The following is a 54,612-nucleotide window of genomic DNA, read 5'->3' as shown; positions in this document are numbered from 1 at the left end:
TTCAAATCTCTCTCAAAAGCGCTCGCGAGACGAGCCGAAGCAAGTCTCGCAAGGCAAAATTATTTTATAAATCCGTACAGGTTAGCTAGCACCCAACCCACTGCGCACGAACTAAACACGCCGATAAGACCAGGGATGATAAAGCTGTGATTGATGACGTATTTACCGATCTTAGTCGTACCTGAGCGGTCAAACTGGATTGCCGCAAGGTCGCTCGGATATGTAGGAAGGATAAAGTATCCGTAGCAAGCCGTAGCAAACGCGACGATGATACCTGGATCCACGCCGATCTGAACCGCAAGCGGTACGAATGTCGCAGCAGCTGCTGCTTGAGAGTTTAGGAACTTAGAAATCAGCATACCTACTACGATATACATCCACGGATAGGCCCTCATCACCTCTCCTAGCGAGCCTTTTAGCATCTCGATGTGAGAGTGGAACATCGTATCGGCCATCCAGCTGATACCGTAGATCGCGACAAGCGCAACCATACCGCTGTGGAAAATCTCGTTTTGAGCGATCTTAGCAGCCTTGATGCCTGAGTAGATCATCATGATTGATGCGGCTAGTAGCATGAAAATTTGGATCGTATCGACCATGCCTAGAGGCGCGGTTTTTTTCATAGTATCTTTTACTACGATGCTAGCGTTTGCGACGGTTTCGGTCTTGTCGCCTTTAGTAATAACTACGTTGCCGTCTTGAAGCACGATGGTTTGAGTTACTTTTTTGTCTTTATCTAGGACTTCTACGTTAGTAAATTTAGTAGCATCTTTTACTTTACTGTCTTTTACGTTTGAGACGACTTTGCTACTATCTACGGTAGAGACTACTTGTCCGTCTTTTACGGTAATGTTTTTAACTACTTTTTTATCCACTACGATTTCGATAGATTTACCTGGGACATCGCTAGTCCAGCTAGGGCGAAGCTGTTTATAGTAGCCTAGAACCGCCACGATAGCGATGGTAGCTAGGAATATCCACATTATATTCCATTGCTTTTTAGGCAGATGAACGCCGACTAGCGATTTAGAATCGTCTGAGCCGTAGATGTATTTTCTTTGCTCCGGATCTTTAATTTTTTCTTGAAATTCAGGGTCTTTATCGAGGTCTTTTCCTCTAAATACGGAAAAAGTACCAATACAAAGCACGCCTATGAAGGTAGCCGGAATCGTAACTTTAAGCAAATCTACATAGCTAGTAAAGCCATCGATATGAACGGTGCCCGTGCCTAGCAAAACCGCGACCATAGATACGCCCGCAACCGAAACCGGGCTAGCGATGATAGCTAGCTGAGACGAGATCGTAGTCGCAGCCAGCGGTCTTTCCGGACGGATACCGCTTTTCATTGATACATCATAGATGATCGGTAAAAGTGTATAAACTGTGTGACCAGTACCACATAGCACCGTTAGTGTCCAGCCGCAAATCGGCGCAAGATAACAGACTAGTTTTGGATGCTTTCTAAGCGCTTTTTCAGCGATCTGAAGCATAACATCAAGACCGCCCGCTGCTTGAAGCGTAGCAGATGCTACGACGACGGCTAGGATCGTTAGGATGACGTCTACTGCCGGTTTGCCAGGCTTCATACCGAATGCAAATACCAAGATAACAAGACCGATGCCGCCTAGTACACCTAGCGCCATACCGCCTTTTTTAGCGCCGTAGAACAGACATCCGAGCACTACGATTAGTTGGAGAGTGAACTGAGTGCTTTCACTCAAACTGGTTAGAAATTCCATTTTTTCTCCTTTTTGGAAATTACGCCGCGATTATATAAATATTAAAATTAAATACTAATAAAAAAATTAAAAATACATTTGTAAGTATTAATCATATATTTAACCAAATTTGATGCGCCGCTAGTCAAATTTAATCGATCTAAATGCATTTAAAAGAAAATTTGATATATAATCCTAAGACTAAAAATTAATAAATCTGCTTAAGGAGCAAACATGCAAATCCCTATCGCTTATGGCAAAGATGACCATATAAATTTAAAAATAGACGAAAAAAATCTGCTTGGCATTTTTGACCCAAACAAAGTCGCTAAATTTGACGAAGCGGCGCTTATCGCAAAGGCTTTGGCAAATCCAATAAACCAAAAAAGCTTTGACGAGTTTATCGCAGGCGATGAAAAGATCGTTATCATCGTAAATGACGGCACAAGGCCTACGCCAACTGCTAAAATTTTAAAGCAAATTTATCCAAAACTTCGCGATAAAAATAAAATTTTCATCATCGCCACTGGCTGCCACAGAGAGGGGACGCTAGATGAATACAATATGATATTTTCTAAAGAAATTTACTCAGAGATCAGAGCCAAAAACGAGGTTCATGATCACGACTCAAAGCACGATGAGATGGTATTTTTAGGCGAGTCCAAAAACGGCACGCAGATGTATCTAAACAAAATCGTAGCTGAAGCTAAAAAAGTGATCGTTATAGGTTCAGTCGAGCCGCACTATTTTGCTGGCTACACCGGCGGTAGAAAGGCCTTTTTACCAGGCACTGCCTCATACGAGAGCATCACGCAAAACCACAAACTAGCCCTTAGTCCTGACGCTCAGGCTCTGCGCCTTGAGGGCAACCCCGTGCATGAAGATATGATCGATGCGATGAAGGTGCTTTCAAATATCGACGTATTTTCTATACAAACCGTGCTTGATAGCGAACATGGCGTCTATTACGCAAGTGCTGGCGATCTAAATGATAGTTTTTACGACTGCGTGAAAAAGGCCGATGAGGTCTTTTGTGTAAATATCCCACAAAAAGCCGACATCGTGATCTCGGTAGCGCCCTATCCTATGGATGTCGATCTTTATCAGGCGCAAAAAGCTTTAGATAACGGCAAATTAGCGCTTGCAAAGGATGGAATTTTAATAATGGTCGCAAAATGCCGCACAGGCATCGGTCCAAAACCTTTTTTTGACCTTATGGCATCGGCCGACACGCCAAAAAAGGTGCTTGAAAAGATAAATTCTGGCTTTAAGCTTGGCTACCACAAGGCTGCTAAAATGGCTGAAATTTCGCTCTGGGCGCAGACTTGGGCTGTGACTGATCTAAGCGATGATGAGATGCGAGCCGTGCATCTAAAGCCATACCACGACATCCAAAAGGCCGTGGACGACGCGCTCGCGCAAAAGGGTGCGGACGCTAAAATCATCATCCTGCCGTTTGGCTCGATGACGGTGCCTAAGGCGTAAGTTTGGCTAAAATTTTATATTACGACGCGAGCTGCGGCATCAGCGGCGATATGAATTTAGGCGCGCTGGTGGGGCTCGGAGTGGATTTTGGCTATCTTTGCACCGAGCTTGAGAAATTAAATTTAGCCGGCGAATTTAAGCTAGAGCGCAAAAACGTGTTAAAAAACGGCATCGCCGCGACCAAAATCGACGTCGTTTGCGCGGCAAATCCGAGCCAAATTCCGCTTGGCCTCTTAGGCGCTAAATTTAGCCCGCGTCAAAATTTAAACGGCAAAATTCACAGCGCCGAATTTAGAGCGGATAAGCCCGCCCAAAACCATCCGCGTCCGCGAAATTTCACGCAAATTTTAGAGCTTATCGAGAGCTCTAGCCTAAGCACTTTCGTAAAAAAAACGGCAAGCGAAATTTTTAGCGTTATCGCGCGAGCCGAGGCCAAAATCCACGGCACTAGCGTAGGGCAAGTACATTTTCACGAAGTTGGCGCCGCAGACAGCATCGCGGACGTAGTGGGCGCGGCTATCTGCTTGGAGGCTTTGGGCGCGCCGCAAATTTTTACTTCGCCTATCGAGCTTGGCGGCGGCGTAGCGATCTGCGATCACGGCGCTCTTAGCGTGCCGGCACCCGCCGTTTGCGAAATTTTAAAAGGCGTGCCCGTAAGCCTTGGGCGCGCAAATTTCGAGATGACAACGCCCACGGGAGCGGCGATTTTAAAGGCCTGCGCGGACGAGTTTACGGACGGCGCGAGCTTTAAAATCGAAAAGATCGGCTACGGCGCTGGCGAGCGTGACGCCGCTGGCTTTGCAAACGTGCTTCGCGCGATGATCTGCGAGGCGGATCTAAGCGGCGAAAGCGACAAGTCAAATTTAGGCGCGCGAGCTGGCTACGGCGAGGTTTGCAAGCAAATTTTAATCTCCACCAACATCGACGATATGGATGCCGAGAGCTTTGCCTTTGCCTGCGAAATTTTGCGCGAAAACGGCGCGCTGGACGTATTTAGCCGCTCTATTTTTATGAAAAAGGGGCGCGCGGGCTTTGAGCTAAATGCGCTGTGCCGCGAGCAGGACGCACAAAATTTAAAGGATCTGATATTTACGCACACGACGGCGATCGGCGTCCGCGAGATAGAGGTTGCTAAAACCGAACTAAAGCGCGAGTTTGTGCGTGTGCAGACGAAATTCGGCGAGATAGGGCTCAAAATTTCAGGCAGCGGCCAAACGCAAAAAGCAAAGCCCGAATTTGAGGACTGCAAGGCCGCGGCGCTCGCGCACGGCACGACGATCGAGCGGGTGCGAAAAGAGGCGCTAGAAATCTATGACGAAACTAGAAAAACTAAAGGCTGATCTGCGCGGGCTGGGCGAACTCGCAGTCGCATTTAGCGGCGGCGCGGACAGCTCGCTGCTGCTGCGTGCGGCATACGACGCGCTGGGTGAGCGCGCGATCGGCATAACGATCAGATCGCCCTACATGTCCTCGCGCGAGATCGCAGAAGCCGTAGAATTTGCCCGCATCTACAGCATCAGGCACGAAATTTTAGAGCTCGGCGTCGCGGAGGGGATCAAAGACAATCCAGAAAACCGCTGCTATCTGTGCAAAAAGGCGGTGTTTTCGCGCCTGATAGAGCGCGCCCGTGAGCTTGGCTTTAGCCGCGTCGCAGACGGCACGAACCGAGACGATCTGGGCGAATACCGCCCCGGGCTCAAAGCAAAAGAGGAGCTAGGCGTGCTCTCGCCGCTGATAAATTTAACCAAATCCGAGATCCGCGAGCTCTCGCGCGAGTTAAATTTACCCACTGCCGAAAAACCGGGCTACGCGTGCTTGCTAACGCGCTTGCCGCACGGGCGCGAGATCGATGAGAGCGAGCTAAATTTGATCGAAGCCGCGGAAAATCTACTCATCGCAAGCGGCTACGCAAACGTCCGCGCGCGGTGCGACCGCAAAAATATAAAGCTGCAAATGCCCTTTTCCAGCATGCGAGACTTCCTAAACGATGCAAAATTTAAAAGCGTCGTTAGACGGCTCGTCTCGCTTGGTGCAGCGGAGGTGACGCTCGATCTAAAGGGGCTTAGAGAGGATGTTTTGCATGAGAGAGGGTGAAATTTTAGAGCTTTTCGAGGGGATAAAAAGCGGCCGCGTGAGCGAGCAAGAAGCGCTAAAATACCTGAAAAACTACCCCTACGAGGACGTGGGCTGCGCCAAGATCGACACCCAGCGCGCCCTGCGAAACGGCGCGGGCGAGGTGATCTACGGCGAGGGCAAGACTGATGATGAAATTTTACGCATCGCCGGTGCGATCGGCGCGAGAGGGCAAAATATCCTGATCACGCGCACAAACGAGCAGGTTTTTAAGCTGGTGCGCAAGACGTTGCCGCAGGCGGAGTTTAATGCTCGCGGCCGCGTCATCAGCGTCAAATTTAAAGAGCCCACGCTCACGCAAAGCTACATCGCGATAGTCTCCGCAGGCACCGCAGACGGCGCGGTCGTGGAGGAGGCGTACGAAACGGCGAGATTTCTAGGCAACGACGTGCGCAAATTTAGCGACGCGGGCGTGGCGGGACTGCATAGGTTGATCGCAAATTTAGATCAGATACGCGGCGCAAAGGTCGTGATCGCGGTAGCCGGCATGGAGGGTGCGTTAGCTAGCGTGCTGGCTGGTCTTGTTAGCGTGCCCGTGATCGCGGTGCCCACCAGCGTGGGATACGGAGCGAGCTTTGGCGGGCTGGCGGCACTGCTAGCGATGCTAAACAGCTGCGCAAACGGCGTTAGCGTCGTAAATATCGACAACGGATTCGGCGCCGCGTACAACGCGAGCCTGATAAATCATCTCTAAATTTACGCCCGCGCGCGAGGCAAATTTAACGGCTAAATTTGAAGGCTAAATTTAAAAGGAAAGCGTTGCGAGGGGAGAATTTAAACGAGCAAAAAAGTGCCGCAAAGCTCGCGCAAAAGCCGCAAACAAGGCTAGCGTTTTTAGCCGCGGCTGGCGTGCTTTTGGCGGTCGAAATTTATATCGCGATCTGCATAAAGGGCGGCTTCGTGCGCCACTACGCAGGCGATGTTTTGGCGGTTATCTTGCTTTACGTTTTGACGAGGGCTACATTTAGCGCGCCGCCTTCAAATTTACCGCTTAAAATTTTCGCGTTTGCGGCGGCTTTAGAGCTCGCGCAGTATCTGGGTGCCGTGCAAATTTTAGGCATAGAAAATAAAATTTTAAAAGTAATGATCGGCGGGACGTTTGATTTCGCCGACCTGCTCTGCTACGCCGCAGGCTGCATCCTGGCGGGTATCAGTGAAAAATTTGAAAGTAAAAACCGGCAAAGGAGAAGCGATGGATAAAGAAAAAGCCGTGCAAAAGATGACCGAGGTCATGGCGAAATTCGTCGGCTACACGGGCAAAGTGCTGCCCGACGACGTGACGGCGAAGCTAAGCGAGCTCGCCGAGCGCGAGACGCAGCCGCTGGCGAGAGAAATCTACAAAACGATGTTTGAAAACCAGCGCCTAGCTAAGCAGCTAGATCGTCCGTCCTGTCAGGATACGGGCGTGATCCAGTTTTTCGTGCGCTGCGGAGCGAACTTCCCGCTCATCGGCGAGATTGAGGAGCTGCTGCGAGAGGCCGTACTGCGAGCGACGCGCGAGGCTCCGCTGCGTCACAACAGCGTCGAGACCTTTGACGAGTACAACACCGGCAAAAACGTCGGCAAGGGCACGCCTAGCGTATTTTGGGAGATCGTACCGCAAAGCAGCGAGTGTGAGATAGACACATATATGGCAGGCGGCGGCTGTAGCCTACCTGGCAAGGCGACCGTGCTGATGCCTGGCTGGGCTATGAGGGCGTCGTTAAATTTGCTATGGATATAATGACAAGCTACGGCATAAACGCCTGTCCGCCGCTGCTAGTGGGCGTAGGCGTGGGCACCTCGATCGACGTGGCATCCTTGCTATCCAAAAAAGCGCTGATGAGGCCTCTTGGCTCGCATAATCCAAACGAGCGCGCCGCGCTAACCGAAAAGCTGCTCGAAGAGGGCATCAATAAAATCGGCCTAGGCCCGCAAGGCATGAGCGGCGCAAGCTCGGTCATGGGCGTGCATATACAAAACTGCGCCCGCCACCCAAGCGTCATCGCCGTCGCCGTAAACGTGGGCTGCTGGTCGCACCGCAAAGGGCACATCGTCTGGGACGCGGGGCTAAATTTTGCCGTAAAATCGCACAAGGAGTTCGCGCTATGAGTAAGAAAATTTTAACCACGCCGATCGCGCCCGAGGATCTAGCGGATATCAAAATCGGCGACGTGATCTATCTAACCGGGCACATCGTCACCTGTCGCGACGTGCCGCACAGACGCGTCGTGCAGGAGGGTCGCGAGCTGCCGCTAGACATCAGGGGCGGCGCGATCCTGCACGCGGGGCCGATCATCAGAAAAATGGACGGCGGCGGCAAAGAAAGCTTTGAGATGGTTTCGGTCGGGCCGACGACTAGCATGAGGATGGAGAAATTCGAGCGCGAATTTATCGCCAAAACGGGCGTGCGCCTCATTGTCGGCAAAGGCGGCATGGGCGAGGGCACGATGAGCGGCTGCAAGGAGTTTGGCGCGATACACTGCGTATTTCCCGCAGGCTGCGCGGTGGTCGCCGCGACGCAGGTCGAGGAGATCGAGAGTGCCGACTGGACGGAGCTTGGGATGCCAGAGACCTTGTGGAAGTGCCGCGTGAAGGAATTTGGCCCATTAATAGTCTCGATAGATGCGCACGGAAACAACCTTTTTGAGCAAAACAAGGTTAAATTTAACGAGAAAAAGGACGCGGCGCTGGCTGAAATTTTACCGCAGGTCGGGTTTATAAAGTAGTTAAATTTGAGCGACTTGCGCAAAACACGCATAAAAATTTGAATTAAATTTATAAGCTATAGCGAGTCTTTCTCCTACTTACCATAAATTTATAGGTACGCGGTTTTGCGTTTTATAAATTTACTGTAAAAAGCGAGCTTTGATGAGCTATTTTACATGCATTGCTTGCTAATCCGTCTTGGCTTAGAGGCGCAAGACGGATTATGCGTAGTATCGTTTAAGTCAGCACTAAAGCTAGCTTTTGGATATGGTTTGTTGGCGTATGTCTAGAAAAGTTTATGCCAAAACGGATTTTTTCGGTAAAATTTACTCAGCCGCAGTATAAAAGTATAAAAATTAAAAGGATAAAAATGAAAAATTTATTTTCTGCAACGTTCGCTATTTTGCTTGTTTTTACGGCAGCTAGCCGAGCTGAGGAATTTGATGCCAAACAAAAAGAGCTTTTTGCTAAGCAGTTCAACAAATATGCAAATCTCTGCCAACAAAAAGACGCCCTAGCCTGCGAACAAATTTTTTCGATGCATAAAGAAGGCGAAATAGAAAACGACGAAAAAATTATGCAAGAATCAATGGAAAATCTAGATAAATTATGCGCCGAAAAAAATTTAAACGCCTGCTTGATACTAGGCAACATCTACTCAATAAACAAAAAGTACAAAGACTTTGAAAAAGCGGCTAAAATTTTAAGCCCGATGTGCGAAAGCGGCAACCAAGACGCTTGCGCGCTTTACGGAGGCGCATTTAGAGAAAAAGGAGAGTCGAAGCGAGCCGTGGAGCTTTTTAATCAAGCATGCGATAAAGGCTCCGCTCGCGGATGCGATCTTCTTGGTCGTTACTACTTCAGGGAAGATATGAAGCAGGCGTATTTCTATATGAAACAAGCTTGCGAAATGAACGAGAAAATGTGCTATGGGTATGGACTCGTACTACGAGAAGCGGGCGAATACATTGACGCGTTTTATGCTTTCGAGAAATCCTGCTATAACCAAAAATATAATATTATCCCTTGCCTGATGGCGGATTCAACCTATCAACATAGCATAGTAGCAAATCTTATTGAAGCGCCAAGAAAATTATATATTAAGCTTTGCAAACAAGCGCCTTATATGAAAAACGACTTTTGCAAAAAGGCTAAAAATACTCCGCCTTCGCGTACTTTTTTACCGGTAACAGAGCCGTAATAGCCCTTTAAATAGCTGCGAGCAAAAAGACGCGCAAGCTTGCGAAATGGTATTTTTCCTAAACAAAAACGACAAAATGAAAAACAGAGAAAAAGATGCGCAAAATGCTGTAGAAAATCTAGGAAAACTATGTATAAACGGCGATTTTGACGCTTGTTTGATACAAGGCAGAATCCATACGAAAAGCAAAGACTACAAAAAGCCGCTGAAATTTTAAGCCCGATGTGCGAAGACGGAAACCAATATGCCTGCGCGCTTTACGGAAAAGTTTTAAAAGGAAATAACAAGCCGCGGCAGGCAATAAAACTTTACAAGTAGGCATGCAACAAAGGCTCTGCGCTCAGTTGCGAACTCTTGGGCGATTACTACGAAACACGATCGAAACAGGCGTATTTTTATGCGAACAAAGCCTGCGAAATAGACAAACAAAGGTGTCTTTTGTTAGGAGGTATCTTATATTTTGAAGACAAATTCGTACAATCGTTTAAAACTGCAGAAAAATCCTGCTATAGCCAAAAATACTACATTTCTTCTTGCCTTATGGCGGCTATGGCTTACGAAAACAAACTAAAGAATTTTATGAAAAAGCCAAAGAAACTATACTCTACTCTTTGTGAGCGAGCGCCGTATAAAAAAGAAGACTTTTGTGCCGAGGCTCGGTAGTCGCCACACATCATGCTACTTGCAGTAGCCTTTGCCGAGAAACAAATTTAATCCCGTCTTTTTAAATTTACTCTGCAATTTTATCTCAAATTTAACCGCCCGCAAGCGGTTAAATTTAAAAACTTATCGTCGTTAGACCCTCAAGTTTAACCGCCAAATTTGACTTCGGCTAAACGCTCAAATTTGCCTATTTTACTTCAGCTCGCCCCAATCCTTCGCCACGTTTAGGCTCGTTTTAAGCGGCACGTTTAGTTTATAAATTTCTTGCATTATCTTTTGCGCCGCTACGCCGAATTCCTGCGCATAACCGTCCTGCACCTCGAAGATTAGTTCGTCGTGTATCTGCAAAAGCATCCTAGCGCGCGGACTTAAAAGCGGGCGGATTTTTACCATCGCCATCTTGATGATATCCGCAGCCGAGCCTTGAAATATCGTATTTACCGCCTCGCGCTCATACATCGCCGTTTGCATCGGCGTCGCGGTAGTAAAGTCAAACAACCGCTTTCTTCCCAGCAGCGTGCGCACGAAGCCCTCGCTTTTCGCGGCGGTTTTTATCCCTTCTAAAAAGCCCTTTATCGTAGGGAAAGCTTTAAAATAGCGCTCGATATACTCCTTTGCCTCGGCGCGCGTGATGCTTACTTGATTTGCCAGCTTGCTCGAGCCCATGCCGTAGATGAGGCCGAAATTTATGCTCTTTGCCACCGCGCGGTTTTGCCCCTCAGCACTACCGAATATACTAATCGCCGTGCGCGCGTGAATGTCCTCGTCGTTCGCAAACGCCCGCAAAAGCGCCTCGTCGCAGCTAAAATGCGCGAGCAGTCGCAACTCGATCTGCGAGTAGTCGAGCCCCACGAAACTAAAGCCGCTTTTAGCCTCAAAGCAGCCTCGCACGTCTTTTGCCAGCGTACCGCGAGCGGGGATATTTTGCAGGTTCGGATTTTTAGATGAGAGCCTGCCGGTGCTAGTTCCCGTCTGGATAAAGTTCGTGTATATCCTGCTATCGGCGTCTTTTTTAGCCAAATTTAGCAGCGGCTCGCAGTATGTGCTTTGCAGCTTATATAGCTCGCGGTACTCGAGTAGCTTTTCGATGACGGGATGCTCCTCTATGAGCTCGGCCAGTACGGCCTCGTCGGTGCTATAGCCCGTTTTTGTCTTTTTCTTTACGGGTAGTTTTAGGTGTTCAAACAGTACCGAGCCCAGCTGCTTAACGGAGTTGATATTAAAATTTTCGCCCGTTAGCTCGTAAATTTCGCTCGTTAAAGCCTTGATTTTAGCGTCGTTTCGCAGGATCAAATTTTGCATTTTCTCCTGGTTTATCGCGATGCCCTCGCGCTCCATATCAAATAGCGTGAGGATAAAAGGAAACTCGTGCCTACCTGCAAGCGCGAGCAGCTCGGGATCGAGCAAATTTAAAAAGCTTTTGTAAAACTTCAGCGTTATCCAGGCATCCTCGGCGGCGTATTTGGCCGCGTTTTCCAGTGCCACGGACGCGAAGGTCTCGCCGCGCTTTACCACGTCTTCAAATTTGATCGTGTCGTAGTCGTAGAGCCGCTTAGCTAGCGCGTCCATACCCACGCTTGAGCCCGGATCCATGAGCCACGCTAGTATCATCGTATCTTTAAAATTTACAGGCGGCTCAAGCCCTAGATTTCGCTTTACGACCTTAAAATCGTACTTCAAATTTTGCCCGATCACGCAGCCTTTGTAAATTTGCCCTATCGCCCAGGCGGCAAATTTCTCGCTCACCTGCTTTGGTGCGCCCAGATACTCGTGCGCCACCGGCACGTAGTAGGCCTCCTCGTCGTTAAAGCAAAAGCTAAAGCCGACCAGACGGGCGTTTTGCGTATCGACGTCCGTGGTCTCGGTGTCAAAGGCCACGAGCGTGTCTGCGTCCATATTTGCCAGCAGTCGCTCGATCTCGCTCTCGTCCGTTAAGAGCCGAGCGTTAAAGCCGAGCTTAAATTCCGCGTTTTCGCCCGCGTTTTCGCTGTTTTGTAGCGCTTTTAAGAGGCGGTTTAGATCGTATTCGCGCAGAGTGTCGGCGACCTTTACGAGCGGATTTTGCTCGGGAAATTCCGCCCTTTTTAGATCGAGCACGTCAGGCACGTCGTCAAAGAGCGAGGTTAGGCGCTTGCTCAAAAACGCGCTCTCTCGCCCCTCTGCTAGCATGCCGCGGATACGTTCGTTTCGAACTAGCGGCAGGGTTTCGTAGATGCCTTCGAGGCTGCCAAATTCGTTTAGTAGCTTTTTAGCACCCACCGCGCCGATGCCTTTGACGCCTGGGATATTATCCGAGCTATCGCCCGCGATCGCGAGAAAATCTCGTATGCAGCTTGGCGGAACGCCGTATTTTTCTATGCAGCTCGCGCTATCGTGGTCGATCTTACTTTGCGGGCTATAGATGCTTACTTTGCCGTCCTCGATGAGCTGATAGAGATCCTTATCGTGCGTCACGATACGTACAAATATATCCCGCTGCTTGCACTCCTTTACGACGCTAGCGATGATGTCGTCGGCCTCGTAGCCTTCGCGGCTCACGGCGGCTAGGCCCATTTTTTCTATCATCTCGATACACACGGGTAGCTGCTCTTTTAGCGCGGCGGGCGGCTCGGAGCGGTTGGCTTTATACTCGCCCAGGATCTCGTGGCGCAGCGTTTTGCCCTTGCTATCTAGCGCGAAGATGATATAGTCGCTGGCAAACTCCTGGCGCAAATTCATGATAAAGCTAGCAAAGCCGCTCACCATGCCGCTTGGCTTGCCCTCGCGGTTTTTTAGTCCGCTCATCGCGTAGTAAAGTCTGAAAAAAAATCCGAAAGTGTCGATGATCGTTAGTGTTTTTTGGCTCATTTTCCGTCCTTTAAGAGAATGGAATATCTAGTTTTTTTAATATTTTCTTGAAATCATCTACACAGTTCTCGTTATTTTTTAGCTCCAAAAATTCAACCCCTAGCGACTTTAGTTGATTTTTATTTTGTTCGCTAAGCGTATCGGCAACAAAAATTTTAGACTCTCTTGCGATAACGGCATCCGCTGATTCGGGATTTCCTTTGCCCATAAGTTTTACTTCAACCCTAAATTCCTTATCCTTTTTTGAGTTATATAGCTTAAAATCCACTTCTCTGTCAAAATCCATTTTATTATTCTTTTTAAAAACTTCAGAATTTATAAAATCTTTCGGCACCTTGCACAGCTCACAAAGCTTGATCATTAATGGTTTTTCTACTCTTTTGCCAATGCTACTCCATGCACTACCTCGCAATGCTATCTTTTTGGTCGCTAAAGCATTTATAACCAATAAGCTTTCATTAAGGTTTAGCTCTATTGAAATACTATTGTATGAAATTTTTATAATAATACCTATGCTATCATTGTTGTCTTCTAACATATCTAGCAAAGACTTCAAATAGTCGATATTTTCACTAGCAACATTAAGCATAATTTCTCTGGTTGCACTTCCATAGATATTACTTATAGTTTTTTTGTTTATTCCAGCAAATATAATGGCTTCATCAGCACTAAAATTATTTTCTTGGATAAAATATTTTTTATACCAATCAATATTAATGCCTATATTATGCATTTTCGCGTCTAAAATTCTTTTAAAAAAAACTAAGGCAAAGTCCAAAAAGCTACTATTGATAAAATTTACAACTTCTTGTCGATAATCCTCTCCTCTTATTAGTTTTTCAACCGTATTGTTAACTACTAAATCATCAAATGTCATAAAAACCGCCTTTCTTTATATTTTCTACGTAATTACGATTTTGCTCACATAGCAATGGAATTCTGTTCATCCTTTTTGCAACTCTACCGAAAGTTCCGCTTCCGGCAAAAGGATCGCACACTGTATCGCCTTCAAATGAATAATACTTTAACACCTTTTCACATAATTCTTCAGGAAAAACCGCAGGATGTTTTTTGTCTGATTTGGGCGATATATACCAACAGTTTGTGCTATCTATATTATTATCGTTTTTATACCCTTTGTCATACATAGCAATATTTTTATCTAATAGAAAAGGGGCTTTTTTTCGATATACCATTATGCTTTCTGTAATGCAATTTGGTTTATAACTCAAGGGTCTTCTTGTTTGAATATAACCTGCTATTCTATTTGGAACGCTGTATTCCGGCTTTATCCAAATAATCTCATCTATAAAATAAAAACCTGCTCTAATCAATATAGAATGAAAGTCGAAATGTATAGGATATCTAATCGATTCAAATTCTCTGCCGACTCTTTTTGTTATTACGGGCGAAACATTAATCAAAATAAATCTGCCGTCCTCTAAGATTCTATGACACTGCTCTAAGGTGTCATACATAAATTCTAGATATTCTTTATAGTTTTTATAGTCTGAATACTCTCTTGCATTATAATATGGAGGCGATGTAAATATTAGATTGATTTGATTATCTTTGATTTTTTTTAGAGTTTGTCTATTGTCTCCGACTAATATCGTAGGCCTTGTGATTTGTCTATTAAAGTTTAATTTTAAATTACCCCTTTGTTTTTTTTCGTAAAATTCCACCATTTTATACATAACTTCGTTTTTATAAAAGTCTAAAATTTTATCTTTTAGGTTTTTAAAATCCATATCCGATTTAGACCTATAAAGAACCGTCCGAAACATTTGATAAACGACTTCCATATAGTGATTATTAAATACCTCTTGAGATATAAAATCATATATTTTCTTGCTATTAGTTTGTCTTCCTATGGAAGATACTATTTCACGCTTTAAATCAATTCCCAAATCTTGATGGAATAGATAAATTAGATGTTCTAAATTTGCATCCGATTTTTCTAAACCAAGATTTTTAATATATAAAATAGTCGGACAATTAAAAATGTCCGTTTCCTGACCAGAACTCATATCTTTAACCATACCTGTCTTTAAATCAATAAATTTTTAAAAACATTATATCTTTGATCACCAAATTTTTATGTTAAATTTATAAGGTCGCTAGTAATTTTATGTGACAAAATATCATGCCGACTATTTTACTTTAAAGCCTAAGCCTCTATCGTCACGGGTCTATCAAACGCCGTTATACTCGGTAGTTCTCCTTTAAATTTCTCGACCTGCACCATGCTCGTGTGCGCGGTGTTGCTTTGCGAGAGCTGTGAGCTCGGTACGTCCTTGGTTAGCACGTTTATGTTGCCGTGCTTGCAAAGACTTTTCTCGCCCCAGACGGCAGGATCGTACCACGCGCCTTCGCTTACGATCACGACGTTATCTTGCGCCGTGTCGCTCACCAGCGCGCCGCAGAGGATCTCGCCTCGGTCGTTGTATATCCTCACCACGTCGCCCGTTTTTATGCCGCGCGCTTTTGCCGTGGCGGGGCTGATGAGCGCGGGTTCGCGGTTTGCTATCTCGGCGTAGTTGCGGATGAGCGAGCTGTTTAGTTGCGAGTGGAGTCTAAATTTAGAGTGCGCGCCGCTGATGGCGATAGGGTACTTGCTCACGTCGCCGCCCAGCCACTCAAATGGCTCCATCCACGTCACGTGCGGCGGGCAGTCCGCGTAACCTAGCTTTTCGACAGCTTCGGAGTAGAGCTCGATCTTGCCCGACGGGGTTTTTAGCGCGTTTTTCTCTGGATCGGCGCGGAAGTCCGCGTAGTTTGTAAAGTAGCGCTTTTTCTCGTCGATCTTATCAAATTTAACATATCCTTTTTGCCAAAACTCCTCAAATTTAGGCATCGCTATGCCCATGCCCTCGGCTTGCTTTGCGGCGTTTTCGTAGATTTGCTGCACCCACTCAAGCTCCGTTTTGCCCTCGCTAAAGGCCTGCTCGTACTCCTCGCCCCACTGCGCGCAGATGAGCCGCGCGATCTCAAAGTCGCTTTTGCTTTCCCCAGCAGGCTTAACTAGCGGTTTAATCGCAAAAAGGTATTCGCTAGTCGAGTTTGCAAACTCGATATCCGTGCGCTCGCACTCAAGAGCTGCCGGTAGCACGATGTCGCTGAGTCTCGCCGTACTCGTCCAAAAGGGCTCGGTGGTGATGATCGCTTCGATCTTTTTCATCGCTTCGACCGCGCGGTTGGTATCGGGATGGCGGGTGAAGGTCGAGCCGTTGGCGTTAAACATCACTCTAATGTGCGGCATAACGTACTTTTTGCCGTTGCGCTCGATCTCTTTGCCCGGCTCCATGATCGCGTCTATGAGCCTGCTGTTTGGTATCTCGTGGTATTTGGCTTTGGCTAGCTTGCCTTGCGGGGCGATGTATTTTTCATTTACCGCCGGGTTAAAGGCCTGAAGCTTAGGTGCAACAAAGCTGATATCGGCGTTTTTATGCATCTGATCGTTCATCACGTAGCCGCGCCCCGTCTTGCCGATGTCGCCTAGCATCGCAGCTAGAGTTATCAGCGCCCAGTACGCCATCTCGCCGTGGTGCTGACGCTGTATCGCGTAGCCCGTGACGATGAGCGTGTCTTTTTTAGCTAGCGTACCCGCTAGGTTTTTTAATTCCTTTTCGCTCACGCCGCAAATTTTGCTCGCCCACGCAAGATCCTTTTTCACGCCGTCTTTCGCGCCTGTGAAATACTCCTTAAATTTATCAAACCCGACCGTGTAGCGCTCTATAAATTCCTTGTCGTAAAGTCCGTTTTCGTAGAGATAATCGCAAAGTCCGATCAGCATCGCCGTATCGGTGCAAGGGCGCACGGCAAGATAATCTGCGCCGAAATACTCCGCCGTTTCGTTGCGGTAAACGTCTATGCTGTAAATTTTCATCTCGCCTTTTTTAAATTTATCTTTCATAATCTCGTAGTAGGCGTAGGAGTTGTGCATCGGAACGCCGATAGCGATCTTGTTTGAGACGACGGGATTCGTGCCCCAAAACACGATCGTTTTGGCCTCCTTTACCACGCCTTCCCAGCGCGTAGGAGCGTGCGTCGGATCGATAGAGCCCGTCACGTGAGGCAAAAACGCCGTCGCCGCGCCGTATGAGTAGCCGCCAAGCTCGCTCACGTAGCCTCCTAGCGCGTTTAGCATGCGCTTTGCGGTGCGCTGCGAGTGGCCGACCTTACCGAGGCTGCCCCACTGATAAAGCTGTCCGTAAATGGCCTCAGAGCCGTATTTATCGAAGTTTTCTTTTAAAATTTTAGCGCTTAGCTTTATCGCCTCGTCCCAGCTAACGCGTACGAATGGCTCTTTACCGCGAAGCTCGGGTTTTGGATCTGCGGGACTAGCCAGGAAGCTTTTGCGCACGTAGGGGTATTTCACGCGCGTTTCGTTTTGGATGTGATCGCTTAGAGCGTTGTTTAGCACCGTTGGCATCGCGTCGCCCTCAAACGGCTCAGTACCAACGACCCTGCCGCCGATGGTTTGGACGTAAAACGCGCCGAATTTATTCGCGCAAAGCCCCATCTGCTCGTCAAATATCGCCTGCGCCGCCGCGTCAAATTGTTTTGCCTGCGCCGATGCCGCCGCCAGCGCGCCTAGTTTTAGAAAGTCTCGTCTTTTCATGATTCTGCCTTAAATTTAAATTTGATTGGTTGACTCGGTTTAAATTTAGCGGAATTTACGTGGTTGAGTTTTGCATGGTTTGCCTTTTATCGTATTACGCGACCTCGCGTCTTGGTAGCGATTTTACTAAATTTGGGCTTAATTATCGTTTTAAAGGCGATTTTAAAAATAGCGTAAATTTAGGCCAAATTTGATAATATCTCATCAAAATTTAAAGGAAGCAAATGTCAAATTTGAAAGCCGAATTTGAGCTAAAGCCTAGCGCCGATTATAAAGCGATGACGCGCGAGGTGGGCAAGATAGTCTATAAGGGCGATAAATTTATGCGAAACATACGTATATGCGACTTTACGGCGTCGGCTCTTGGCATGTTTTTTATCACGCTTTTGTGCGTCAAATTTTACTTCAGGGAGCTTAGCGACTTGCTTAGGGATTACGGTTTTAGCGGCGTGGAAAATCTAGCCTACCTATCGTGGATGGCCGCGTTTTTTACTCTGCTTTACGCTACTGGGCTGCGGCCTTGGCTGCTTACTCGCGCGCTGATAAATAAAGCAAACTACGGCGAATTCGGACCAAAAAGCGTGATCTTAGAGGATGAGTTTTTCGTGCAAAAGAGCAAATTTGGCGAGGGCAGATACAGGTACGCCGTCATCAGCGACGCTCGATATGTGGGCGAGTTTGTCGTCATTATCATCGCAAACTCCATGTTCTATGCCGTGCCGCGCGAGGCCTTCGCAGACGGCGGGGCGGAGTTTTTAAGCGAGATAAAAAAGCGCGCGAGACTAGACGCGCAAAATCAAATTTAGGATTTAAAATGAGCGAATTTGACGAGCTGAGTTTACACGAGCCGTTTTTAAAAGGGCTGCGAAATCTAGTAAGCGGCAACCAAGCTAAGCCTGAGGATTTGGTAGAAATTTCGCACGAAATTTTTGATTTTGAAGCGACGGCGACCGTGACGTGGGAGTTTTACGGCAAGCGCGAAGAGAGCAAAATCGCTGGCGGCGCAAAGGAGCAGATACATTTCGGCGACGATACGCGCGGCTACGAAAATCACGCCAGAGAGTGCTTGTTGCAGGCCAGAGATAGCGCGGATCTGCGTGAAATTTTACTCACCGAACTACGCCAAGACGCAAAAGAGGCCGTCGCAAAATCAGGCGGCGCGGTTAGGTATTACGATTTTAAGCCATTTAGCATGAGCGAGCGCTGCGGCGAGTGCGGAGGCGACGGGCAGACACGCTGCGGCGAGTGCGGCGGACGCGGTAAAAAAACCTGCTCTAGCTGCGGCGGACGCGGACGACAAAGCTGCTCCACGTGCGGAGGCAGCGGCGGCGTAAATCGCCCTCACACGCAATATAACTCAGACGGTAGCACCTACGTGACGTATCGCTACGAGAGCTGTTCATCATGCGGCGGCAGCGGCTCAAATACCTGCTACGGCTGCTCGGGATCTGGCACGGTTAGGTGCGGCGGATGCGGGGGATCAGGCTATGTGCAGTGCGCCCAGTGTAGCGGACACGGATACTTTACCACGGTAGCAAACATCGGCGCCTACGCGAAACCCAGCGTAAATTTACGCATAAAATCGCGTGCTTATGCAGACGAGCTTTTGGACTTTTTATGCGCTCGCACCTGCAAATTTATCTCGCAAACGATACCGTTTTATCAAGACGAAGAGAGCGGCGACGAGAGCTCGCACCTGTTTTCTTACGTGGGTTCTAGCGCGATAACGAGGCTAAATTTTATCCTGCTAGGCAAGGAGTACGAGGCGGTGGGCTTTGGCAACCCGCCCTACGCATTTATCAGGCCGCCGTTTTTCGACGATCTTTTCGCAGACGAGATATCTATGCTAGAAAAGATTGACGCCGACGGCAAGATAACTAGGCGCGAGGCGTTTAAATTTTTCACGCGCTACTGCTCGCAGCCCGCCCTAGACTCCGCGCTAAAGCGTATCGCTAAAACGGACGGCGCACAAACCGAGGCCGCAAACGCCGTGATAGAGGCCTGCGAAGGCTACGTATCAAGAGGCGCGGCGAGCAAATTGGGCGAAACGATGAAAAAGTGCCTAAATAAAATCTCCCCCGTTTACTCGCCTGCGGTTTGGTTTGGGCTGGGCTCGCTATTTTGGCTGCTTGCGCTAGTTTTTACGGCGGGATTTTTAGGCGAAAATTTAGCCGAGCGCTACATTATGGCGCCTATTTATACGATTGTATTTTTAGCCCTTTGCGCGGGCGTTGCTTGGTGCGTCTTGGCGCCTCTTAGCGCGCTGGTTACGCTGATTCGCCGTAGTGCCGTGCCTAAAGAGTACCGCCAAAGCATGCGAAACAAAGAGGCTTTTTCGCTGTTTTTTAAAATTTTAGCGGGCTTTGGAGTAGTCGGCGCGATCTACGGCGCGATATCTGGCTTTGGTTACGCGCCGACTCTTATGCAGCTTGACGAGCGTTTTGAGGCGTCGCGTAGCCTGGAGGCCAAATTTCGCGAGATGACGGCTAAATTTGAGGGCTCTAGCGACCAAGAGCGCGAAGCAAACTCCACCGCCGCCGCTAAAACCGCGCCGCAGATGACGCAAAAAGAGAAAATTTTATACGTGCAAAAGGCTATCGGCGTCAAGGCCGACGGCATCATGGGCGCACGCACGCTAAAAAAGGCGCAGGAGTTTTTGGACGCAAATTTGACGAACGCGGATGAAATTTACGAAGCCGTAAAAGTAAAAGAAGCAAGCCGCGCAAAATGATTGATTATATCTCATTTTAGGAGGATGAAATGCCGAAAATCAACTGGGACGGAAGGTCTGCGGGCAACGGCACTTGGGTATACGAGAGCAACGAGCTAAAGCCCAAATACGGCGCAAACTCAAGCAACACCTGGGTGATACAGGGCAACGTCGTCAAGCCTGATTTTGGTTCAAACTCTAGCAACACCTACGACATAAACAAAGCTCCCATCGCCGTTATAATAGGGCAAGTCTGCCTAAAGCTGTGGTAGCGGGGCAGGATACGAGCCGTTTGTTTTAAAACTTACGATTTTGGCGCGAGGCGCGGTAAATTTGACTAGGCTTAAATTTAGCGCTCAATTTTAGCGGCCGCCACAAACTAAATTTTAAAACAGATCTGCGTTTTTGTCACTATTCCAGACATACTCCATCGTCCGAGCGATACGCTGCGCCTCGTCCCGACCGTGCATATCCGCGATAAAACCCAAAGCTGCGTCGATACCAGCACTCACGCCCGAGCTAGTGTAAAATTTCCCGCTAACGCACCACCTAGCCCCGCGTATCCAGCGCACGCCAGGAGCCTCCGAGGTCGCCCACTGCCACGATAGCTTGTTACTCGTGGCCTCCATGCCGTCCAAAAGTCCTGTTTTAGCTAGCAAAACCGAGCCCGTACACGCCGTGATCACGTGATCGTGTCTGCCCGCTAGATCGCCCAAAATAGCGATAAACTCGCTCTCATGCGCAAGCTCCCTAACCGCAAAACCGCCCGGCACGAGCAAAATATCAAATTTAGCTATCTCATCTAGCTTTCGCGTCCAAATTTTAGCGTTAGTACTGCCGCCGACGAGTTCGCCAGTAGCCGAAAAATACTCTATCTCGTAGCACTTTCGCCCGTCATCCAGCGCCCTAGATAGCGCCTCCGCTGGCCCCAGCGCGTCCATAGTAGTAAATCCCTCAAAAAGCAAAACGTTCACCGCCTTCATCGTCGCCCCTTTGCTGATTTTAATTTCAAATTTAGCCCAAATTTGATTACGAGCGGCTAAAATTTAATGAGACTTTTCGCATTTACGAGGTAAAATTACAAAATCATTTTAAATCAAATTCTTAAGGAAAGACGATGCTAAGCGACAGAGAAATAGAAGCGAGCGCAAAGCCGCAAAATATCGTAAAAATCGGCGCAAAACTGGGGCTAGGCGAAGAGGCGCTAGACACCTTCGGCAAGCTAAAAGCCAAGATCGAGCCGCGACTAGGTAACGCGACGGGCGCAAACCTCATCCTAGTTACCGCGACCAATCCGACGCCCTACGGCGAGGGTAAAACGACCGTGACCGTGGGGCTATCTGACGGCTTAGCGCGTATCGGCAAACACGTGTGCGCCGCGCTTAGAGAGCCGAGCCTGGGGCCGGTTTTTGGCATAAAGGGCGGAGCGACGGGCGGCGGATACTCGCAGGTGACGCCGAGCGAGGATATCAACCTGCACTTTAACGGCGACTTTCACGCTATCACCTCGGCAAATAATCTCATCGCGGCGATGCTAGATAATCACATCCACCACGGCAACGCGCTAAATATCAACCCTGCACGCGTCGTTTTCAAACGCTGCATGGATATGAACGACCGCTCGCTAAGAGAGATCGAAATCGGCCTTGAAAAGAGCAATAAATTTACTCGCAAGGACGGCTTCGTAATCACGGCTGCTAGCGAAATAATGGCGATCCTGTGCCTAGCGACCGACCTAAAAAATCTAAAAGAGCGCGTCGAAAACATCGTCGTCGCCTACGATAAAGAGGGCGGCCTCGTGCGCGCAAAATCCCTAAACTGCGCCGATGCCGTCTGCGTCCTGCTAAAAGAGGCGATAAAACCAAACCTCGTGCAGACGCTTGAGGGCACGCCGGTGCTCATCCACGGCGGACCGTTTGCAAATATCGCGCACGGCTGCAATAGCGTGATCGCGACCAAAACCGCGCTAAATTTAGCGGGCTACGTCGTGACCGAGGCGGGGTTTGGCGCAGAGCTTGGAGCGCAAAAGTTCCTCGATATCAAGTGCCGCACCGCAGGACTTGCGCCAAAATGCGTCGTGCTAGTAAGCACTATCCGCTCGCTAAAATATAACGGCGGTTGCGACAAAGACAGCATCTCGCAGCCAAATTTAGACGCGCTAAAACTAGGCAGCGAAAACCTAAAAGCCCACATAGAAAATCTAAAAAATTTCAATCAAAACGTCATCGTCGCACTAAATAAATTCGCAACCGATACGGACGAGGAGATCGCCCACGTACGCGCTCTTTGCGAGGAGTCGGGGGCCGAGTTTAGCGTGTGCGAGGGCTTTTTAAAAGGAAGCGTGGGCACAGAGGATCTAGCTAAAAAAGTCGCGCAAATCTGCGAAAAACCGGCTCGTGAGATAAACTTCACATATGAGCCCGCCGACCCCGTAAAAACCAAGATCGAAAAGATTGCGACTAAAATTTACGGCGCGAAAGAAGTAGTCTTTAGCCCGCGCGCGCAGGCTGATCTAGCCGAGATTTCGCGCCTAGGCTTTGACGCCTTTCCAGTTTGCGTCGCAAAAACGCAGTATAGCTTTAGCTCGGACGCCAAACTACTCGGCCGACCGAAGGGCTTTAGCTTCGAGGTTAGCGCGCTTGAGATCCGCGGCGGAGCGGGCTTTATCGTGGCGGTCAGCGGATCAACTATGCTGATGCCGGGACTACCAAAAGTGCCTGCTGCCGAGCAAATGAAAGCGGAGTAAATTTAACTCGCCGATTTGTCAAATTTGATTGCGAATTTTGCGGCTCGGCGGAGTTTGATTTCTGAAAAACAAAGGCGAATTTGACGGGGATTTTACGTCAGGTTCGCCTTTTTAAATTTGACCATTTCGTCCTTTAAATTTGCCGTCAAATTTAAAACGATAAATTTAACAAACGCCCGCGCTAGCTCGTAAATTTTATATTTTGTCGCAGCGCTATTCATGCGAGATTTTTATCTTACCGTCCATACGTCGCCGAAACGCAAAATCAAATTTAATCGCTCAAAGCAACGTATCGGTCTAGTACCAAATTTGCGATATTTTACGGCGTTTTAAATATCTAAATTTGACGCTCAAAATTTGCCGCAAATCTTGGCAAAATCAGCGTAATGTATTTTGGCGTTTTAATCAAATTTGCGTAAGCAAGCCAAAATTTACGCACGAAACGGCACTAAATTTTCACCTTTTCCCACAACTCTATCCCGCCCTCGACCTCTTTAAAGATACTCGCGATTTCTATATTTTTTACGCTTAAATTTCGCTCATAAGCCTTGACGTCGCGCGATTTTAGCTTCTCTTGCAAAAATGCAAATTCGTACTCTATCTGCCCGCGAGAGACGGCTATTTTGGCTAAATTTCGCTCGTTAAATTCACCCACTTTTGCCGCGTCAAATTTATAGCCGCGAGCACAGGCCTGCGCATAAACCTCCGCCAGATACGCATTTATCGCTTCACACGCATTTTCATGCGCATAAAAGCGGTCAAGCTGCGGGTGATTTTTATAGCCTCTAGTTAGCCCAGCTAGCACGTTTTTAGCTAGCAGCGCCTCGCGCCAAAGTGCGACTAGCCCCTTTGCATCGAGATATTTAAAGCTTATCGTCCAAAGCCTCATTGTTGCCTTTCGTTAAATTTACCGCAGTTTTTGTTAGCCAAATTTAGCGCGGTTAAGCCCGCAAATCGTCAAATTTATACCGCAAATTTGCCTACCGCAAATCTCATAACGTCGCTTATTTTTTCTTCGCCTTTTTTGCCGCGTTTTTCATATTTTTCAGCTCCTCAGCCAAAAATTTACCCGTATAACTGCCCGTTTTTGCGTGATTTTTAGCGACCTCTTTTACGCTACCCTCGGCGATGATTTTACCGCCCTTTGCGCCGCCCTCAGGCCCCATATCGACGATGTAGTCGCAGTTTTTGATGACGTCTAGGTTATGCTCGATTACAAAGACCGAGTTGCCAAGATCGACCAGGTGGTGCAGCACGCGCACGAGCCTATCGACGTCGGCAAAATGCAGCCCCGTGGTCGGCTCGTCGAGGATATAGAGCGTATTTCCCGTGTCCGAGCGGCTGAGCTCCTTTGCGAGCTTTACGCGCTGCGCCTCGCCGCCGCTTAGCGTCACGGCGTTTTGCCCCAGCGTGATGTAGCCTAGTCCCACGTCTTGCAGCGTCGTTAGTTTGCTAGCGATTTTGGGCACGGATTTAAAAAACTCCACCGCCTCGTCGATGCTCATATTTAGCACGTCGGCGATGCTTTTGCCTTTGTAGAGGATTTCTAGCGTCTGCGCGTTGTAGCGGGTGCCGCCGCACGAGTCGCAGACGACGTTTACGTCTGGCAAAAAGTGCATCTCGATCGTGATCTCGCCCTCGCCTTGGCACTTTTCGCAGCGTCCGCCCTTGACGTTAAAGCTAAACCTGCCGATCTTGTAACCTCGCAGTTTGGCTTCTTTAGTCTGCGCAAAAAGCCCTCTGATCTCGTCCATCACGCCCGTGTAGGTGGCTGGATTACTGCGCGGAGTGCGTCCGATCGGGCTTTGATCGAGGTAGATCACTTTGTCTAGATTTTCTAGTCCGCTCAAATTTACTCCCGCGACCTTTTTTACTTTTTTAGCTCGGTTTAGCTGTTCCTGGGCTTCAGGCAGCAGGGTTTGCAACACGAGCGAGCTTTTGCCCGAGCCCGAAACTCCCGTGATACCGACTAAATTTCGTAGCGGAAAGCGCGCGCTTAAATTTGATATGTTGTTGATATTTACGTTTGAGATTTCAAGCCACGTGTCGATTTTTCGGTCTTTTCGGTAGTCGATTTCCTTTTCGCCGTTTATGTAAAGCGCGGTTTGCGTACTTGAGCCAAGCAGGCTTTTCACGTCGCCGGCAAAGACTATCTGCCCGCCAAATTTCCCCGCTCCAGGCCCGATATCCACGATGTAGTCGGCCTCCTCGATCGTCTTTTTATCGTGCTCGACGACGATAACCGAGTTGCCTTTGGCTTGCAAATTTCGCAGGGTTTTTATGAGCTTTAGCGTATCTCGCTCGTGCAGACCGATGCTAGGCTCATCTAGCACGTACATCACGCCGCTAAGGCCCGATCCGATCTGGCTTGCTATGCGAATCCTTTGCGCTTCGCCGCCGCTGATCGTGCGCGCGTCGCGTCCGAGCGATAGGTAGCCAAGCCCCACGTCGTAGAGGAAAAACAGCCTCTCGTTTATCTCCTTAAATATCGGCTTTGCGATCGTTTTATCGTATTCGCTAAGGTAGCTGAAATTTGACTCGTCCGAGAAAAACGCGGTGCAATTTTCGATACTCATATCTAAAATTTCGCCGATACCGCGCCCTGCGACCTTGACGGCTAGGCTTTGAGGCTTTAGCCTGTGTCCGCCGCAGTCGTCGCAGACCTTTTCGCTCATGTATTCGTCAAAGTCCTTGTAGTCCTTTAGCAGTCCGTGCGTGATCTTTAGCGCGCCCTCAAATTTGCGCAGTAGCTTGTTTTTCTTCCAGAAAAACTCGACCTCTTTTACGTTGCCGTAGAGTACGAGGCGCTTCTCGTCCTCGCTAAGCTCGCAGTACGGGCGCTTGACGTCGATACCGTTTTGCTCGCAAAAAGCTAGCAAAAATTTATAATAATAACTCATGTTGTAGCCGTAAAGAAGCTTTATCGCACCGCCTTCGATGCTTTTTTCTTCGTCGATCACTTTGGTGAGATCCAGGCTATATCTGATGCCAAGACCATCACACCTCTCGCACGCGCCTTTTGGAGAGTTAAAGCTAAAGCTAAGCGGCTCGAGCGGCGTAAATGAAATTTTACAATCAAAGCACGCCGAGTGCTCGCTGTAGTGGATGAAACTCTCTTTTAGACCGAGTTCCTGCGCATTTGCGATCTCGATCTCGACCTCGCCGTAGCTTTCACCCAGCGCTTTTTCTACGTCTTGGGCTAGGCGCTGCGCATTATCCGCGTCTATCACGATGCGGTCTACTATGAGCTTTATCGTGTGTTTTTTGGTTTTGGCTAGCTCGATCTCCTCGTCTAATCTCACCTGCACGCCGTCTATCTGGGCTCGCACGTAGCCTTTGCCGCGTAAATTTTCGATCAGATCCGCCCATGTGCCCTTTTTCTCGCGCACGAGCGGAGCGTAGATGACGACTTTGGCGCCCTCGGGGAGCTTTTGGATCTCGTTTATGATATCGCTAGCCGACATTTTAGAGATCGGTTTGCCGCATTTGTGGCAGTGCTGGATGCCGATGCGAGCGTATAGAAGGCGCAGATAGTCGTAAATTTCCGTTATCGTACCCACGGTCGAGCGCGGGTTTTTGGACGTAGTTTTTTGATCTATCGCGATGGCTGGCGTGAGGCCTTCGATCTTATCTACGTCGGGCTTGCCTACGCGGTCTAGAAACTGCCTAGCGTAGCTGCTAAGGCTCTCCATATATCTGCGCTGTCCCTCGGCATAAAGCGTGTCAAACGCTAGCGTGCTCTTGCCGCTGCCGCTAAGTCCGGTGAAAACTACGAGCTTGTTTTTTGGGATTTCTAAATTTAAATTTTTCAGGTTGTGCTCGCGCGCGCCCGTGATTTTTATGGTGTCGTTTGCGTTCATTTTCGCTTCCGTGATTTTAAATTTTTAACCCGTAATTATACCCAAAATCGCTTTAACTAAAATCGTTGTTACTTTTATCAACACTTTAGTAAAAAATCAATTTTAAAGCAAAAGAATTTTTTAAGCTATAAGCTTTTTGGATGTATTATAAATTATCCCAAGCATAGGAGTTATCATGGCAAATCCAAACATTCCTATAGACAGAAGAACAAACCGTGTCGAGCTCATCGGGCTGGTGCTAGGCGTTTTGCTAGCGATTTGGGTTTATAAAATCTTCCCCGCAAACGCAGGAGACATCGCTCTAGCTGCGGCCAAGGGCAAAAAGCTGCATGTAGGAGCTATGCCCGTCGTTGCCGCAGTAGCCGCACTGATGGCGGCGTGGTGGATGACCGAGGCCAATCGCCCTGCCCGCAACCGCCCTGGTGCCGATGGTTGCCTTCCCGGTGCTTGGCGTCGATGCGTTTAAGGTAGTCGCCGCGCCGTATGCTTCGGACACTATCTATCTTTTTATGGGCGGCTTTGTGCTAGCCCTTGCTATGCAAAGGTGGAATCTGCACACTAGAATCGCCCTTGGCATCGTGCTTTTAGTTGGCACGAGCCCGAGACGGCTGGTGGCTGGATTTATGGTGGCGACAGGGTTTTTATCCATGTGGGTGAGCAATACCGCAACTGCCATAATGATGCTACCTGTGGGTCTTAGCGTACTGCATTTGGTCGGACGCCTAACGACACAGAAATGGACGTTTACGGCGATCGAGGACGTGGCAAATTTGGACGAAATTTCACGCAAAGGCGTGCAAGGCGGCTTTATGAATACGGTATTCCACAAAGGCCGCGACATCGCAAAGGAGATAAAAGAAAAAACGAGCACCTTTAGCTCAAATTTGGCACCTCGCTGATGCTAGGCATCGCCTACGCCGCTTCTATCGGCTCGGTTGGCACCATCATCGGCACTCCGCCAAACGCCCTTCTAGTCGCATACATGAAAAACGAATTTGGCATCGAGATCGGTTTTTTTGAGTGGATGCTAGTGGGCGTGCCGCTTAGCGTCGTTATGCTTGCAGCGTGCTGGTTTTTGCTCACCTACGTACTCTTTAAATCAGAAATCGGCGAGATACCAAACGGCAAAAAAGTGATCCAAGACGAGCTAGATAAACTAGGCCCCATAACCACGCCCGAAAAGCTTGTCGGAGTCATATTTGTAGCGGCGGCTGCGTGCTGGATATCGCTAGGTTTTATCCTAAAGTCCTTTGACGTAAAAATCGCCAGCTTAGACGCGATAATCGCAATGAGTGCGGCGATTTTGCTATTTATCGTACCCGCAAACAAAAGCGGCGAGCGTCTCATCGACTGGGATAGCGCTAAAAAGCTACCTTGGGATATCCTCATACTCTTTGGCGGAGGACTGTCGCTATCGGCGCAGTTTAGCAGCAGCGGACTGTCACTTTGGATCGGACATCAGGTCTCAGCACTCGGCGCGCTGCCTATCGCGGCGATCATCATGGCCGTCGTAACGCTCGTTATTTTCCTCACCGAGATCACGTCAAACACCGCCACCGCAGCGGCCTTTTTGCCCGTTATCGCAGGTGTTAGCGCGGGGCTTGGCTATACCGGCGCAAACGTGATGCTATTTACGATCCCGGTCGCTATGGCAGCTACGTTTGCATTTATGCTGCCCGTCGCCACGCCGCCAAACGCCATCGCATACGGCTCTGGTTACGTAAAAATCAGCTCGATGATAAAGGCTGGAATCTGGCTAAATATCATCGGCATTTTTCTTATCACGGCAACTGTCGTCTTTATCGCTTCGGCTGTTTTCGGGCTTAAATTTTAATCAAATTCGGGCTGTTGTGACCGCCCGAATTTACCCTTATTTAATAGGCGTTGCTGTATCATCGTAAAAAATATTTTAACCTAAGGCCTTAAAATGAACGACATCCAAAAATCCTAAGACGAGCTTCCATATATCTCGGCCGCTTTCCCCGAAACTTCGCCTGCGCGACTTGAGGCTTTGGCTTCGTTTTTATCGCTAACTCCGCCACCGTCCAAAACGGCTAGAGTGCTTGAAATCGGCTGCAGCTACGGCGGAAATTTATTTCCTTTTGCCATCGCAAATCCGCGAGCAAAGGTGCTAGGCATAGATCTAAGTGAAGTGCAGATAAATAAAGCCAAAGAGCTAGCCGCACAAATGCGCGTGGATAATATCGAATTTAAAGCAAAAGATATCTGCGATTTTACGGATGCGGATGTGAGAGATTACGGCAAATTTGACTACATCATCTGCCACGGCGTTTATAGTTGGGTGCCGGGCATCGTAAAGGACGCGATCCTAAAAACCATCAAGCGATTTTTGAGTCCTAACGGCGTCGCTTACGTGAGCTACAACGTCTACCCGGGCTGGAAGATCAAGGATACGATCAGAGATTTTTTAATGTTTGGCACCAAGGACATAAAGGGAGAAACCGCAAAGGTAGCTAAGGCTAGAGAGCTTTTAAAGGTGCTGGGAGAATACGCCAAATTTTGCCAAAAAGACGGCAATGCGAGTCAAATTTTTGTAAATTTCGAAAGTCTAAAATTTCATATTGATTATATTCTAACGATGAACGACTCATACATAGCTCACGAGTATTTGGAAGCTTTTAATAATCCGATTTATTTTAAAGATTTTGCAAATAGTCTAGAGAAAAATGACCTAGCATATCTTGCCGAAGTCGGACTCGAGGATGTTTTTCAGTCAAATTTGGGGCTGGAAGAGTTTGACTCGTATATAGACGCAAATTTTAGCTCGCGTATCGAAAAAGAGCAGATGCTTGATTTTTTAACCAATAATATTTTCAGACGCAGTATGATAGTGCACAAAGAGCTCGTTCCAAACGATTTTAGCGTAAATATCGGCGTGGACGAACTTTGCAAGCTGCATATATCGGCAGACTTTAGCAAAACGAAAAACGGCTACCTAAACATCAAAAATATCGCGATGAAGCCTGAGTACGACTGGCTTTATCAAGTCTTTAACGACGTTTATCCGGCAAGCGTAAATTTTGCCGACGTCGCAGCGCTTTTAAAAGACGACGAAAATGCGGTAAAATCGGCGTATTTTGGCTTTATGGAGATTTTAGCCGCAGACTGCGCTAAGCTAACGACCTACGAGCGACCAAAAGTCGTTTACGAAGTAGGTAAAAGCCGCCTAAAAGAGCGGGTACGCGGATATTTTGAGTATTTTAGTGCCGCAGATGAACCGGTGATCAAAATCGCTGACGAACTAAACGTACCGGCAAATTTTTCTCAGTTTGATGCCTTTATCGCTCTTAAATTTAACGGCGAAAACTCGCCCGAAAATATCGTAAAGCAAACGGCAAAATTCGCACAAGATCGTAAACTGGAGTTTGCCCTCAAAAACGGCGAAGCAATAAAAACCGTCAGCAAAAACGAATACCAAAAAGCAGCCGAAAACTACGTAAAAGACCTTGAGTTAAAGCTAATCGACGGCGGATTTTTAGAAAATTTCTGATTTTACTTGAAGACGGGCGGGGTAAATTTGCCCCGCTCCCTTATTTCTCGCAAATTTAATCGTATTGTTTTAAATCCATAAACTCAAATTTAAGCAAAAAGCTTATTTATCATTATAATTAGCGTCGTGGAGATAAGCGCAAGCAGGCATCTTTTTTGGACGGTGCGGTCGATCTTTTGCGCTAAAGCTACGCCAAATCTCACGCTTATAAGCGAGCCGATACCGACCAAAACGCCCACTTCGTACTGCACGAGTCCTTGCGAGGCGAGGCTAATAAAACCAGAAATCGACGAAAATATCACGAAAAATAGTCCAGTGCTGACAGCCTTTTTTATATCGTAATTAAGAAAATTTATCAAGACAGGCATTATGATGACCGAACCGCCGATACCCACGCTGATAGCCACCGCGCCGACGAAAAGCCCGACGAAAAAAAGCGGAACGAGAGAGGGATTTTGCGCGCCTTTTGGCTCAGGATTTTTAAAAAACAGCTTAATAACGTTAAAAGTTTGAATGCAGATAAGCGTAAGCAGCAAAAATTTCGACGGAACGCTCGCTACGATAAAGCCGCTCGCGCTCGCCCCGCAAAAGCCGCCGATGCCGAGCACCAGGGCGGGCTTTAGATCGACGGTCTTGTTTTTGAGATTTAAAAGCGAGCCGTAAACCGAGCTAAATACCATCTGAAGGACGCTTACGCCGATTGCGTATTTGACGTCAAAGCCCAAAAATACGAGTATCGGCACGGCTGCCGCGCCGCCACCGATGCCCAAAAATCCAGACAAAAAGCCGACAAATAGCCCCAAACATACGTATCCGATCGACGCAACCGATAAAATTTCCATAATCTCGCCTTAAAGTAAAATCCGATTTTAGCCGTTTTTGGGTAAAATTAATTTTAAAATTTAAAAAAGGGAAGTTATTGAAAAGATTGTTTTTGATGATTTTTGCGGGGTTAAATTTGGCCTTTGCCGGCGTCACGGCAGGTCAAAGCGAGCTAGAGCTAGAAGCCGCTACTAAGCGCGCCGCAGGCAAAAATCCCCAGCGCAGGCGCGACATCTAGAATTTTGTTTTTAAAATTTACGAACGAACCAAATATCAAACTAAAGATCATCTGAATGATACTAACGCCGATAACATATTTGATATCGTAGCCAAAAAACATCGCCGTAGGCACTACGACGATGCCGACGCCGATACCGAAAAATCCACTGATAAAACCTACGGCCACACCGATAAGAATGTATCGTAAACTCAAAAAAGAGATCATTTCTTGCATTTTATTTCCTTGCCATGACTTTAACATTTACTGTTTTAATTTATAATTATCGTTTTTTAAAGGATAAAATATGAAGAAATCTATAGTTACATTCGCGGCTGCTACCGCACTGGCTGGCGCACTAAACGCGTCCCACCTGACCACCGCACAAAGCGATCTTAGCGTGGACGAAGCGGTAAAAAAATTTGAAAAAGTCGTAGCGTCTCGCAATATAACGGTATTTGACGTGATTGAACACTCAAAACTAGCGGATAAAGTGGGGCTTAAGATGGCCGATACAACGGTGGTGATAGTAGGCTCGCCAAAAGTCGGCACGCTTTTGATGCAGTGTGAGCCCAAGATTGCGCTTGAGATGCCGCTTAAATTTTTGTTTTACAAAGATGGCGACAAAACCGTGATCGCGTACGAGGACGTAAAAGATATCGCTACTAGATACGGTGCGCAGGAGTGCGAAGCGGTGAGCAAACTAAGCGCAGCGCAAGCAAATCTACTAAACGATATGACAAAGTAAATCTTTTCTAGCTATCTTGATAGTCTGTTTTCGCAAGGCGCGTATCGTGAACAATGCGCAAAAAATTTTAGCTGATTTATTGATGACAAAATTATCTAAAAATCGCATGTGAATAGTCTCGACTGCTACCAACAAACGCTCTAGTTTGGTTACAAGACCCGAATGCGCCCCTATTTTCGGCCCACTACGGCTACGTAGCGGGCCCTATAGTCCCGAGCCGATCTGCCAAGATCAAAGAAGGAAAATCTGCGTTACGTCCACAGCGAGAACGCTATAAATATACTGCACTTAATAGCGATTTACTCGGCGAGAAAAACAATCCAAACGCAAAACATTCATCGATTTCGCATCCGCGCCTGTATCTATTGCGTACCAGAAAGCCAAAAAGCGTCACGGCCAGATACGGCGCAGAGGCTAGAACGCGAGCTTTTTGACGCCACCGTCAAATGAAAATTAAGCTTAATTTTTATATAATCTACGCTCATTAAAGGATATTTTATGTTACTTTTGAGCCCCGTTTTTTATTACGAAAAGATCCGCGAGAGATTTGCCAACTCCTACCTCGCCGAGGACACGACGCAGACTATCGTCGGTATCGACTGCGAGTATATCAGTAGCGAACAGACCGATTTTGCAGGGCTTAAGAGCTATTTTAAAGCTCAAAAATTTGACGCCCCTTTTGCGGGACTGTTTGGAGTGCTGGGCTACGGCGGGATAAAATATTTTGAAAAAATACCCGAATTTAACGCCTCGCAGTACGATTTCCCCGACTTTTTCTACGCTAACGCCCACGCCTATCTGCACTTTGATAAAAATAGCAAAATTTACAGCTTTTACGGCGATAGCGAGCGGTATTACGATTTTTTAGTTAAATTTAGCGCAGACGACGAAGCAGCCGCCAAGGAACAACGCGCAACAAGACAGAACAAATATAAAATTTTAACCGATTTAGACGGCGAAAAAGAGCATTTTCTAAACATCGCAAAGCGCGCCAAAGAGTACCTAAAAAGCGGCGACGTCTTCCAAGTCGTGCTAAGCGAACAGCTAAAACTAGCCTCGGACATGGATAGCTTGGATTTTTACCGAGCCTTGAGCGAGGCAAATCCTAGCCCATATATGTTTCACTTTCCGACACCTTACGGCGACGTCGCGGGCTCTAGCCCCGAGCTAGTCTGCGAGATCAAAGAGGGCAAAATCTACGTCGCACCTATCGCAGGCACTCGCGGACGCGGCAGGGACGCGATGGAGGATGCTGCGCTCGAGAGCGAACTGCTAAGCGACGAAAAGGAGCTAGCCGAGCACAAAATGCTCATCGACCTCGCCCGCAACGACATCGGCCGCGTCAGCAAGCCAAAAAGCGTCGCGGTCAAAAACGCCATGCGCATAGTGCGCTACGAGAGCGTGATGCACATCGTGAGCGACGTCTACGGCGCGAAGGCGGACGATCTAGACGCATTTGACGCGGTCGGCAGTATCTTTCCCGCAGGCACGCTCAGCGGTACGCCGAAAATCCGCGCCATGGAGATCATCGCCGAGCTTGAGCCCTATAGGCGCAACGCCTACGGCGGCGGCATCGGATTTTTCCACTTTAACGGCGACGCGCAAATGGCGATTTTAATTAGAAGCGCGATATTTGCGCGTAAATTTGACGCTAAATTTGATGCTGGCCGGCATAACCCGCACCTTGACGGCGCAAACGAGTCAAATTTAACGTGCGGCGAGCTTGGTGGAAATTTCGCCGAAATTTTCGTGCAGGCAGGAGCTGGCATCGTGATAGATAGCGTGCCGGAATACGAATATAAAGAAATTTGCAAAAAACGCGCCTCGGTACTAAACGTGTTTTCGAAAAACGCAAGGGAAATTTGACCTGCACGTAGTGCAGCAACCTCTCACGTGCAGTGGTGTTAGAGAGGGCTTGGGAGAGGAAGGGGCGACGCTTCGTAAGTAGAACCCCCTTCCTCTCCCAAAAATTCAGTTTTACAGAAAGTAAATTTTTAAAATATTACTCGCTCAAAGCGGTTACCTACCAAATTTCGGCTTCGCTAACGCTTAGCACGAAATTTGGAGGCGAAAGCTTTTCGGTCGTAAAATTTTAAAAATTTTTTAGAGACAAAATTTAACATTTTCAAGGTGCGGGTCTCGGTGGGTAAATTTGGCTTCAAATTTGAATATAAAACGATAAGGCGAAGTATTTTTCCTTTAGACGAGGCGGATTTAAATTTTACGACGGGAGCTACCTCGTCGGTAGTGACCGAGTAAAATTTAAATCCAACGAAGTATAAAGGAAAAAGACAAGCCGTACAAAAGGAAAGAAATGATTTTATTGATAGACAACTACGACAGTTTCGTATTCAACGTAGAGCAGTATCTACGCGAACTAACCGACGAGGAAGTGCGCTGCGTGCGCAACGACAAGATTACCCTGGATGAGATCCGCAGGCTAAATCCGAGCAAAATCGTGCTAAGCCCGGGCCCAAAACACCCGCAAGATAGCGGCATTTGTTTAGAGATTTTACGAAGCGACATCGCCGCGCCGATCCTTGGTATCTGCCTCGGACATCAGGCGATCGGACTCGTTTACGGCGCAAAGATCAAACGCCTAGAAAAGCCCTATCACGGCAAAACTTCGCTCATAAAAGTCAGCCGCAAAGAGCCGTTATTTACGGGACTGCCGGACGAATTTGAGGTCATGCGCTACCACTCGCTTTACGTGGACGAGCTACCGTCAAATTTGCAGGCCACAGCCGTGAGCGAGGACGGCGTGGTGATGGCGCTTAGCGTGAGAGACAGGCCGATTTTCGGTATCCAGTTTCACCCAGAGAGCTACTTCACGCAGTACGGCAAAAAAATCATCGAAAATTTCATCAACTACGAAGCCACGCCTGCGGCCGAAGTCGCCAAAGAGCCTAAAATCCGCCCGCTCAAGCCGTTTCTAATCAAACTACAAGAAAACGAGCGCCTGGACGACCGCGACTTTGAGCAAATTTGCGAAATCATCGCGAGCAAAGAGTACGAGATCACGCAGCTAGCCGCACTTTTGGTGCTAATCAGCGAAAAAAGCCTCTATCCGCAAAGCCTAGCAAGCCTGGCTAAAAACATCCTAAAATACTCGCAAACATACCGCGATCCTTCGCCGATGATCGACCTTTGCGGCACGGGCGGCGACGGCTTTAAAACGATAAATATCTCGACGACCGTCGCGTTTATCCTCGCAAGCCTTGGCGTCAAAGTCGCAAAGCACGGCAATAAGGCCGTTTCTAGCAAATCGGGCAGCTCGGACGTGCTGGAAATTTTGGGCGTTCATAGCTCAAATTCGCTCCTGCGACAGCGCGAGCTACTAAACGATAAAAATTTAGCCTTTTTCCATGCGCCCTTTTTCCATCCGTTAGTGGGCGAAGTGGGCGAAGTGCGCCAGCGCCTAGGTATCCGCACGGTTTTTAACGTACTTGGCCCGCTGCTAAATCCAAATTTAGCGCTCAAAAATCAGCTCGTAGGCGTCTATCATAAGCCCGTTTTGCGCCTCTACGCCGAGACGCTACAGCTACTAGGACGCGAGCGAGCGCTGGTAGTTCGCGGCGAGGACGGACTTGACGAGATCAGTCTATGCGATGAGACGCGCGTCGTGGAGCTACGAGGCGGACAGATCAGCGAGTACAGCATCACGCCCGAGCAGTTTGGCTTCAAACGGGCGTTTCACAGCGAGATCGAGGGCGGCACGCCTGAGCAAAACGCCGAAATTTTAAAGCAAATTTTAAAAGGCGAGCTGGACGGACCGAAATTTGACGTCGTCGTGCTAAACGCGATGTTTGCGCTATATGCGGCAGGCGTCGCGGATAGCCCCGCGCAGGCAAAAGAGGTCATCCTGAACGCGATAAAAAGCGGTAAAGTTTATCGCTACTTCGAGGACTACATACGAGGCGAAGCGTGACGCTGGTTAAAATTTGCGGTATCAAAACGCCTGCTGAGGCGCGCGACGTGGCGAGTTTGGACGTTGATTTTTTAGGCGCGATATTTGCTAAAAGCAAACGTCAAGTAAGCACTCAGACGGCGCGCGAGATAGCGGACATCGTGCATGCGGTCGGCAAAAAATGCGTCGGCGTTTTTGCCGGGCAAAGCGACTGCGAGATAATGGAAATCTGCGAATTTGTCTCGCTTGACGTCGCGCAGATCCACGGCGAGGTTAGCTCAAATTTGTACGAAAATTTAAAGGCGATGGGGCTAGAGGTTTGGCGCGTCTATAGCGTGCTAGATGCGCTTCCTACAGTAGATACCGCGCTTTGCGATATGCCGCTTTTTGACTGCAAAGGCGAAAATGCCGGCGGCAACGGTATTAGCTTTGATTGGGAAATTTTGCGTGCGGTCAAATTTGATTTCGGCATGGCGGGCGGTATCGGAGAGCACAACGCGCACGAAGCAATCAAATTTAACCCGCGAGTGCTCGATCTAAACTCAAAAGTCGAGGACGAAAACGGTATAAAATCGGTCGACAAAATAAAGAAAATTTTGGAGCTGATAAAGGCGTAAATTTTCAAAAGCAAAAGCAGGATAATAAAAAGTCGGCTTTAAAACAACCGCGTAAAACCGACTTTTACCGCTTTACTCTCTTTTAAAATTAAAAATCTTCACATCGCTTTTCGTATCGTCCTTAAAATAAATTTGCACGGATACTTTTTGGATATTTGGCGCTTCTTTGTATATATTATCAGCATCCGCTTTTACATTGTACGGCTTTGGTAGCTCGGTATCGGGAACGTCTTTGTTGATACCGTAAACGATCTTTTCCACGCCGTCGCCGTACGAGAGGATGTGCGTGAAATAAACTATATCTTTACGGCCGCCGTTAGATAGCCAGTAGCTCAAGGTTTGTTTGAGCATCTTTATATCGCTTTCGGCTTTTGGGTCTAGTATCTCGCCGCTTGGTAGCTTTTTGTACCATTCGTACTTAAAAGGGCCGTTTATATTGCCGTTTCGGTCTTTGTATTTAAACTCTATATACTCTTTTACGACTTGCGCGTCGTCCGGCAATCCAAACCAGTTTTTAGGCTTCTTTTCGCCGCTATCTTGGTAAACTATATCAAAATACCCGGTGCTGATAAACTCCCCCTGCCCGTCTATACGGTAAAAAATTTCAGTCGGTTTGTCTGAAATGTTCGCTACTATTTGATAGCCCTGATTGGTATGTATCCTCTCGATCGTTACCGGATTTTCAAAGATACTTTGACTGATTTTATCCAGCTCCGTTTTACGCTCGTAGATATATTTTATCTGGGCGTTTAGCTCGTCTTTATCGGTAAAGTAGCGCGCTAATTTTCCCTCTTCGTTCAGCTTTAAAAATTTATCCGCATACTCTTTTTCCAGCTTTTTATCGGACATCGTTTGATCCCCTAAAACGGCCTTTGAGTATGCACGCGCCAGCTCGTAGTAAGCCGGCGCAAAATCTGGATTTTGCTTAACGAAATTTGTTAGTTTCTCTGTTTTTTGTTTTCCGTCTTCGAGTAGAATTTTGGCGTAACTATCGATCAAAACGTCATCGTTTTTAAACATTTCGTTGTAAATTTCTTTTGCGCCGGCTTTGCCCTCTTGGATCTTTAAAAACGACTGAAATCTTAAATGCGGATCTAGTTTGCGTTCGCTAAACGAAAAATATTTTACATACGATTTTCTCGCATTTCCGTAATCTCCGCCAAGTTCGTAAATCCTGGCATTATGATAATAATCCTCTTGCGTTTTCGGATTTGCGATGATGCCGCCGCCGTTGCCGATATTTTCGCTTAACTTGTCTATTTTCGTATCAACGTTTTGTATAGCGGATTTTATATTTTTGCTATCTTCTTTTATCTCGGTTACCGTCTGCTTGATCTCGCCAGTATCTTTTTTAATCATGCCGAGCGAATTTTAAATTTTTTCAAGCGGCGGTATGATGCTTGCCAAGTAGCCGTTTTCGCTACCTTTTTCTTCCGCGCTTTGCAGTCCGTACATGGAGCCGGTGGCGATTATGCTTAGACTCGTAAACACCATGATCGGCAAAACCCTTTGCCTTAATCTAGATAGCCCGATATAAGCCAAAAATAGGACGCAAGTGATAATTATGCTAGCACAAAATAGATACTTCGCAAAAAGAGCGATCGGCTGACAAATGTCGGAAATACCGCCGAAAACGGCAGCCAAACCGCCGGCCCAAATTTTATTTTTATTTAATGCTTCTTTTATGGCGCCCATAACTTTATCCTTTGGTTTTTATTTCGTCTTAAATACCTCTTGACTCGCTTACCAAATTTGACCGAAAGCCGCTTTTTTATATCGCCGTAACATATTTGGAATCATATCGTTTTTTACCCTAAATTCAAATTTACGCGCGCTAAAAATACCGTAAAATAAGCCTAATAAAAACTTAAAATGCTAAAATAGAACGAAAATTTAAAGGATACCGATGAATACTAAAGCATATTTCGGAAAATTCGGCGGACAGTTCGTGCCCGAAACCGTGATGTTCGCGCTAGACGAGCTCGAGGACGCATATGAGCGCATAGTAAAAACGGCTGAATTTGAGGCCGAGCTAGACGACTTACTAAAAAACTACGTCGGGCGCCCGAGCCCGCTATATCACGCAAAACGCCTAAGTGAGCACTACGGGCATGAAATTTACCTCAAGCGCGAGGATCTAAACCACACGGGCGCGCACAAGATAAACAACGCCCTAGCCCAAGCGCTTCTAGCCAAAAAAATGGGCAAAAAGAAGGTCTTAGCCGAGACGGGCGCGGGTCAGCACGGCGTGGCGACTGCGACCGCGGCGGCACTGCTCGGCCTTGAGTGCGACGTGTATATGGGCGCGACAGACGTCGAGCGCCAGCAGCTAAACGCATTTCGCATGCAGCTTTTGGGCGCCAGAGTCGTGAGCGTAGAAGAGGGTCTAAAAACCCTAAAAGAGGCCACCACAGCGGCGATCCAAGCGTGGGTAAACGAGATAGAAAGCGCATTTTATGTCATCGGCTCGGCAGTCGGCCCGCACCCGTATCCTAGGATCGTACGCGACTTTCAGAGTATCATCGGCCGCGAGACCAAGGCTCAGCTAAAAGAATACGGCGTACATCCGGACTACGTCATCGCCTGCGTCGGCGGCGGCAGCAACGCCATCGGTATCTTTAGCGCGTTTTTGGACGACGCGGACGTAAATTTGATCGGAGTCGAGGCCGCAGGGCTAGGCGCACACACGCCGTATCACGCCGCAACGCTAACCAAGGGCCGCGCAGGCATCATCCACGGCATGAAAACGATCGTTTTACAAGACGAATACGGCATGATCGAGCCCGTACATAGTATCTCTGCGGGGCTTGACTACCCGGGCGTTGGGCCGGAGCACGCGCACCTGCACGAGAGCAAGCGAGCCGCCTACTACGGAGTCACAGACGACGAGTGTATAAACGCGCTATATCTAACCAGCCGCCTAGAGGGCATCATCCCGGCGATCGAGAGCTCGCACGCGCTAGCGTATCTAGAAAAGCTCTGCCCGAATTTGACGAAAAAAAGCGTCATCGTCGTAAATGTCTCGGGACGCGGCGACAAAGACATAAACACCGTGATGAGCTACGAGAAAGGAAAAATTTATGGCTAAGGTAAAAGACGCGTTCGCGGGCAAAAAAGCAAACATCGGCTACGTCGTGGCGGGATATCCTAGCGTAGAAGCGACGAAGGAGTTTTTATTAAATTTAGACAGCAGCTGCCTGGATCTACTAGAGCTTGGTATCCCATACTCCGATCCACTAGCAGACGGCAAACTCATCGCGCAAGCTAGCTTTGAAACCGCCGCAAAGGGCGTAAATACAGGCACGGTATTTTCCATGCTAGAAGAGTGCAAAGGCAAGATAAATAAACCGGTCGTGTTTTTAGTGTATTTTAACATCGTGTTTGCTTACGGCGTAGAGAATTTTATCGCTCGCTCAAAAGAGGTCGGTATAGCTGGCTTTATCATCCCCGATCTGCCGTTTGAGGAGAGCGAGGAGGTAGCGGGACTGTGCGCTAAATTTGGCCTTGATCTCATCCCGCTAATCAGCGTCACCTCACAAAACCGAGCGGATAAAATTTTAAAATTCGGCTCGGGCTTTATCTACGCGCTCGGCGCTATCGGCGTGAGCGGCTCGCAGCGAGCTAGCGAGGAGAGACTAAAAGCGCTCGTAGAGGATCTAAAAAAAAGAAGTGATCTGCCTGTCGCGGTGGGCTTTGGCGTGAAAAATAAAAACGACGCCGACGAGGTAAAAACCTATGCCGACGGCGCGATAATCGGGACCGAGATAGTAAAGCTCACGGCCAAATTTGAGGGCGAAGAGCTGATAAAGCAAATCAATAAACTTTTTTAAATTTAGCCGCGTTTGCGTTAAATTTAAGTATAATCAAAAAATTTCGTTTAAAGGACGGCGTGATGATGGACGTTGCGGAGCTTGGGATCAAGCATCTGTGCGAGGATACCCTGGGCTACAAGGTAGAGAGCGCAAAGAGCGCGGAAGGCGAATTTTATGGCTCGAGCTTACCGATTTCTAAGAGCAAAGAGGAGTTTCATTTTTATCTTTATTTTAAAAAAGATACGCTAAACCGCTTTGCTAGCGTGCTCCTTGGCGTCGATAAACTAGCCGAAGACGAGCTAAGCGACATCTGCAAAGAGGTGGCAAATCTCGCAATCGGCTACGCTAAAAATCTACTCAACGAACGCGAAGCAAACGCCTATAAACTAGGCACTCCCGAGTATCTAGGTAGGACGAGCTTTCACGTCAAACTAGATGACAAACGCGTCTATAAGATCAAAAATAGAACATTTCAAGTAGGATACAAAAAAGCATGAGCGAAGAACTACAAGAGATAAATGCCGTAGAAACGGCGTTGCAAGGGGTTCAGGAGATGTTGCGAGAGCGCGGCGGGCTTTTTAAAAGCTACGACGAGCTGATGGATATCGGAGTGGATTTTATCTCGGAGCTAGGCACGACGACTATTAGCGTAAAGCAGCTCTTAAAGCTTGAAGTAGGCTCGGTGATCGACCTAGAAAAGCCTGCCGGCGAGAGCGTGGAGCTTTTTATAAACAACCGAATTTTCGGCAAGGGCGAAGTAATGGTCTACGAAAAAAACCTCGCCATCAGGATAAATGAAATCCTCGACTCAAAATCCGTCATCCAGTACTTTAAACGAGAGCAACTATGAGGATTTTCGCGGCGCTTTCGCTGCTTTTCATAGCGCTTTGGGGTTCAAATTTATCCACATATAACGTCTACGAGCGTAGCGACCGCGTCGATATCATGCTTAGCTTTGATGCGCCTTATAGCGGAGCGATCCTGCAAGAGCGCAAGGACGGCGCTATAACCCTACTCTTTAAAGACCTACAAAACGATCAAAATATAGAAAAAAGCGTAAATTCAAGCATACTGCAAGAGCTTTTGTTTGAGCCTAGAGGCCAAAATTTAGCCCTCGTGATAAAAAGCGACACTCAGGTGGCCGTGAGCGCGTCAAAAACCACCGACGGCTTTGGCCTGCGCATACGCGTGACGCCTGAAAATGCGGCAAACTCAGCCGCCGCAACTGTGCTCTCGCCGCAAGAAACTAGAGAAAATATAACCGAAGCGACGAATTTATCCGGCGATCAAAACGCATCAAATTTGACCGCATCTGCTCAAGGTGCTAGCCTAAATTTGGGCGCGCAAAACGGCGACGTAAATTTTATGACGCAGAGTATGAGCGACATGATCGATTATAGATATTACTCGGTTTTGGGCGTTTTGGCGCTACTTTTAGTCGTGCTTTTGGTCATCAAGGCAAAGCTAAAAAATAAGCAAACAATACGAAAAACAAAACGCGAGAACGGCTGGTTTGAGAAGGTAAAAAGCGACGAAGGCGTGGAGATAATCTACGAAAAACCACTTGACGATACGAATAAAGTCGTTCTTTTTCAGCACCTTGATAGACGCTATCTCGTGCTAACGGGTACCTCAAACGTTCTTTTGGATAAATTCGGCGAAGAACAGATGACGAGCGAGCAGGATTTCCAGAGCTTTTTTGAGGAAAATCAAAAAAAGCTAAACGCCTACATCGAAAACCGCCAAACGCTAGACGCGTACAAGGATAAGGCGAGTATAGACTAGATTCGCCTTTTTAAAATTTGATGAAATTTACCGCAAATTTCATCAAATTCCTCCAACAAATTTCACGCAAAACAGATCGCAAAAGTATCCGGCTTGGTCATCTTTTTTATATTTTCCTTTGCCATAAACAGCTCCTTAGCGCCGCAAATTTGCAAAGTGTGGTTAATAAACTCAAACTCCAGCTTCTTATGCGCGCAGTTTGCATCGAGATTTTTAGCAAGCGCAAGGATGAAGCTTAGCCAGCGCACGACGTCTTCGCTCGGTAGCAGGTTTTTAAATCGCTCAAATTCGCTCGAGGTTTTCTTGCCATTTTGTGCGATGATCGCGGCGACTAGACATTTTTGCGCATGCGAAAAGCCGTAGTTTAGGGCATTTAACACAAAAAACGCCGAGCTAGCGTGCTCGCCGTAAAATCCCAAACACTGCGCCACGCTATGCAATCTAGCGGCGACCGCCAGCTCGCTCTCGTATCGCTCCTCAAGCCCATGCAGCGGCTCTAGCGCGGCAAAGAGGTCTTTTGCGTATTTTACGATCATCTTGTTGTCATCTAGCAAAAATCTATCCTGCAAGCTCCTCACACTCGGGTTAAAATTCGGCGGAAATTTACGCGTCGGGCGCAAGATATCGCTCAAAAACACGCCCTCTCTAAAGCCCGCGCCGCTAGTATAGATGTTTTGCGCACCCACAGCATCCACTGCGCCCAAAAATATGAGCGCGCCTTCTCTAATCGTATCGAAGCGATCTTTTTTTATGCCAAATTTCCCAAGCTCCAGCACGCTCGCTCGGGCTAAATTTTCGATGAAGTTTTTGTGGTTTTGAAATTTGTAGGCAAAGTTGTGCACGGTTTTTAGCGGATAGTCTTGCGCCGACATGATGGCCGAAGATATCGCGCGCAGGCTACCGCCGATGGCGACTAGGTTTTTGCTTTTAAAGTTTTTAGGCAAGCTTTTAAATGCCTCTTTGATAAAAGGCGCTGCGGCGTTTAAATTTTTCTTATCGAAAAACAGCTCTTTTAGCCGCACGGTGCCTAAATTTAACGACACGGCATCTATTATCTTGCCGCCGCTAACAAGCGCAAGCTCCGCAGACCCTCCGCCGATATCAAGCGTGACGAACTCCTCTAGGGGTTCTAGCAAATTTAGTGCCGCCACGCCGCCAAACGTCGCTTCATCCTTGCCGCTAACGACCTTTAAATTTATCCCAAGCTCTTTGCGCGCCATACTTATGAGCTCGCCCGCATTCGGAGCGTCACGCAGAGCCGAGGTACCCATAGCGAAAATCTTCGAACATTTGTATTTTTGTGCGATATTTTTAAACTCGCTAAGCGCCTCGCAAGCCTTTTGCATCGACTTTTGGGCTATCTCGCCGCCGTGCTCGTACGCACCCTCGCCCAGACGCACCTTCATCTTAAATTCGCCGATGATGTGAAACGCGTAACGCGAAGTTTTCTCAAAAATCGCCATTCGCATCGAATTTGAGCCTAGATCTATGACGGCGGTTCGTTTTGCCATTTATTTGCCTTTATTATTTTTATTTATCGCTAGAGTGAGGGTTGAGACCGCACCGCTGCGGCCGTCGGTGCGGTTTTTGATAGATACCGAGCCGCCTAGAGCCTGAGCTGCGCCCTTGGCCAAAAATAGCCCGAGTCCCGCTCCGCCCTTATCGCCGAAGCGCTTAAACGGCGCAAAAAGGTCCTTGCTCTCGTCGATGCCGCAGCCCTCGTCTACGACCTCGATGATAAATTCGTTTTCGCTAAGGCGCGAGCGTAGAGTAACCACGGCGCCACGAGGAGAAAATTTGATCGCATTTTGGACGAAATTTTGGATAACGTGCGTTAAAAGCGTCGTTTGTAGCGTCATCTCAAGACTGCTCGGAGCAAAATCGGTCGCAATATCCTTGCCCTCGCCGCGAGCTAAAATTTTAAAATTATTCGCAGATTGATTTAAAAACTCGATGATATCGATGCGCACGGCCTCCTCAAACTGCGCGCCCTCCTGCCGCCCGATCTCCAGGATAGAGCCGATCATTTTGTTCATTTGATTGATGGCTTCGTTGTTGTTTTTGAGCGCTTCGATGTATTTTTCGCTCTCACGTGGTTTTATTAGCGTAACTTCGTTTTTGGTTTTCATCACTGCAAGCGGCGTTTTTAGCTCGTGAGCGACGCCGACGAAAAGCTCCTTTTGATAGAGTACGAACGTCTGAATGCGCTCGATCAAGCGATTTAGGCTTTTGCCTAGCGGCTTAAACTCGGGCGGTAGCTCGTCAAGGCTCACCGCCTGCAAAAATCGCTCGTTTAAATTCGTCATTTTTCTGCTTAAAATTTTGATCGGCACAAGCAGCATCCGCGACAAAAACAGCACGTAAAAAATAATCAGAAGTATCGACGTAGCGTTTACTATGATGATGTCGATTAAAATTTGATCTATAAGTTTACTTTGATGAGTGGTGTCTTTGGTTAGCGCGATACTAATGTCTTCCATATACGGGTAAAATAACGTCAAATGAGTCTTTTGTCCGACTTTTTCAGTTGCAAAATGAGGCGATACGGTCTTGCCCTTTACGAGCTTTGCTTTAGTCGGACTGTCGTTTAGCGTAAAATACTCAAAAGGTTTTTCTATTTTAGATAAATTTGAGCTAGTGGATAAAATTTTAGCTTCGTAAGCTAGCGACTGTGAGATATTTTCGTATATAGTAACCTTGATATACTGATATAAAAGAACGGAGATGATGAGAATTAGCATCGTAGAAGCCGATGCTAATTGCAATATAAACCTATATCTTAGGCTTTTTTGGGAAAGCAAAACCTATACCCGCGTCTTCTGACCGTCTCGATAGTCGAGATATTTAACGGTTTATCCATTTTTTGGCGGATTTGATTGATTGCTACTTCGATTACGTTTGGAGTTACGAGCTCAGGCTCCTCCCAGATCGCGTCTAGTAGCTGCTCTTTGCTGACGATTTGATCGCTGTGGCGCGCAAGGTGAGTTAGTACCTCAAACGGCTTACCTTTTAGCTCGATATCTTGACCTAGATAGGTGATTTTCTCCTCGTCCGGATCGATGATAAGGTCGTCTATCTTGATAACGTTAGTGCCGCCGAAGCGCAGTCTTGCTTCGATTCTAGCCACCAAAACGTCAAAATCAAACGGCTTTTTGATATAGTCGTCCGCACCCGCTCTAAATGCTTTAACTTCGCTATCTTTATCGTCTTTAGCAGATAGTACGACTACTGCGGTGCGCGGGGATTTGTGTTTGATGATGTTGATTAGATCCACGCCGTCGCCGTCAGGCAGCATCCAATCGGTCAAAACCAAATCGTAATTTCTAATACCGATGTAGTATTCGGCATCCTTGAAATTCTCCGAGCTGTCGGTCTGGTAGCCGAACTCTTGCAAGCCCTCGGCGATGGTTTTGTTTAGAGTTACCTCATCTTCAACTATTAAAATTCTCATTTTTTCCCTTCAGTAAAATTTGTTGGGATTGTAGCATAAATTAAGCAAGATTTCAAGATACTTTAAAAAAAATTTAATATTTAAACTCAGCTCTTGCGCCAACCGTCGCATTTTTGGCGATCTCGATTTTTAAAATTTCCATTTTCAAAAAGCTAAGCGAGTTAAATTTTTCCTTCAACTTTTTTGCGCAAATTTCAAGCGAGCTCTCTACGGTGCCAAATTTTTCTTGCGCGTAAATTTCCTCGATCAAATTTATCACTTCCACGTAGTCTATAAACTCGCCGCTTTCAAATTCCGCGCTCACTCTTACCTTTTGCGGCGTCACGCGCTCAAAATCAAGTAACCCGATGATCGTGCTAAATTCGTAGTCTCTGATAATGGTCGTCAAATTACGCGCTTTTCTTGCCCGGTTATTAGGCGTTTGATGTTTGGCAAATGCTTATAAACGACCAAAAACGCGATCAAAAATATCGGCGCATAGGAGTCGATATCAGGGATTTGCGGCTGAAGCGCAAAAGTCGCTACGATAAACGCCACAAGCGCGGCTAGCGAGGCTAGCGAGGAGATCTTAAGCAGCTTGCCCACGACAAACCAAACCCCAAGCGCGATAGCGATCTCAAGCGGCAAAAAGACCGCTAAAACGCCAGCCCCCGTGGCTATGCCCTTACCGCCTTCAAATTTCAAAAACGGCGAATAGCAGTGACCAAGCACCGAAAGTACCGCCATCGCCCAAAGCGTCGCAGGAGCAAGGCCTAAAAATTTCGCAATCAGTATCGGCAAAACGCCCTTTAAAACGTCGCAAACGATGGTTAAAATCGCGATTTTTTTAGCGAGTTTGGGATCTTTTTGCTTTAGCACGCGCAAGACGTTGGTCGCGCCGATACTGCCGCTGCCTTCGCTTCTGATGTTTACTCCGCCAAAGATATAAGCCAAAATCACGCCCGAGGGGATACCACCTAGCAGATACGCCGCGGCGTAAGCTATTAAATTTTCGTTCATCTTTTATCCTGATTTTTGTTTCGATTTCGCAATATTAATTAAATTCGGCTGATTTTTTGATAAATCGGTCGTTTTAAAGGGCGACAAATTTGTAAATTTTGCTAGCCGAGACCCGCACCTTTAAGGTACGACACAGCTTTGCTGACGCAAAGCGTCGCGGGTTTTTGAGTCCAAATTTGAATATAAAAGGATAAGGTGCAGGATTTTTGCGTTTAGACGAGGCGGATTCAAATTTTACAACGGGAGCTACCTGGTCGGTAGTGACCGAGTAAAATTTAAATCCAACGAAGTATAAACCAAAAAGACTAGCCACTATTTCCAAAGAAGATAGAGCTTTTCGTCGTATATATCGCTACCCTTCGGACTAACCTCCACCTCTGTCACTTCCACGTTTTGCACATCGTTTTTGGCTTTTAGCTCGCTGGCGTCTTCTTCAAATTTCGCCATCAGCTCCTCGATCTGCGCGTTTAGCTGGGCGACTTCTTGCTCGCTTAGTTTCACGTCGCTGCGCTCTTTTAGCACGCTGTTTGCCGAGCGCGCGGAGGTCGCGACCTTGCCGATGTTGCCACTACTTAGCAGCCCTTTGCCAAAAATCGCGCCCAAAATGCTCGCGCCCACCGAGATCGCCGTCTCGATGCCTTTGCTTTTAAAGTCTCGCTGCTCTTTTTCCAGCTTTGCGACTGAGCGGTTTAGCTTCTCTTCTAGCCGAGCTTTTTGCTTGTCGAATTCCGCCGTGAGCTTAGCCGTTTGTGCCTCTAAAATTTCGTTGCATTTATCGGCCAAACGGACGTAAAACTCCTCCTTGCTCTCACCCGGCGCCGAGCTTAAATTTAATGCACTAAAGAGCCTAAGCTTGTAGTTTCTATAGATAAATTCTTTGAAATTTTTGGTTAGATCTTTGAAATTTTTAGCCCCCGCGACAAAGCCCGGTAGCGGCGCGTAGGAGAGCTTGAAATTTGGCTCCGAAACTGCGGTAAAATGCATATTTTCGCTAGCTTCGCTCCAGTCGGCGCTTTTTTGAGCTTCATCCAGCCTTAGCGTGAAATTTACCTCGCGAACCTCGTCAAGCCCCTTTTTAGCGTCATAAAATCGCACTTTGGCTTCACCGTAAAGATATCCCTCCAGCTCGCCGCCCTCCTGCAAATTTGAGCTTGCGGCGTAAAGTTGAGCGATATCGGGCGACAGAACCGGTTTGGCGGCGAAATTTGAGCTTTTTGCCAGGCTTGACCCGCTCTTTTGCTCTTTCATCAAATTTGAAATTTGCTCGCGGCTAAGCGGTCCTTTTAGGTAGCTCAGGGCCCAGCGCGTCGAGATGACGGATAGCCCGTCCTCGTGGATGTTTTTTAGTAGGAAGTTGCGCTTTTGCAAATTTGAGATGAGATTTTCTATCTCGCCTTTATCCATCGCAGAGCCCGCAAGCCCCGTCATACCGTCGATCACGCGCGCTTTGTCCTGCGCGGTTTGCAAGCGCCCGATGAACCACGTGCCGATGTTGCTAAGGCCTTTGTAGTCTAGATCGACCGGGTTTTGAGTGCTCAGTATCACGCCAAGGCCGTGCGCGCGGGCTTGCTTGAGTAGAGTTAGCATCGGGGTTTTAGACGGCGGGTTGCCGTTTGGCGGGAAAAATCCGAAAATCTCGTCCATATAAAGCACCGCGCGAAGCGAGCTCGTACCCTCGGTCTTGCGCATCCACGCGATGATCTCGTTTAGTAGCAGCGTCACGAAAAACATTCTCTCGCCGTCTTTTAGATGCGAGATCGTAAAGATATTGCACTTTGCCTTGCCGTTTGCGTTAAAAAGCATCTTTGAGATGTCTAGCCGCTCGCCGCTTAGCCACGCGCGAAAATCTGGACTTGCAAGTAGCGTGTTGATCTTGACCGCTAGTTTCATACGCTCGGAGCTCGGGTAAAATTTCTCCACGTCAAATACGCCGATCTTAGCAAACGGAGGCGTCGCGATAAAGCCGATGAGCTCCTCTAGGCTCACGTCCGCGCCCTGGCCAAATTTATCGATAAAAATGTTTGAGATGAGCAGGTGTTCTTTTGAGTTTACGTCGTTTTCTATGCCAACGAGCGAGAGCACGGAGCTAGCCAGAGAGCCGACGTACTCGCTAAACTCCTCGCTGCCTACGTCTAAACTCGGACGGGCAAAATCCCCGAGCAGCGCCACGCCGACGCCGCTACTGCTCTTTGGAGTGTAAATTTTTAGCTCGGCGCTATCTTTAAAAAGTCCCACGCGCTCTAAACTTTGAAACGAGCCTTCGATGCCTTTTGTCCACGTCTGCGCTTCGCTAGCGGCAAATTCATCCACGCTCATGCCTTTATTTTGCGCCTCGTTTTCATCGACGTACGGCGCAAAATCCTGCGCGCGCATCTGCGGGAAGGCCAAGGCAAGGTTTGTCATATCGCCCTTTGGATCGATGATAAAGGTCGGGATGTTGTCGATGCAGGCTTCTTCTAGGATGCCGATACCAAGGCCGGTTTTACCGCTACCGGTCATGCCGATGATGGCCGCGTGCGTCGTAAGGTCTTTGTTTTTATAAAAAAACGGCTCTTTGTCTTTGAGTCCGACGTAAAATAGCTTTAAATTTTCTTGGATGGTTTTCATGTGCTTCCTTGTAAATTTTGGGCTATTTTACTGATTTTTGATTAAATTTCGGGTGAAGCTACGGGGTAAATTTAAAATCGAAGCGGGTAAAATTTAAAAAAGGCAAGCACAAAGCTCGCCTTTTAGTTTTGCGTTAAATTTATTGGTAGGTTTTTAGCTGTTCGTTTAGCTCTTCGAGCGTCTCTTTTACGCGTCTTTTGGTAAATTTCGCGATATCTTCGCCTGCACCGTCTTTATCGGCTAGCTGACAACAGTATCTCATCGCGCCTTTGTATCTTAAAGCAGCGACTAATTTTAAATCCGTATCTATGTCTATGTTTTTATGAGAACCGCTTGCCTCGTCTAATATACATAGCTTAAATTTGGCGTTTATAGACTCGCCCTCTTTAAACCCGCCGTCATCTAAACTAACGACGGCAAGACCGCCCCTTGAGATATCGTATAGGTTGCCCTGTATTTCGCTACCGTTTTGCGTCAAGATTACCTTAGTATAGCGATCGGGATAAACGCGCTGATGTTTTCTTAAATTTGCATGTAAATTTTGCATATACGTGAAATTTTGTAGCGTTACGGTCAAATTTGCAAGGTCAAAGCCGACGATATCAGCCCTTAAATTTTCGGAAAAATATTCATCGCGTACGACATAGGCGTTTTTTTCCTCTTTCATGGCCAAAATTTGCTCTAGCGTTACTTTACAGACGACGCTATCATCCTCTGCGTGCTCTATTTCGCCCATACACTCGACTTTTACGCCGTTGTAAAGATTTAAAAAGTGCACCTGACGGTTATCTTTTAACACTTTAGCAAATACATTTACAGCGTCCTCGCGCATAAAAGAGCTATCGTTATAGATATTATTCATTTGAAATTTGATTCCTTCCGAATAAATTTAAATTTTAAGTTAGATTATAGTAAAAAATCCTTATTTTTTTATTTAATTATTGATATTTTATATTGAATTTTATGATATTTTTAATGTAGATAAACTAAGAAAAAGGGCGAGAGCTCGCCCTTAAATTTGGATGATTATAGTTTGTCTGCGTTGTGAGATAGGTAGTCTGCGACGCCTGCGGTATCAGCTTTCATGCCTTTATCGCCTTTGTTCCAGCCGGCAGGGCAAACCTCTCCGTTCTCGTTCGTAAATAGCATGGTATCTACCATTCTTATCATCTCGTCGATGTTTCTGCCAAGCGGAAGGTCGTTGATAACCGCATGGCGAACGGTGCCGTCTTTATCAAGTAAGAAGCTACCGCGAAGAGCGACGCCAGCGTCTTCTAAAAGTACGTCAAAACCGCGAGCGATAGACTTCGTCATATCAGCTACTAGCGGGAAGCGAACTTGGCCGATACCGCCCTTGTTTACCGGAGTTTCTTTCCACGCAAAGTGAGAGAATTGGTTATCTGTCGAAACGCCGATAACTTCGATACCGCGAGCTTTAAACTCATCGTATCTTTTATCAAACGCGATGATCTCGCTAGGGCAAACAAATGTAAAGTCCATAGGGTAGAAAAATACTACTGCGCCCTTCTCGCCGATATTTTTATATAGGTTGAAATCATTTACGATCTGATTGCTTCCTAAAACCGCTGCAGCTGTAAAATCAGGTGCTTTTTTTGTTACTAACATTTTTTCTCCTTAATAATTTTTATTTGTAGCGAAATTATATCATCTAAAGATTAAAAAGAGCTAAAAATTTAACGTTTTCGTTTTAAAATTTAACACAAAAATTTAATATCAAATTTACTTAGTTTTTGATATTCTTGCGAAAATTTTGACCAAAAAGGATAAAAAATGGCAGTAAAAATAACAGACATCTGCATAAGCTGCGGCTCATGCATCGACGAGTGTCCGACGAGCGCTATCGTAGACGACGCGGATAACCCGACTGGCGAGGACGCATACTACGTCTATGCCGATAAATGCGTCGAGTGCGTAGGATTTAACGACGAGCCTGCATGCGCCTCAGCCTGCCCAACCGACGGCTGCATCGTTTGGGACGCTCCTTATGCAGGACAGCCGTCTCGCACCGAGATAACCGCCGATATGAGGACTGGCGCCACGGCCGTCATCTCGTAAACTCCGCACTTAAGCCCTTTTGCGGGGCTTATTTTGAAATTTAATTTTTTTTTGATATAATCACCGCCTTATAAAAACCACAAAAAGGAAATTTTATGCAGCAAACGCTTTCTATTATTAAGCCTGATGCCGTAAAAAAGGGCGTTATCGGAAAAATCGTGGATAGATTCGAAAGCAACGGACTAAGAATCGCCGCTATGAAAAAAGTCAAACTAAGCACATGCGACGCAAAAGCTTTCTATGCAGTTCACAAAGACAGACCTTTCTTCAACGATTTGGTTGATTTTATGGTGAGCGGACCGGTCGTAGTTATGGTTCTTGAGGGCGACGATGCGGTAGCTAAAAATCGCGATCTAATGGGCGCAACAAACCCAAAAGAAGCAAAACCTGGCACTATTAGAGCCGACTTTGCAGAGAGCATCGACGCAAATGCCGTTCACGGTAGCGACAGCCTAGAAAACGCTAAAAACGAGATCGCATTTTTCTTTGCAACAAGAGAAATTTGCTAAATTTAGGTTAAATTTTGAAAATATCTTTCGCCAAAATCACAAATAATCAAATGCCGTTCGAGCTAAACTCGGACGGGCTAAATTTTAACGGCGAACTCAAAAGAATAAACCAAAATTTAGTTAGTTGCAAAGGTAATATCGTAGGCGAGATAGCTCACAACTGCGACCGATGCGGCGAAGATATAAATTTAAAGCTTGATGAAGACGTAAATTTAATATTAAGCGACGGAATTTATAAAGATAAAGAAGAAAACCTCGACGATGTAGTCGAGTTTTTCGACGGTTTTATAAATTTAGAAGAAGTATTGACAAGCGAAATAGAAGCTTTTAAAAGCGATTATTTTTATTGTGATAAATGTAAAAATCTATAAATATAAAGGAGAATAAAATGGCAGTACCTAAACGAAGAGTAAGTCATACTCGCGCGGCAAAGAGAAGAACGCACTACAAAGTAACGCTTCCGGTTCCCGTAAAAGATAAAGACGGCTCATGGAAAATGCCTCACCGCGTAAATAAAACTACCGGAGAGTATTAATACAAATGACCAGCATTTGCATTGACGCGATGGGCGGCGACTTCGGTCCGCAACCTATTATCGGCGGCGTGATCGAGGCTTTAAAAGAAGTAAAATTCGAAGCCGTTTTGGTAGGCGATACGAAAATTTTAGAAAGCCTCGTTCCGCAAAATTTAAAACAATACGTAAAATTTATTCAGGCCGACGAGGTCGTTTCTATGGGCGACGGCGCCACCGATGCGTTAAAGCGAAAAGAAAGTAGTATTTTTAAGGCTATCGAGCTACTTAAAAATAAACAAACTATGGCCGTAGTTTCGGCGGGACACAGCGGAGCTACGATGAGTCTTGCGACGCTTCGAGTCGGGCGACTAAAAAACGTCTCTCGTCCGGCGATAGCGACGCTGATGCCAAACGTAACCGGCGGCAATACGTTAGTTTTGGACGTCGGCGCAAACGTAGACTGCAGGCCCGAGCATCTATTTCAATTTGCGATAATGGGCGAAGCTTACGCAAAAGAGATTTTAAAAATAAAATCCCCCAAACTAGGACTTTTGTCTAACGGTGAAGAGAGCAGTAAAGGCAACGAGGCGACGAAAGAAGCCTTTGAAATGATCTCAAAACTCGACAGCTTCGTGGGTAACGCCGAAGGAAATCAAGTCTTTGACGGAAGCGTCGATGTCGTTATTTGCGATGGATTCGTCGGAAATATCCTACTAAAAACAAGCGAAGGCGTAGCCGACGCTATAACAAAAATCATCAAAAAACACGTTAAAAAATCCCCGGTCGCTATAGCAGGCTCGCTTCTCATGAAAAAAGTTTTTAAAACTCTAAAACAGCAAGTCGATTATGACGAATACGGCGGCGCGCCGCTACTTGGCGTGAACGGCTGCGTCATAATAAGCCACGGTAAAAGCACACCAAAAGCTATCAAAAATGCGATATTTCAAGCTCTAAAATTCGCAAACTCCGATATAAATAAAGTCATTGAAGACGAGCTTTCGCACTTCGCAAAATGAAATTACAAAGAAAAATTTAATGCCAAAAGCCTCGCTAATATCCATAGCCGCATATGCTCCGCCTAAAATTTTAACAAATTTCGACCTTGAAAAAATGGTGGAAACCAACGACGAATGGATAGTTAAACGTACCGGCATCAGCCAAAGACGCATAGCGCAGAATGAAGATACGAGCGATCTTGGCACGAAAGCGGCAAAAATAGCGCTTGAAAGAGCAAATTTGACCGCAAAAGATATCGACGCGGTTATCTGCGCGACTATCTCGCCCGATCACTTTTGTATGCCTTCGACGGCGTGCAAGATCGCTAAAAATTTAGGTATAAATGCCATTACGGCATTTGACATAAGCGCGGCGTGTACGGGTTTTATTTATCTGCTCGAGCTTGCAAAATCGCTAATTGAAAGCGGAAGCAAAAAAAACGTATTGATAATCGGAGCCGAAAAGCTAAGTAAAATCGTAGATTGGACCGATAGAACGACTTGCATACTATTTGGCGACGGAGCAGGTGCCGCGGTCGTAAGCGCAGCCGAAGAAAACGAGATCATCGACGTTCACACCGCAGCCGACGGCAACTACGCGAACCTACTCATAACGCCAGGTGGCGAAGAGAAATTTATCAAGATGTCGGGCAACGAAGTCTTTAAAATCGCCGTCCAGACGCTAACCAAAGACGTCGTAGATATCCTGGAAAAAAATCAAATTTCAAGCGATAAAATCGATCTTTTTATACCTCATCAGGCAAATTTACGCATCATTGAAGCAGTCAAGCAACGCTTAAATTTTACAAACGAGCAGTGCGTCGTAACAGTTGGAAAATACGGCAACACAAGCTCAGCTTCCATACCTATGGCGATGAATGACGCATACGAAGCGGGCAGACTTAAAAAAGGCGATTTGCTTTTACTGGACGCATTCGGTGGCGGCTTTACTTGGGGTTCGGCTCTACTTAAATTTGGCGGCAAAACCGCAAATAATTTTTAATCTCGCAGTTAAAATTTAAATCTTACGCTTAAATTTATCAAAACCAAAAATCGATTCCATAATCCTTAGTATAACCACCGCATAGCTTACGATCGACCGATTACACTTGACAAAAAAGCTAAATTTAGCTCGGCAGAGGTATAATACAAGAAATCACGGAAGGCAAAAAATGGTAGTCAGTAAAATCTACGAAATCAACTCTTGCGACGATATGGAGCTGGGTGTTAAACGCTCTACGAAATTAAACTTCAAACTGTGCCACGATGACGATAAGCCGGTTAACGCCATAGTTTTTATAGTGCCTGGATGCGGCGGCGACGTCGATAAAGCATATAGAGACCACCTAGCCGAATTTACGGCGAGA

Annotated in this window: 50 protein-coding genes and 2 pseudogenes; 31 read left to right on the top strand and 21 right to left on the bottom strand. The window is 47.1% G+C overall.

What is annotated here, in order from left to right:
- Positions 1 to 59: 59 nt before the first annotated feature.
- Positions 60 to 1,739, bottom strand: a complete 1,680-nt coding sequence (locus tag Q0200_RS00765; RefSeq protein ID WP_297936653.1) for an anaerobic C4-dicarboxylate transporter — start codon at positions 1,737 to 1,739, stop codon at positions 60 to 62.
- A gap of 213 nt (positions 1,740 to 1,952) precedes the next feature.
- Between Q0200_RS00765 and larA the strand changes: the two genes are divergently transcribed.
- The 9 genes and pseudogenes from larA (at position 1,953) to Q0200_RS00715 (ending at position 9,442) form a co-directional block, all read left to right on the top strand.
- Entirely contained in the window at positions 1,953 to 3,203 is a 1,251-nt protein-coding gene (larA, locus tag Q0200_RS00760) for a nickel-dependent lactate racemase (RefSeq protein WP_297936651.1), read from the top strand.
- A gap of 2 nt (positions 3,204 to 3,205) precedes the next feature.
- The gene (larC, locus tag Q0200_RS00755) at positions 3,206 to 4,543 is read left to right on the top strand and encodes a nickel pincer cofactor biosynthesis protein LarC (protein WP_297936649.1); all 1,338 of its coding nucleotides are present in this window, start codon (positions 3,206 to 3,208) and stop codon (positions 4,541 to 4,543) included.
- Positions 4,515 to 5,297: an ATP-dependent sacrificial sulfur transferase LarE gene (larE, locus tag Q0200_RS00750; RefSeq protein WP_297936647.1), complete on the top strand. Its 783-nt coding sequence runs from the start codon at positions 4,515 to 4,517 to the stop codon at positions 5,295 to 5,297. The genes larC and larE overlap by 29 nt, the downstream gene beginning before the upstream one ends.
- On the top strand, positions 5,284 to 6,030 hold the full coding sequence (gene larB / locus Q0200_RS00745) for a nickel pincer cofactor biosynthesis protein LarB (protein ID WP_297936645.1): 747 nt from the start codon (positions 5,284 to 5,286) through the stop codon (positions 6,028 to 6,030). The genes larE and larB overlap by 14 nt, the downstream gene beginning before the upstream one ends.
- A gap of 65 nt (positions 6,031 to 6,095) precedes the next feature.
- Positions 6,096 to 6,536, top strand: a complete 441-nt coding sequence (locus Q0200_RS00740; protein WP_297936643.1) for a DUF2809 domain-containing protein — start codon at positions 6,096 to 6,098, stop codon at positions 6,534 to 6,536.
- A pseudogene (ttdA, locus tag Q0200_RS11875) lies at positions 6,529 to 7,427 on the top strand (L(+)-tartrate dehydratase subunit alpha). The gene Q0200_RS00740 and the pseudogene ttdA overlap by 8 nt, the downstream one beginning before the upstream one ends.
- Positions 7,424 to 8,044 (top strand): L(+)-tartrate dehydratase subunit beta, encoded by a 621-nt coding sequence (ttdB, locus tag Q0200_RS00725; RefSeq protein ID WP_297936637.1) that lies wholly within the window; start codon positions 7,424 to 7,426, stop codon positions 8,042 to 8,044. Before ttdA ends, ttdB begins: the two are co-directional and overlap by 4 nt.
- A gap of 350 nt (positions 8,045 to 8,394) precedes the next feature.
- Positions 8,395 to 9,225, top strand: a complete 831-nt coding sequence (locus tag Q0200_RS00720; protein WP_297936635.1) for a hypothetical protein — start codon at positions 8,395 to 8,397, stop codon at positions 9,223 to 9,225.
- Between the two features lie 46 nt (positions 9,226 to 9,271).
- A complete protein-coding gene (locus Q0200_RS00715; RefSeq protein WP_297936633.1) occupies positions 9,272 to 9,442 on the top strand; it encodes a hypothetical protein in 171 nt (56 codons plus the stop codon).
- 638 nt (positions 9,443 to 10,080) lie between these two features.
- Here Q0200_RS00715 and polA read toward each other — a convergent pair.
- The 4 genes from polA to Q0200_RS00695 form a co-directional block, all read right to left on the bottom strand.
- Positions 10,081 to 12,735 carry a DNA polymerase I gene (polA, locus tag Q0200_RS00710; RefSeq protein WP_297936631.1) on the bottom strand — a complete coding sequence of 885 codons (2,655 nt, stop codon included), beginning with the start codon at positions 12,733 to 12,735 and terminating at the stop codon, positions 10,081 to 10,083.
- A 10-nt stretch (positions 12,736 to 12,745) separates the two neighbouring features.
- Positions 12,746 to 13,612, bottom strand: a complete 867-nt coding sequence (locus Q0200_RS00705; RefSeq protein WP_297936629.1) for a CfrBI family restriction endonuclease — start codon at positions 13,610 to 13,612, stop codon at positions 12,746 to 12,748.
- Positions 13,602 to 14,777, bottom strand: a complete 1,176-nt coding sequence (locus Q0200_RS00700; RefSeq protein WP_297936627.1) for a site-specific DNA-methyltransferase — start codon at positions 14,775 to 14,777, stop codon at positions 13,602 to 13,604. The genes Q0200_RS00705 and Q0200_RS00700 overlap by 11 nt, the downstream gene beginning before the upstream one ends.
- A gap of 128 nt (positions 14,778 to 14,905) precedes the next feature.
- Positions 14,906 to 17,359, bottom strand: a complete 2,454-nt coding sequence (locus tag Q0200_RS00695) for a molybdopterin-dependent oxidoreductase (protein WP_297936625.1) — start codon at positions 17,357 to 17,359, stop codon at positions 14,906 to 14,908.
- A gap of 224 nt (positions 17,360 to 17,583) precedes the next feature.
- On the opposite strand from Q0200_RS00695, the gene Q0200_RS00690 reads away from it, so the two are divergent.
- Genes Q0200_RS00690 through Q0200_RS00680 form a run of 3 tightly spaced genes read left to right on the top strand, consistent with a single transcriptional unit; the run spans position 17,584 to position 20,341 of the window.
- Positions 17,584 to 18,165: a YcxB family protein gene (locus tag Q0200_RS00690; RefSeq protein ID WP_297936623.1), complete on the top strand. Its 582-nt coding sequence runs from the start codon at positions 17,584 to 17,586 to the stop codon at positions 18,163 to 18,165.
- A gap of 8 nt (positions 18,166 to 18,173) precedes the next feature.
- Entirely contained in the window at positions 18,174 to 20,090 is a 1,917-nt protein-coding gene (locus Q0200_RS00685; protein WP_297936620.1) for a hypothetical protein, read from the top strand.
- Positions 20,091 to 20,119: 29 nt separating this feature from the next.
- The gene (locus Q0200_RS00680) at positions 20,120 to 20,341 is read left to right on the top strand and encodes a hypothetical protein (RefSeq protein ID WP_297936618.1); all 222 of its coding nucleotides are present in this window, start codon (positions 20,120 to 20,122) and stop codon (positions 20,339 to 20,341) included.
- Between the two features lie 114 nt (positions 20,342 to 20,455).
- Here the strand turns inward: Q0200_RS00680 and Q0200_RS00675 are convergent, their stop codons facing one another.
- Positions 20,456 to 21,052, bottom strand: a complete 597-nt coding sequence (locus tag Q0200_RS00675) for a DJ-1/PfpI family protein (protein WP_297936616.1) — start codon at positions 21,050 to 21,052, stop codon at positions 20,456 to 20,458.
- 134 nt (positions 21,053 to 21,186) lie between these two features.
- Here Q0200_RS00675 and Q0200_RS00670 point away from each other — a divergent pair, with 134 nt between their 5' ends.
- Positions 21,187 to 22,815 (top strand): formate--tetrahydrofolate ligase, encoded by a 1,629-nt coding sequence (locus Q0200_RS00670; RefSeq protein ID WP_297936614.1) that lies wholly within the window; start codon positions 21,187 to 21,189, stop codon positions 22,813 to 22,815.
- A gap of 92 nt (positions 22,816 to 22,907) precedes the next feature.
- Here Q0200_RS00670 and Q0200_RS00665 read toward each other — a convergent pair whose 3' ends face one another.
- From Q0200_RS00665 to uvrA, 3 genes are all read right to left on the bottom strand, one after another.
- Entirely contained in the window at positions 22,908 to 23,036 is a 129-nt protein-coding gene (locus tag Q0200_RS00665) for a hypothetical protein (RefSeq protein WP_297936612.1), read from the bottom strand.
- A 227-nt stretch (positions 23,037 to 23,263) separates the two neighbouring features.
- Positions 23,264 to 23,704 carry a pyrimidine dimer DNA glycosylase/endonuclease V gene (locus Q0200_RS00660; protein WP_297936610.1) on the bottom strand — a complete coding sequence of 147 codons (441 nt, stop codon included), beginning with the start codon at positions 23,702 to 23,704 and terminating at the stop codon, positions 23,264 to 23,266.
- A gap of 115 nt (positions 23,705 to 23,819) precedes the next feature.
- Complete coding sequence (uvrA, locus tag Q0200_RS00655) at positions 23,820 to 26,675, bottom strand: excinuclease ABC subunit UvrA (RefSeq protein ID WP_297936608.1); 2,856 nt, start codon at positions 26,673 to 26,675, stop codon at positions 23,820 to 23,822.
- A 175-nt stretch (positions 26,676 to 26,850) separates the two neighbouring features.
- Here uvrA and Q0200_RS00650 point away from each other — a divergent pair.
- Both Q0200_RS00650 and Q0200_RS00645 read left to right on the top strand, forming a co-directional pair.
- A pseudogene (locus Q0200_RS00650) lies at positions 26,851 to 28,509 on the top strand (DASS family sodium-coupled anion symporter).
- 177 nt (positions 28,510 to 28,686) lie between these two features.
- A complete protein-coding gene (locus Q0200_RS00645) occupies positions 28,687 to 30,186 on the top strand; it encodes a class I SAM-dependent methyltransferase (protein WP_297936606.1) in 1,500 nt (499 codons plus the stop codon).
- Positions 30,187 to 30,275: 89 nt separating this feature from the next.
- Here the strand turns inward: Q0200_RS00645 and Q0200_RS00640 are convergent, their stop codons facing one another.
- Together Q0200_RS00640 and Q0200_RS00635 are read right to left on the bottom strand one after the other, a co-directional pair.
- Positions 30,276 to 31,028 carry a sulfite exporter TauE/SafE family protein gene (locus Q0200_RS00640; protein ID WP_297936604.1) on the bottom strand — a complete coding sequence of 251 codons (753 nt, stop codon included), beginning with the start codon at positions 31,026 to 31,028 and terminating at the stop codon, positions 30,276 to 30,278.
- A gap of 158 nt (positions 31,029 to 31,186) precedes the next feature.
- Positions 31,187 to 31,462, bottom strand: a complete 276-nt coding sequence (locus Q0200_RS00635) for a TSUP family transporter (RefSeq protein WP_297936602.1) — start codon at positions 31,460 to 31,462, stop codon at positions 31,187 to 31,189.
- A gap of 70 nt (positions 31,463 to 31,532) precedes the next feature.
- Between Q0200_RS00635 and Q0200_RS00630 the strand changes: the two genes are divergently transcribed.
- The 4 genes from Q0200_RS00630 (at position 31,533) to Q0200_RS00615 (ending at position 36,497) form a co-directional block, all read left to right on the top strand.
- Positions 31,533 to 31,973 carry a DUF302 domain-containing protein gene (locus tag Q0200_RS00630; RefSeq protein WP_297936599.1) on the top strand — a complete coding sequence of 147 codons (441 nt, stop codon included), beginning with the start codon at positions 31,533 to 31,535 and terminating at the stop codon, positions 31,971 to 31,973.
- A gap of 498 nt (positions 31,974 to 32,471) precedes the next feature.
- Positions 32,472 to 33,839, top strand: coding sequence for an anthranilate synthase component I family protein (locus tag Q0200_RS00625; protein WP_297936597.1), 1,368 nt, complete (start codon positions 32,472 to 32,474; stop codon positions 33,837 to 33,839).
- Positions 33,840 to 34,287: 448 nt separating this feature from the next.
- Positions 34,288 to 35,901 (top strand): anthranilate phosphoribosyltransferase, encoded by a 1,614-nt coding sequence (gene trpD / locus Q0200_RS00620; RefSeq protein WP_297936595.1) that lies wholly within the window; start codon positions 34,288 to 34,290, stop codon positions 35,899 to 35,901.
- Positions 35,898 to 36,497, top strand: a complete 600-nt coding sequence (locus Q0200_RS00615) for a phosphoribosylanthranilate isomerase (protein WP_297936593.1) — start codon at positions 35,898 to 35,900, stop codon at positions 36,495 to 36,497. The genes trpD and Q0200_RS00615 overlap by 4 nt, the downstream gene beginning before the upstream one ends.
- 72 nt (positions 36,498 to 36,569) lie before the next feature.
- Here the strand turns inward: Q0200_RS00615 and Q0200_RS00610 are convergent, their stop codons facing one another.
- Complete coding sequence (locus tag Q0200_RS00610; protein ID WP_297936591.1) at positions 36,570 to 37,856, bottom strand: hypothetical protein; 1,287 nt, start codon at positions 37,854 to 37,856, stop codon at positions 36,570 to 36,572.
- Positions 37,857 to 37,868: 12 nt separating this feature from the next.
- The gene (locus Q0200_RS00605; RefSeq protein ID WP_297936589.1) at positions 37,869 to 38,192 is read right to left on the bottom strand and encodes a hypothetical protein; all 324 of its coding nucleotides are present in this window, start codon (positions 38,190 to 38,192) and stop codon (positions 37,869 to 37,871) included.
- A 211-nt stretch (positions 38,193 to 38,403) separates the two neighbouring features.
- On the opposite strand from Q0200_RS00605, the gene trpB reads away from it, so the two are divergent.
- From trpB to Q0200_RS00580, 5 genes are all read left to right on the top strand, one after another.
- Positions 38,404 to 39,585, top strand: coding sequence for a tryptophan synthase subunit beta (gene trpB / locus Q0200_RS00600; RefSeq protein WP_297936587.1), 1,182 nt, complete (start codon positions 38,404 to 38,406; stop codon positions 39,583 to 39,585).
- Complete coding sequence (gene trpA / locus Q0200_RS00595) at positions 39,578 to 40,327, top strand: tryptophan synthase subunit alpha (RefSeq protein ID WP_297936585.1); 750 nt, start codon at positions 39,578 to 39,580, stop codon at positions 40,325 to 40,327. Before trpB ends, trpA begins: the two co-directional genes overlap by 8 nt.
- Positions 40,328 to 40,392: 65 nt before the next feature.
- The gene (locus Q0200_RS00590) at positions 40,393 to 40,806 is read left to right on the top strand and encodes a chemotaxis protein CheX (protein ID WP_297936659.1); all 414 of its coding nucleotides are present in this window, start codon (positions 40,393 to 40,395) and stop codon (positions 40,804 to 40,806) included.
- 56 nt (positions 40,807 to 40,862) lie between these two features.
- Entirely contained in the window at positions 40,863 to 41,159 is a 297-nt protein-coding gene (gene fliN / locus Q0200_RS00585) for a flagellar motor switch protein FliN (RefSeq protein ID WP_297936657.1), read from the top strand.
- The gene (locus Q0200_RS00580) at positions 41,156 to 42,094 is read left to right on the top strand and encodes an excinuclease ABC subunit A (protein WP_297936583.1); all 939 of its coding nucleotides are present in this window, start codon (positions 41,156 to 41,158) and stop codon (positions 42,092 to 42,094) included. The genes fliN and Q0200_RS00580 overlap by 4 nt, the downstream gene beginning before the upstream one ends.
- 62 nt (positions 42,095 to 42,156) lie before the next feature.
- Here the strand turns inward: Q0200_RS00580 and Q0200_RS00575 are convergent, their stop codons facing one another.
- From Q0200_RS00575 to Q0200_RS00540, 8 genes are all read right to left on the bottom strand, one after another.
- Positions 42,157 to 43,605, bottom strand: coding sequence for a Ppx/GppA phosphatase family protein (locus tag Q0200_RS00575; RefSeq protein ID WP_297936581.1), 1,449 nt, complete (start codon positions 43,603 to 43,605; stop codon positions 42,157 to 42,159).
- Positions 43,606 to 44,835, bottom strand: coding sequence for a HAMP domain-containing sensor histidine kinase (locus tag Q0200_RS00570; protein WP_297936655.1), 1,230 nt, complete (start codon positions 44,833 to 44,835; stop codon positions 43,606 to 43,608). It lies immediately after the preceding gene.
- Positions 44,836 to 44,873: 38 nt separating this feature from the next.
- Complete coding sequence (hsrA, locus tag Q0200_RS00565; RefSeq protein WP_002947350.1) at positions 44,874 to 45,545, bottom strand: homeostatic response regulator transcription factor HsrA; 672 nt, start codon at positions 45,543 to 45,545, stop codon at positions 44,874 to 44,876.
- Positions 45,546 to 45,618: 73 nt separating this feature from the next.
- Complete coding sequence (locus Q0200_RS00560) at positions 45,619 to 45,933, bottom strand: dihydroneopterin aldolase (protein WP_297936578.1); 315 nt, start codon at positions 45,931 to 45,933, stop codon at positions 45,619 to 45,621.
- On the bottom strand, positions 45,930 to 46,544 hold the full coding sequence (gene plsY, locus Q0200_RS00555; RefSeq protein WP_297936576.1) for a glycerol-3-phosphate 1-O-acyltransferase PlsY: 615 nt from the start codon (positions 46,542 to 46,544) through the stop codon (positions 45,930 to 45,932). Before plsY ends, Q0200_RS00560 begins: the two co-directional genes overlap by 4 nt.
- A 312-nt stretch (positions 46,545 to 46,856) precedes the next feature.
- On the bottom strand, positions 46,857 to 49,151 hold the full coding sequence (locus Q0200_RS00550; RefSeq protein WP_297936574.1) for a DUF87 domain-containing protein: 2,295 nt from the start codon (positions 49,149 to 49,151) through the stop codon (positions 46,857 to 46,859).
- Positions 49,152 to 49,290: 139 nt separating this feature from the next.
- Positions 49,291 to 50,013, bottom strand: coding sequence for a PilZ domain-containing protein (locus tag Q0200_RS00545; protein WP_297936572.1), 723 nt, complete (start codon positions 50,011 to 50,013; stop codon positions 49,291 to 49,293).
- A 164-nt stretch (positions 50,014 to 50,177) separates the two neighbouring features.
- On the bottom strand, positions 50,178 to 50,777 hold the full coding sequence (locus Q0200_RS00540) for a peroxiredoxin (RefSeq protein ID WP_297936570.1): 600 nt from the start codon (positions 50,775 to 50,777) through the stop codon (positions 50,178 to 50,180).
- A gap of 165 nt (positions 50,778 to 50,942) precedes the next feature.
- Between Q0200_RS00540 and Q0200_RS00535 the strand changes: the two genes are divergently transcribed.
- The 7 genes from Q0200_RS00535 to Q0200_RS00505 all read left to right on the top strand — a co-directional run.
- Positions 50,943 to 51,227, top strand: coding sequence for a 4Fe-4S dicluster domain-containing protein (locus Q0200_RS00535; RefSeq protein ID WP_185897990.1), 285 nt, complete (start codon positions 50,943 to 50,945; stop codon positions 51,225 to 51,227).
- Positions 51,228 to 51,322: 95 nt separating this feature from the next.
- Positions 51,323 to 51,736, top strand: a complete 414-nt coding sequence (gene ndk, locus Q0200_RS00530) for a nucleoside-diphosphate kinase (RefSeq protein WP_002952387.1) — start codon at positions 51,323 to 51,325, stop codon at positions 51,734 to 51,736.
- Positions 51,737 to 51,750: 14 nt separating this feature from the next.
- Positions 51,751 to 52,107 carry a YceD family protein gene (locus Q0200_RS00525; protein WP_297936565.1) on the top strand — a complete coding sequence of 119 codons (357 nt, stop codon included), beginning with the start codon at positions 51,751 to 51,753 and terminating at the stop codon, positions 52,105 to 52,107.
- A gap of 17 nt (positions 52,108 to 52,124) precedes the next feature.
- The gene (gene rpmF, locus Q0200_RS00520; RefSeq protein ID WP_002943740.1) at positions 52,125 to 52,271 is read left to right on the top strand and encodes a 50S ribosomal protein L32; all 147 of its coding nucleotides are present in this window, start codon (positions 52,125 to 52,127) and stop codon (positions 52,269 to 52,271) included.
- A 5-nt stretch (positions 52,272 to 52,276) separates the two neighbouring features.
- A complete protein-coding gene (gene plsX / locus Q0200_RS00515) occupies positions 52,277 to 53,266 on the top strand; it encodes a phosphate acyltransferase PlsX (RefSeq protein WP_297936562.1) in 990 nt (329 codons plus the stop codon).
- Positions 53,267 to 53,285: 19 nt separating this feature from the next.
- Positions 53,286 to 54,248 carry a beta-ketoacyl-ACP synthase III gene (locus tag Q0200_RS00510; RefSeq protein ID WP_297936560.1) on the top strand — a complete coding sequence of 321 codons (963 nt, stop codon included), beginning with the start codon at positions 53,286 to 53,288 and terminating at the stop codon, positions 54,246 to 54,248.
- A 169-nt stretch (positions 54,249 to 54,417) separates the two neighbouring features.
- Positions 54,418 to 54,612 (top strand): DUF2920 family protein (locus Q0200_RS00505; protein WP_297936558.1); only part of this gene is annotated, 195 nt, incomplete at its 3' end.

Origin of the sequence: uncultured Campylobacter sp. (assembly GCF_938045225.1) — a bacterium.
Lineage (GTDB): Bacteria > Campylobacterota > Campylobacteria > Campylobacterales > Campylobacteraceae > Campylobacter_A.
Note: the sequence above shows the minus strand (reverse complement) of the source record. Positions and strands in the feature narration are given on the sequence as shown.

What these genes read in the sequence shown, in the direction of transcription:
- Q0200_RS00765 (WP_297936653.1), bottom strand. Translation starts at nt 1,739, where the DNA reads ATGGAATTTCTAACCAGTTTGAGTGAAAGCACTCAGTTCACTCTCCAA.
- larA (WP_297936651.1), top strand. Translation starts at nt 1,953, where the DNA reads ATGCAAATCCCTATCGCTTATGGCAAAGATGACCATATAAATTTAAAA.
- larE (WP_297936647.1), top strand. Translation starts at nt 4,515, where the DNA reads ATGACGAAACTAGAAAAACTAAAGGCTGATCTGCGCGGGCTGGGCGAA.
- larB (WP_297936645.1), top strand. Translation starts at nt 5,284, where the DNA reads ATGAGAGAGGGTGAAATTTTAGAGCTTTTCGAGGGGATAAAAAGCGGC.
- ttdB (WP_297936637.1), top strand. Translation starts at nt 7,424, where the DNA reads ATGAGTAAGAAAATTTTAACCACGCCGATCGCGCCCGAGGATCTAGCG.
- Q0200_RS00720 (WP_297936635.1), top strand. Translation starts at nt 8,395, where the DNA reads ATGAAAAATTTATTTTCTGCAACGTTCGCTATTTTGCTTGTTTTTACG.
- Q0200_RS00715 (WP_297936633.1), top strand. Translation starts at nt 9,272, where the DNA reads ATGGTATTTTTCCTAAACAAAAACGACAAAATGAAAAACAGAGAAAAA.
- polA (WP_297936631.1), bottom strand. Translation starts at nt 12,735, where the DNA reads ATGAGCCAAAAAACACTAACGATCATCGACACTTTCGGATTTTTTTTC.
- Q0200_RS00705 (WP_297936629.1), bottom strand. Translation starts at nt 13,612, where the DNA reads ATGACATTTGATGATTTAGTAGTTAACAATACGGTTGAAAAACTAATA.
- Q0200_RS00700 (WP_297936627.1), bottom strand. Translation starts at nt 14,777, where the DNA reads ATGGTTAAAGATATGAGTTCTGGTCAGGAAACGGACATTTTTAATTGT.
- Q0200_RS00695 (WP_297936625.1), bottom strand. Translation starts at nt 17,359, where the DNA reads ATGAAAAGACGAGACTTTCTAAAACTAGGCGCGCTGGCGGCGGCATCG.
- Q0200_RS00690 (WP_297936623.1), top strand. Translation starts at nt 17,584, where the DNA reads ATGTCAAATTTGAAAGCCGAATTTGAGCTAAAGCCTAGCGCCGATTAT.
- Q0200_RS00685 (WP_297936620.1), top strand. Translation starts at nt 18,174, where the DNA reads ATGAGCGAATTTGACGAGCTGAGTTTACACGAGCCGTTTTTAAAAGGG.
- Q0200_RS00680 (WP_297936618.1), top strand. Translation starts at nt 20,120, where the DNA reads ATGCCGAAAATCAACTGGGACGGAAGGTCTGCGGGCAACGGCACTTGG.
- Q0200_RS00675 (WP_297936616.1), bottom strand. Translation starts at nt 21,052, where the DNA reads ATGAAGGCGGTGAACGTTTTGCTTTTTGAGGGATTTACTACTATGGAC.
- Q0200_RS00670 (WP_297936614.1), top strand. Translation starts at nt 21,187, where the DNA reads ATGCTAAGCGACAGAGAAATAGAAGCGAGCGCAAAGCCGCAAAATATC.
- Q0200_RS00665 (WP_297936612.1), bottom strand. Translation starts at nt 23,036, where the DNA reads ATGAATAGCGCTGCGACAAAATATAAAATTTACGAGCTAGCGCGGGCG.
- Q0200_RS00660 (WP_297936610.1), bottom strand. Translation starts at nt 23,704, where the DNA reads ATGAGGCTTTGGACGATAAGCTTTAAATATCTCGATGCAAAGGGGCTA.
- uvrA (WP_297936608.1), bottom strand. Translation starts at nt 26,675, where the DNA reads ATGAACGCAAACGACACCATAAAAATCACGGGCGCGCGCGAGCACAAC.
- Q0200_RS00640 (WP_297936604.1), bottom strand. Translation starts at nt 31,028, where the DNA reads ATGGAAATTTTATCGGTTGCGTCGATCGGATACGTATGTTTGGGGCTA.
- Q0200_RS00635 (WP_297936602.1), bottom strand. Translation starts at nt 31,462, where the DNA reads ATGCAAGAAATGATCTCTTTTTTGAGTTTACGATACATTCTTATCGGT.
- Q0200_RS00630 (WP_297936599.1), top strand. Translation starts at nt 31,533, where the DNA reads ATGAAGAAATCTATAGTTACATTCGCGGCTGCTACCGCACTGGCTGGC.
- Q0200_RS00625 (WP_297936597.1), top strand. Translation starts at nt 32,472, where the DNA reads ATGTTACTTTTGAGCCCCGTTTTTTATTACGAAAAGATCCGCGAGAGA.
- trpD (WP_297936595.1), top strand. Translation starts at nt 34,288, where the DNA reads ATGATTTTATTGATAGACAACTACGACAGTTTCGTATTCAACGTAGAG.
- Q0200_RS00610 (WP_297936591.1), bottom strand. Translation starts at nt 37,856, where the DNA reads ATGATTAAAAAAGATACTGGCGAGATCAAGCAGACGGTAACCGAGATA.
- Q0200_RS00605 (WP_297936589.1), bottom strand. Translation starts at nt 38,192, where the DNA reads ATGGGCGCCATAAAAGAAGCATTAAATAAAAATAAAATTTGGGCCGGC.
- trpB (WP_297936587.1), top strand. Translation starts at nt 38,404, where the DNA reads ATGAATACTAAAGCATATTTCGGAAAATTCGGCGGACAGTTCGTGCCC.
- trpA (WP_297936585.1), top strand. Translation starts at nt 39,578, where the DNA reads ATGGCTAAGGTAAAAGACGCGTTCGCGGGCAAAAAAGCAAACATCGGC.
- Q0200_RS00590 (WP_297936659.1), top strand. Translation starts at nt 40,393, where the DNA reads ATGGACGTTGCGGAGCTTGGGATCAAGCATCTGTGCGAGGATACCCTG.
- fliN (WP_297936657.1), top strand. Translation starts at nt 40,863, where the DNA reads ATGTTGCGAGAGCGCGGCGGGCTTTTTAAAAGCTACGACGAGCTGATG.
- Q0200_RS00580 (WP_297936583.1), top strand. Translation starts at nt 41,156, where the DNA reads ATGAGGATTTTCGCGGCGCTTTCGCTGCTTTTCATAGCGCTTTGGGGT.
- Q0200_RS00575 (WP_297936581.1), bottom strand. Translation starts at nt 43,605, where the DNA reads ATGGCAAAACGAACCGCCGTCATAGATCTAGGCTCAAATTCGATGCGA.
- Q0200_RS00570 (WP_297936655.1), bottom strand. Translation starts at nt 44,835, where the DNA reads ATGCTAATTCTCATCATCTCCGTTCTTTTATATCAGTATATCAAGGTT.
- hsrA (WP_002947350.1), bottom strand. Translation starts at nt 45,545, where the DNA reads ATGAGAATTTTAATAGTTGAAGATGAGGTAACTCTAAACAAAACCATC.
- plsY (WP_297936576.1), bottom strand. Translation starts at nt 46,544, where the DNA reads ATGAACGAAAATTTAATAGCTTACGCCGCGGCGTATCTGCTAGGTGGT.
- Q0200_RS00550 (WP_297936574.1), bottom strand. Translation starts at nt 49,151, where the DNA reads ATGAAAACCATCCAAGAAAATTTAAAGCTATTTTACGTCGGACTCAAA.
- Q0200_RS00545 (WP_297936572.1), bottom strand. Translation starts at nt 50,013, where the DNA reads ATGAATAATATCTATAACGATAGCTCTTTTATGCGCGAGGACGCTGTA.
- Q0200_RS00540 (WP_297936570.1), bottom strand. Translation starts at nt 50,777, where the DNA reads ATGTTAGTAACAAAAAAAGCACCTGATTTTACAGCTGCAGCGGTTTTA.
- Q0200_RS00535 (WP_185897990.1), top strand. Translation starts at nt 50,943, where the DNA reads ATGGCAGTAAAAATAACAGACATCTGCATAAGCTGCGGCTCATGCATC.
- ndk (WP_002952387.1), top strand. Translation starts at nt 51,323, where the DNA reads ATGCAGCAAACGCTTTCTATTATTAAGCCTGATGCCGTAAAAAAGGGC.
- rpmF (WP_002943740.1), top strand. Translation starts at nt 52,125, where the DNA reads ATGGCAGTACCTAAACGAAGAGTAAGTCATACTCGCGCGGCAAAGAGA.
- plsX (WP_297936562.1), top strand. Translation starts at nt 52,277, where the DNA reads ATGACCAGCATTTGCATTGACGCGATGGGCGGCGACTTCGGTCCGCAA.
- Q0200_RS00510 (WP_297936560.1), top strand. Translation starts at nt 53,286, where the DNA reads ATGCCAAAAGCCTCGCTAATATCCATAGCCGCATATGCTCCGCCTAAA.